This is a genomic window from Microbacterium sp. NPDC056044, assembly GCF_042267145.1.
GTDB lineage: Bacteria > Actinomycetota > Actinomycetes > Actinomycetales > Microbacteriaceae > Microbacterium.
In genome coordinates this window covers 113,337-171,007 of the sequence record NZ_JBHJWZ010000006.1, presented here as the reverse complement: position 1 = coordinate 171,007, position 57,671 = coordinate 113,337, and the positions used below count along the sequence as shown (strand labels likewise).

The 57,671-nt window shown below is 71.4% G+C and carries 49 protein-coding genes (1 of these 49 only partly in view); 33 read left to right on the top strand and 16 right to left on the bottom strand.

Features of this window, described 5'->3' with window-relative positions; translation table 11 throughout:
* The first annotated feature begins 18 nt into the window (after positions 1–18).
* Both ACFC1I_RS17925 and ACFC1I_RS17920 read left to right on the top strand, forming a co-directional pair.
* Complete coding sequence (locus tag ACFC1I_RS17925) at positions 19–546, top strand: hypothetical protein (protein WP_376012499.1); 528 nt, start codon at positions 19–21, stop codon at positions 544–546.
* A 50-nt stretch (positions 547–596) separates the two neighbouring features.
* Positions 597–1,088, top strand: coding sequence for a SprT-like domain-containing protein (locus tag ACFC1I_RS17920; RefSeq protein WP_376012496.1), 492 nt, complete (start codon positions 597–599; stop codon positions 1,086–1,088).
* 6 nt (positions 1,089–1,094) lie between these two features.
* Here ACFC1I_RS17920 and ACFC1I_RS17915 read toward each other — a convergent pair whose 3' ends face one another.
* From ACFC1I_RS17915 to ACFC1I_RS17905, 3 genes are all read right to left on the bottom strand, one after another.
* The gene (locus tag ACFC1I_RS17915; RefSeq protein ID WP_376012493.1) at positions 1,095–1,736 is read right to left on the bottom strand and encodes a 2-phosphosulfolactate phosphatase; all 642 of its coding nucleotides are present in this window, start codon (positions 1,734–1,736) and stop codon (positions 1,095–1,097) included.
* Positions 1,737–1,873: 137 nt separating this feature from the next.
* On the bottom strand, positions 1,874–4,744 hold the full coding sequence (locus ACFC1I_RS17910; RefSeq protein ID WP_376012490.1) for a LamG-like jellyroll fold domain-containing protein: 2,871 nt from the start codon (positions 4,742–4,744) through the stop codon (positions 1,874–1,876).
* A gap of 50 nt (positions 4,745–4,794) precedes the next feature.
* Positions 4,795–6,354: a hypothetical protein gene (locus ACFC1I_RS17905; RefSeq protein WP_376012487.1), complete on the bottom strand. Its 1,560-nt coding sequence runs from the start codon at positions 6,352–6,354 to the stop codon at positions 4,795–4,797.
* Between the two features lie 214 nt (positions 6,355–6,568).
* Between ACFC1I_RS17905 and ACFC1I_RS17900 the strand changes: the two genes are divergently transcribed.
* Positions 6,569–7,102: a hypothetical protein gene (locus tag ACFC1I_RS17900; RefSeq protein ID WP_376012484.1), complete on the top strand. Its 534-nt coding sequence runs from the start codon at positions 6,569–6,571 to the stop codon at positions 7,100–7,102.
* Positions 7,103–7,142: 40 nt separating this feature from the next.
* On the opposite strand, the gene ACFC1I_RS17895 is transcribed toward ACFC1I_RS17900, so the two are convergent.
* On the bottom strand, positions 7,143–7,736 hold the full coding sequence (locus ACFC1I_RS17895) for an NADPH-dependent FMN reductase (protein WP_376012482.1): 594 nt from the start codon (positions 7,734–7,736) through the stop codon (positions 7,143–7,145).
* Positions 7,737–7,877: 141 nt separating this feature from the next.
* On the opposite strand from ACFC1I_RS17895, the gene ACFC1I_RS17890 reads away from it, so the two are divergent.
* The gene (locus tag ACFC1I_RS17890; RefSeq protein WP_376012479.1) at positions 7,878–9,620 is read left to right on the top strand and encodes a hypothetical protein; all 1,743 of its coding nucleotides are present in this window, start codon (positions 7,878–7,880) and stop codon (positions 9,618–9,620) included.
* Entirely contained in the window at positions 9,617–10,960 is a 1,344-nt protein-coding gene (locus ACFC1I_RS17885; RefSeq protein ID WP_376012476.1) for a hypothetical protein, read from the top strand. Before ACFC1I_RS17890 ends, ACFC1I_RS17885 begins: the two co-directional genes overlap by 4 nt.
* 119 nt (positions 10,961–11,079) lie before the next feature.
* On the opposite strand, the gene ACFC1I_RS17880 is transcribed toward ACFC1I_RS17885, so the two are convergent.
* Together ACFC1I_RS17880 and ACFC1I_RS17875 are read right to left on the bottom strand one after the other, a co-directional pair.
* Positions 11,080–12,462 (bottom strand): FtsX-like permease family protein, encoded by a 1,383-nt coding sequence (locus ACFC1I_RS17880; protein WP_376013102.1) that lies wholly within the window; start codon positions 12,460–12,462, stop codon positions 11,080–11,082.
* Between the two features lie 98 nt (positions 12,463–12,560).
* Positions 12,561–13,373: an ABC transporter ATP-binding protein gene (locus ACFC1I_RS17875; protein ID WP_376012473.1), complete on the bottom strand. Its 813-nt coding sequence runs from the start codon at positions 13,371–13,373 to the stop codon at positions 12,561–12,563.
* A 138-nt stretch (positions 13,374–13,511) separates the two neighbouring features.
* Here ACFC1I_RS17875 and ACFC1I_RS17870 point away from each other — a divergent pair, with 138 nt between their 5' ends.
* Positions 13,512–14,201 carry a hemerythrin domain-containing protein gene (locus ACFC1I_RS17870; protein WP_376012469.1) on the top strand — a complete coding sequence of 230 codons (690 nt, stop codon included), beginning with the start codon at positions 13,512–13,514 and terminating at the stop codon, positions 14,199–14,201.
* A 2-nt stretch (positions 14,202–14,203) separates the two neighbouring features.
* On the opposite strand, the gene ACFC1I_RS17865 is transcribed toward ACFC1I_RS17870, so the two are convergent.
* Both ACFC1I_RS17865 and ACFC1I_RS17860 read right to left on the bottom strand, forming a co-directional pair.
* Positions 14,204–14,842 carry a response regulator gene (locus tag ACFC1I_RS17865; RefSeq protein ID WP_376012466.1) on the bottom strand — a complete coding sequence of 213 codons (639 nt, stop codon included), beginning with the start codon at positions 14,840–14,842 and terminating at the stop codon, positions 14,204–14,206.
* 136 nt (positions 14,843–14,978) lie between these two features.
* On the bottom strand, positions 14,979–16,157 hold the full coding sequence (locus ACFC1I_RS17860) for a histidine kinase (RefSeq protein ID WP_376012463.1): 1,179 nt from the start codon (positions 16,155–16,157) through the stop codon (positions 14,979–14,981).
* Positions 16,158–16,468: 311 nt separating this feature from the next.
* On the opposite strand from ACFC1I_RS17860, the gene ACFC1I_RS17855 reads away from it, so the two are divergent.
* From ACFC1I_RS17855 to ACFC1I_RS17825, 7 genes are read left to right on the top strand one after another with little or no spacing between them, the layout of a single operon-like run.
* The gene (locus ACFC1I_RS17855; protein WP_376012460.1) at positions 16,469–17,317 is read left to right on the top strand and encodes a nitrilase-related carbon-nitrogen hydrolase; all 849 of its coding nucleotides are present in this window, start codon (positions 16,469–16,471) and stop codon (positions 17,315–17,317) included.
* Between the two features lie 11 nt (positions 17,318–17,328).
* Entirely contained in the window at positions 17,329–18,771 is a 1,443-nt protein-coding gene (gene hydA, locus ACFC1I_RS17850; protein WP_376012458.1) for a dihydropyrimidinase, read from the top strand.
* A gap of 10 nt (positions 18,772–18,781) precedes the next feature.
* Positions 18,782–19,801: a TIGR03842 family LLM class F420-dependent oxidoreductase gene (locus ACFC1I_RS17845; protein ID WP_376012455.1), complete on the top strand. Its 1,020-nt coding sequence runs from the start codon at positions 18,782–18,784 to the stop codon at positions 19,799–19,801.
* On the top strand, positions 19,798–20,733 hold the full coding sequence (locus ACFC1I_RS17840; protein ID WP_376012452.1) for an ABC transporter permease: 936 nt from the start codon (positions 19,798–19,800) through the stop codon (positions 20,731–20,733). The genes ACFC1I_RS17845 and ACFC1I_RS17840 overlap by 4 nt, the downstream gene beginning before the upstream one ends.
* Positions 20,726–21,550: an ABC transporter ATP-binding protein gene (locus ACFC1I_RS17835; RefSeq protein ID WP_376012449.1), complete on the top strand. Its 825-nt coding sequence runs from the start codon at positions 20,726–20,728 to the stop codon at positions 21,548–21,550. Before ACFC1I_RS17840 ends, ACFC1I_RS17835 begins: the two co-directional genes overlap by 8 nt.
* A complete protein-coding gene (locus tag ACFC1I_RS17830; RefSeq protein ID WP_376012446.1) occupies positions 21,547–22,314 on the top strand; it encodes an ABC transporter permease in 768 nt (255 codons plus the stop codon). The genes ACFC1I_RS17835 and ACFC1I_RS17830 overlap by 4 nt, the downstream gene beginning before the upstream one ends.
* A gap of 52 nt (positions 22,315–22,366) precedes the next feature.
* Complete coding sequence (locus ACFC1I_RS17825; RefSeq protein WP_376012443.1) at positions 22,367–23,506, top strand: ABC transporter substrate-binding protein; 1,140 nt, start codon at positions 22,367–22,369, stop codon at positions 23,504–23,506.
* Positions 23,507–23,531: 25 nt separating this feature from the next.
* Here ACFC1I_RS17825 and ACFC1I_RS17820 read toward each other — a convergent pair whose 3' ends face one another.
* Together ACFC1I_RS17820 and ACFC1I_RS17815 are read right to left on the bottom strand one after the other, a co-directional pair.
* Positions 23,532–24,188, bottom strand: a complete 657-nt coding sequence (locus ACFC1I_RS17820; protein WP_376012441.1) for a response regulator — start codon at positions 24,186–24,188, stop codon at positions 23,532–23,534.
* A complete protein-coding gene (locus tag ACFC1I_RS17815; RefSeq protein WP_376012438.1) occupies positions 24,185–25,372 on the bottom strand; it encodes a sensor histidine kinase in 1,188 nt (395 codons plus the stop codon). The genes ACFC1I_RS17820 and ACFC1I_RS17815 overlap by 4 nt, the downstream gene beginning before the upstream one ends.
* A 178-nt stretch (positions 25,373–25,550) precedes the next feature.
* Between ACFC1I_RS17815 and ACFC1I_RS17810 the strand changes: the two genes are divergently transcribed.
* The 3 genes from ACFC1I_RS17810 to ACFC1I_RS17800 all read left to right on the top strand — a co-directional run bounded on the left by ACFC1I_RS17810 (position 25,551) and on the right by ACFC1I_RS17800 (position 29,296).
* The gene (locus ACFC1I_RS17810; RefSeq protein WP_376012435.1) at positions 25,551–26,291 is read left to right on the top strand and encodes a hypothetical protein; all 741 of its coding nucleotides are present in this window, start codon (positions 25,551–25,553) and stop codon (positions 26,289–26,291) included.
* Between the two features lie 125 nt (positions 26,292–26,416).
* Positions 26,417–27,733 (top strand): aspartate aminotransferase family protein, encoded by a 1,317-nt coding sequence (locus ACFC1I_RS17805; RefSeq protein WP_376012432.1) that lies wholly within the window; start codon positions 26,417–26,419, stop codon positions 27,731–27,733.
* Between the two features lie 45 nt (positions 27,734–27,778).
* Positions 27,779–29,296 (top strand): CoA-acylating methylmalonate-semialdehyde dehydrogenase, encoded by a 1,518-nt coding sequence (locus ACFC1I_RS17800; protein ID WP_376012429.1) that lies wholly within the window; start codon positions 27,779–27,781, stop codon positions 29,294–29,296.
* 442 nt (positions 29,297–29,738) lie between these two features.
* Here the strand turns inward: ACFC1I_RS17800 and ACFC1I_RS17795 are convergent, their stop codons facing one another.
* Complete coding sequence (locus ACFC1I_RS17795) at positions 29,739–30,695, bottom strand: diacylglycerol/lipid kinase family protein (RefSeq protein WP_376012426.1); 957 nt, start codon at positions 30,693–30,695, stop codon at positions 29,739–29,741.
* A gap of 85 nt (positions 30,696–30,780) precedes the next feature.
* A complete protein-coding gene (locus ACFC1I_RS17790; protein WP_376013099.1) occupies positions 30,781–31,227 on the bottom strand; it encodes an Lrp/AsnC family transcriptional regulator in 447 nt (148 codons plus the stop codon).
* Between the two features lie 115 nt (positions 31,228–31,342).
* Here ACFC1I_RS17790 and ACFC1I_RS17785 point away from each other — a divergent pair, with 115 nt between their 5' ends.
* The 3 genes from ACFC1I_RS17785 to ACFC1I_RS17775 all read left to right on the top strand — a co-directional run bounded on the left by ACFC1I_RS17785 (position 31,343) and on the right by ACFC1I_RS17775 (position 34,739).
* A complete protein-coding gene (locus ACFC1I_RS17785) occupies positions 31,343–32,776 on the top strand; it encodes a DUF6421 family protein (RefSeq protein ID WP_376012423.1) in 1,434 nt (477 codons plus the stop codon).
* A gap of 111 nt (positions 32,777–32,887) precedes the next feature.
* Entirely contained in the window at positions 32,888–33,610 is a 723-nt protein-coding gene (locus ACFC1I_RS17780; protein ID WP_376012420.1) for an SDR family NAD(P)-dependent oxidoreductase, read from the top strand.
* A gap of 58 nt (positions 33,611–33,668) precedes the next feature.
* Complete coding sequence (locus tag ACFC1I_RS17775) at positions 33,669–34,739, top strand: threonine aldolase family protein (RefSeq protein WP_376012417.1); 1,071 nt, start codon at positions 33,669–33,671, stop codon at positions 34,737–34,739.
* 133 nt (positions 34,740–34,872) lie between these two features.
* Here the strand turns inward: ACFC1I_RS17775 and ACFC1I_RS17770 are convergent, their stop codons facing one another.
* From ACFC1I_RS17770 to ACFC1I_RS17760, 3 genes are all read right to left on the bottom strand, one after another.
* Positions 34,873–36,576 (bottom strand): DivIVA domain-containing protein, encoded by a 1,704-nt coding sequence (locus ACFC1I_RS17770; protein WP_376012414.1) that lies wholly within the window; start codon positions 36,574–36,576, stop codon positions 34,873–34,875.
* A gap of 210 nt (positions 36,577–36,786) precedes the next feature.
* Complete coding sequence (locus tag ACFC1I_RS17765; RefSeq protein ID WP_376012411.1) at positions 36,787–38,700, bottom strand: M3 family metallopeptidase; 1,914 nt, start codon at positions 38,698–38,700, stop codon at positions 36,787–36,789.
* A 64-nt stretch (positions 38,701–38,764) separates the two neighbouring features.
* Entirely contained in the window at positions 38,765–39,352 is a 588-nt protein-coding gene (locus tag ACFC1I_RS17760) for an NUDIX hydrolase family protein (protein WP_310288214.1), read from the bottom strand.
* A gap of 89 nt (positions 39,353–39,441) precedes the next feature.
* Here ACFC1I_RS17760 and ACFC1I_RS17755 point away from each other — a divergent pair, with 89 nt between their 5' ends.
* The 13 genes from ACFC1I_RS17755 to ACFC1I_RS17695 all read left to right on the top strand — a co-directional run bounded on the left by ACFC1I_RS17755 (position 39,442) and on the right by ACFC1I_RS17695 (position 55,350).
* Positions 39,442–40,113: an alpha/beta hydrolase gene (locus ACFC1I_RS17755; RefSeq protein WP_376012408.1), complete on the top strand. Its 672-nt coding sequence runs from the start codon at positions 39,442–39,444 to the stop codon at positions 40,111–40,113.
* A gap of 246 nt (positions 40,114–40,359) precedes the next feature.
* A complete protein-coding gene (locus tag ACFC1I_RS17750; protein ID WP_376012405.1) occupies positions 40,360–42,045 on the top strand; it encodes an ABC-F family ATP-binding cassette domain-containing protein in 1,686 nt (561 codons plus the stop codon).
* Positions 42,046–42,163: 118 nt separating this feature from the next.
* Entirely contained in the window at positions 42,164–42,346 is a 183-nt protein-coding gene (locus tag ACFC1I_RS17745) for a PspC domain-containing protein (protein WP_376012402.1), read from the top strand.
* Between the two features lie 39 nt (positions 42,347–42,385).
* Positions 42,386–42,568: a PspC domain-containing protein gene (locus ACFC1I_RS17740; RefSeq protein WP_376012400.1), complete on the top strand. Its 183-nt coding sequence runs from the start codon at positions 42,386–42,388 to the stop codon at positions 42,566–42,568.
* Between the two features lie 51 nt (positions 42,569–42,619).
* Positions 42,620–47,425, top strand: coding sequence for a DNA glycosylase AlkZ-like family protein (locus ACFC1I_RS17735; RefSeq protein ID WP_376012397.1), 4,806 nt, complete (start codon positions 42,620–42,622; stop codon positions 47,423–47,425).
* Positions 47,418–48,206 carry a DNA-formamidopyrimidine glycosylase family protein gene (locus tag ACFC1I_RS17730; protein ID WP_376012394.1) on the top strand — a complete coding sequence of 263 codons (789 nt, stop codon included), beginning with the start codon at positions 47,418–47,420 and terminating at the stop codon, positions 48,204–48,206. The genes ACFC1I_RS17735 and ACFC1I_RS17730 overlap by 8 nt, the downstream gene beginning before the upstream one ends.
* A 306-nt stretch (positions 48,207–48,512) precedes the next feature.
* A complete protein-coding gene (locus tag ACFC1I_RS17725; RefSeq protein WP_376013096.1) occupies positions 48,513–49,700 on the top strand; it encodes an ABC transporter ATP-binding protein in 1,188 nt (395 codons plus the stop codon).
* A gap of 130 nt (positions 49,701–49,830) precedes the next feature.
* A complete protein-coding gene (locus tag ACFC1I_RS17720) occupies positions 49,831–51,015 on the top strand; it encodes a spermidine/putrescine ABC transporter substrate-binding protein (RefSeq protein ID WP_376012391.1) in 1,185 nt (394 codons plus the stop codon).
* Positions 51,008–51,958, top strand: a complete 951-nt coding sequence (locus ACFC1I_RS17715; protein WP_376012389.1) for an ABC transporter permease — start codon at positions 51,008–51,010, stop codon at positions 51,956–51,958. Before ACFC1I_RS17720 ends, ACFC1I_RS17715 begins: the two co-directional genes overlap by 8 nt.
* Complete coding sequence (locus ACFC1I_RS17710; RefSeq protein ID WP_376012386.1) at positions 51,955–52,884, top strand: ABC transporter permease; 930 nt, start codon at positions 51,955–51,957, stop codon at positions 52,882–52,884. The genes ACFC1I_RS17715 and ACFC1I_RS17710 overlap by 4 nt, the downstream gene beginning before the upstream one ends.
* A gap of 28 nt (positions 52,885–52,912) precedes the next feature.
* Positions 52,913–53,470, top strand: coding sequence for a cysteine hydrolase family protein (locus ACFC1I_RS17705; RefSeq protein WP_376012383.1), 558 nt, complete (start codon positions 52,913–52,915; stop codon positions 53,468–53,470).
* A gap of 111 nt (positions 53,471–53,581) precedes the next feature.
* The gene (locus ACFC1I_RS17700) at positions 53,582–55,012 is read left to right on the top strand and encodes an NAD(P)/FAD-dependent oxidoreductase (RefSeq protein WP_376012381.1); all 1,431 of its coding nucleotides are present in this window, start codon (positions 53,582–53,584) and stop codon (positions 55,010–55,012) included.
* Positions 55,009–55,350 carry a cupin domain-containing protein gene (locus ACFC1I_RS17695; protein WP_376012378.1) on the top strand — a complete coding sequence of 114 codons (342 nt, stop codon included), beginning with the start codon at positions 55,009–55,011 and terminating at the stop codon, positions 55,348–55,350. Before ACFC1I_RS17700 ends, ACFC1I_RS17695 begins: the two co-directional genes overlap by 4 nt.
* 9 nt (positions 55,351–55,359) lie before the next feature.
* Here the strand turns inward: ACFC1I_RS17695 and ACFC1I_RS17690 are convergent, their stop codons facing one another.
* Positions 55,360–56,943 (bottom strand): PucR family transcriptional regulator, encoded by a 1,584-nt coding sequence (locus ACFC1I_RS17690; protein ID WP_376012376.1) that lies wholly within the window; start codon positions 56,941–56,943, stop codon positions 55,360–55,362.
* Positions 56,944–57,109: 166 nt separating this feature from the next.
* Between ACFC1I_RS17690 and ACFC1I_RS17685 the strand changes: the two genes are divergently transcribed.
* Positions 57,110–57,671, top strand: the start of a protein-coding gene (locus ACFC1I_RS17685; protein ID WP_376012374.1) for a CoA-acylating methylmalonate-semialdehyde dehydrogenase. Its footprint extends 992 nt past the window's final position; 562 of the gene's 1,554 nt are visible here — the first part of the coding sequence; it begins with the start codon at positions 57,110–57,112; its stop codon lies off the right edge, out of view.

Sequence of the window (57,671 nt, the reverse complement as noted above, 5' to 3'; positions counted from 1 at the left end):
CGGCGGAGGGAGTCAGACGTGAGCTACATCAGCGGGTACGACCCCGACACTCTTCGCGAGAAGGTGAACGCGAGTCAGTGCAGGGAGCGGCTCGAAGAGATCGGCGATCAGCGGAGCCTTCCCGCGCTCCTCGAACGCGTGTGGCTGCTCAAGGTGCTGGACCGCGCCGACGAGGCCCTCGTCATCTCGGAGCAATCGGTGCGCGTCGCGCGCATGGCCGGCACCCGCAAGGACCTGTTGCGGGCCCGCATCCTGCACGCCACCGTGCTGCAGGCGCGCGGCGCGTACGGCGCCGCCGAGCAGGAGCTCACGACGTGCGCCGAAGAGGCCGACGGGCAGGGCTGGGCCGGCATCGGCGCGTTCGCCTACCAGCACCGCGGCAAGGTCAACTACGACGCCGGCGACTTCGAGGCCGCCCGCAAGGACTTCAAGCGCGCACTTTTCCTGCGTCAGGAATCCGGGGCCACCGAGGGGCAGCTCGAGTCCACCCTCCTCGCCATCGACGCCGCCGACCGGCGCCGGGCCGCAGCATCCGTCGCCAGCTGAGGTGAGCGCCGAAAGCCGGAGTGTCGGAGATACGTTCTAGTCTCGCGCACATGTCGGAACTGCATCGCGTGCGGCATTGGGCCGAGGCCCTCATCGCGCACCACCTCGACGACTCGTGGAGCTTCGCGTTCGACAACGCGAAGCGCCGGGCCGGCCTGTGCGACTACACGCACAAGCGCATCAGCGTCTCGCGCTACCTCGCCGCGCGGTACGACGACGACACGAACCATCAGACGCTGCTGCACGAGGTCGCGCACGCACTGGCAGGGCCGCGCGCCGGCCACGGGCCGCGGTGGAAGGCCGTCGCGAGCGAACTCGGCTATGTCGGCGGCACCACGCACAGCGGCGAGACGGCGACCGAGCTCGCGCCCTGGATCGGCGTCTGCCCCGCCGGCCACGTCGCCTACCGCCACCGCAAGGCGACCCGGCCGACGTCGTGCGCGAAGTGCGCCCGGTTCTTCGACGAGCGCTTCCTGTTCACCTGGACGCGTCGCGAGATCACCCGCGCGACCCGCCTCGCCGCCATGACGCCGCGCGACTGACCCGCGTCAGTACGCGACGAACGCCCCGTCACGCAGGATCGGGACGACGGATGCCGCGTCCACCACGGACGCGTTCAGCACCTCGTCGCGGGCGTCCCGGTCGAGAAGCTCCTGCCCCGAGCCGCCGGCCGTGAGCAGGTGGCGCACGGCGCCGCGCAGTCCGCGGAACACCTCGCATGCCGAGGCCGCCTCGGGTGAGGTGTGGTCGACGCCGAGGTCGCCGAGGGCGTCGACGATCGCGCCGGCGCCGAGCTGGTCCTCGACGGCGAACCGCAGTGGCGCGCCGGCTTCGCGCCCGGCGAGCTCGCCCGCCGCGATCACGGCGATGCTGGTGCGCGCACCCCGCGCGTGTTGGAGGTCGAGCACGACCCGCGCGACGGCCGCCGCGTTGCGGAGGCATCCGAGCAGCACCACGGCGCCGGACGCGCCCGCCGCCTGGGCCACCGCGGCGCCGTTGATCGACGCCGCGTGCGCCTCCGCGTCGAGCGCCACCGCCTCGCCCCGCGCGACGGCATCCGTCACCGTCGTGGAGAACCGGAGCACGTCGACCACCACGACCACGTCGGCGGGCGCGAGGCGCCCGAGCCCCTCGGTCCCCCAGTCGTGACGGACCTGGTAGCGGCGCTGGTCGAACGGGCTCTCGGGCATCCGTCCAGCGTAGGCCGCAGCATCCGTCCTCCGCGCCCGACGCAGCCCCACCCCCGATGCCACGACCCGCCCGCGCAGACGCGGGAAGGGCCGGGCGGAACCTCCGTCCGCCCGGCCCGTGAACCGTCCCGCGATCGTCAGCCGACGCGGCGGCGACGCACGGCGAACACGCCGAGCACGACGGCGGCGGCCGCCGCCAGCGCGAGCACGACGAGAACCGTGGTGGTGATGCCGGTCACCGCGAGCTCGCTCGCCGACGGGCTGCCCGCCACCTCACCCGCGGCATCGCCCGAGCCGGAGCCCGACCCCGATCCAGGGCCCGAGTCCGACCCCGGGTCCGACCCCGACCCCGACCCCGCATCCGGCCCGCCGGAGCCGGCGCCCGGGTCGACGAACACGGTGTTCCAGCCGATCATCTCGCCCTCGGCGGTGTACGCCGCGACGCGGTGCACGCCCGGTGCGAGTGTCACCGGCGTCGTGAGGCTGATCGCTCCGTCGGCCACGGTGCCCGCGCCGAGCGCCGTCGGGCTCGAGAACGCGAAGGCGCTGATCTCGGTGCCGTCGTACTCCTCGGGCAGTTCGATCGTGATCGTGTCACCGGGCGCGAACGTCTCGGGCGTGATCGTGATGCGCCCCTGGAGGTCGGGCATCGTCTCGGGGTCGGCCGGCGCCCAGCCGGCGTCCTCGGCGATCACGACGACCGCCTCGTACGGCGTGCCGTCGCGCGAGCCCATCGACTGCACGAACGACAGCGGGTGGGAGCCCGACCCCGCGATGGCGTCGTCGAGCGCGACCGCCCAGCGGCCGTCCGCGCCGACCTCGGCCGTGCCGCGCATCGCGCCCGCGACCTCGACGCGCACCGAGGCGCCCGGGTGCCCGGTGCCCTCGAACGCGGCGATCTCGGCGTCGGCGGGCTGCACCTGGCTGAGGTCGGTGCCGAGCGCGAACGCGCCGCCGTCACCGTCGATGTCCACGCGGTTGTAGAGGAACTCGCCGGTGTCGAGCGCGCGCTCGACGATGCGGGTCTCGCCGACGCAGCCGTGCCAGCCGTGGTCGGGCTCGGTGTACCAGGTCGAGGTGCCGATCATCCACGGCATGTAGTCCTCGGCGATCATGCCGCCGACGCCCGAGGCGTTGCGCAGCACGGGCACGCCGTCGACGTACATGATGACGGTGCGCTTGGCCGGGTCGTTGACGATGGCGACGTGGTGCCACGCGCCGGGCATGATCTCGCCCGACCACAGCGTGTACGAGTTCGCCGTCGCGGTGTCGGCCGCCGAGAACTGGTACTCGCGCAGGTTCGAGATGCCGAGCCACGAGGCGCCGGCACCGGGGTCGGACGAGTCGCGGATGCCCGCCCATTCGCGCGCGCCGCCGCGCGTGATCGCCGAGCTCCAGCGGTTGTCGGTCTCGGTCCATTCCGGATCGAGCTGCAGGAACGTCTCGAGCGTGTAGCCCTGGTCGGCGTCGAGGTCGGCGAAGGTCGCCGGTGCGCCGTACTCGGTCGTCAGGTACGACAGGCGGTCGGGGCCGCCATCGGGGTCGCGGTAGACGTTCGAGAAGCAGGCGGCGCCGAGGTCGGCCGAGTAGAACGCGGAGTTCTCGTGGGTGACGGTGAGGTCGTCGAGCTCTTCCGGCGCGTCGGTCTCGTCGATCGGGTTGCGGAACATCGGGCTCTCGCCGGCGACGTCGGGGACGACGGTGTTCTCGTCGACCGCACCCGCCGCGACGTCGCCGAAGCGCCAGTGCGCGACGGTGCCGTCGGCCGTCAGATAGTCCTGCGCGTTGCCGGGGGCGTGCAGCGCCGCGCCCGCATCGTCGCCGTCCCAGTCCTTCGACACGATCTGCTTCGCGCGCTCCGACAGGTCGATGCCGTTCTCGTCGGCGGGGTCGACCGTCCACCCGAAGCGGGCGCCGAAGTCGAGCGGCAGGCTGAACGACTGCCAGGTGCCGTCGAGCACCGGCCGGTCGGACGAGGTCAGCGACTCCAGGTGCTTCACCGCGACCCATGGCGAGACGGTCTCGACGTCGATGGCGTTGTTCGACAGGTCGAACTCGAACAGCGACATGATGCCGTTGCCGCCGTCCGCGGCCATCTGGTAGTCGGTCAGCACCTGGTGCACCGGGTTGCCGGCGTCGTTCAGGCGCGTCTGCGAGGTGGCGCCGTGGAAGTGGCCGTTGAGCGTCAGGATGATCTGGTCGTTGCGGCGGATCAGCTTCTCCCAGAGCTCCTCGCCCCACCCCCAGCTCGCGGGCGACACCTGGTCCTCGGCGATGTTGATGATCGCGTGCGACGACAGGATCACCGGCACACCCGGGTGCGCGTCGAGGATGCCCTGCGCCCACGTGAACGTGTCGTCCGACGCGTTCCACGCCAGCGCCAGCGACATCCAGGTGTGCCCCTCGGCCTCGAACAGGTACGCGCTCGACAGGCCGTCCTGGAACGTGCCGATGAGCGCCGGACCGGCCTGCGCGGCGAGGTTCGCCGCGCCGAAGCGGGCCAGGTAGTTGCCGGAGCTCGCCACCGACGAGCGCGCGCCGGAGTTCTTCACATCGTGGTTGCCTGGCACGACCGAGTACGGCATGCCGCCGTCGGTGAGGATGCGCATCGCCTTCGCGGCGGCATCCCATTCACCGCCGACCCACTCCTGGTCGACGACGTCGCCGACGTGCACGGTGAAGGGCATGTCGAGCTCGTCCTGGTGCTCGACGATCCACTGCGCCTGCACCTCGAAGGGGTTGGTGCCGTAGCTCGGCACGAACTGCGAGGCGCTGTAGCGCGAATAGAACTGGGTGTCGGGCAGCACCGGCAGCACGAAGCTCGACCGGTCGCCTGCGGGCGTCTCGGCCGCGACGGCCACACTCGTGGCGGACGAAGGGATGCTGCCGGCCGGCGCCTGCGGAGCGGCGAACGCCGCGGCACCCGTCGTGATGATCAGGCCCGCCGCGACGGCGAGCGACGCGGTGGCGAGCACGCCGCGGGCGCGGCGCGGTGCGGGGGAATGCATCGGGGTTCCTTGCGAAAGGGTGTCGGGGAAGGTGGAGTCGGCGCGCATCGTCAGCTCGCCGGCACGGCGCCGGGTCCGTAGACTTCGACCTCGGACAGCGACATCCAGGTGTCGGCGGACTTGTGGGCGATGACGACGCGCACACCGGTGCTGAGCACAGTGCTGCTGTCGACGACGAGGCTGAGATCGGGCGACGCGTTCGCCGCGGGCCACGTCGTTCCGGCGGCCGGAAGGTCGCGCCAGCCGCCGGTGAGCGTGCGGTACTGCACCGTCACCGAGCCGATGTTCTTCGTGCCGCCGATGTCGTACACGGCGGCGCCCGTGATCTGGCGCGGCGCGTCGAAGTAGAACGACACGGTGTTCGGGTTGACGCGGTTCGCCGCGCCGCCGCTGCGCCAGTCGGCGAAGCCGGGGGCGGTGCGCACCCCGTCGGTGAGGGCGAAGCCGGTGTCGTCCTTGTGCGTGAAGGTGTAGTGCACGCCCGGCTCGCGGAGGACGTTGACCTCTGCCACGGCGACGACGGTCACGACGAGCTGCGCGGCGAAGCCGGTCGCCTGCGTCGCGGGCACGGTGAACGTTCCCTCCGCCGCCATCGACGCGTCGCTCACTGCCGACCAGTCCCACGTGACGGGGGCGGTGACGGTCACGTCCGAGCCCGAGACGGTGCGCTCGACCTTGCTCGGGGCGAGCATGCGCAGCTGCGCCACGGTCATGCCGACGTGCGCCGAGACCGGCACGTCGCGGGCTGCGCCGAGAGACCCGACGAGGTACTCCGCGACGACCGGCACGGCCTCGCCGAAGTAGCCGGTCGCGGTGCCGGTGACGCGCACGGTGCCTTCGGACCGCCAGGCGCCCGCACCCGGGTCGGTCCAGGCGATCGGCGTGAGTGCGTGGCTCAGCCCCCAGCTGTACGAGGCGTCGAGCGACGACGGCAGGGCCGGCGCGACGCCGCGGTCGGTGCGGCCGGTGACCGGCGCGACCGTCGCGTCGAGCGAGCGCAGGTACCACTTCTGCACGGTGGCGCTGCCCGCGTCGTAGGTCTGGATCTCTGCACCGTCAGCCGTGGCCCAGTTGTACATGTCGAGCGCCGCCGTGGCTCCGCTCGTGTAGGCGCGCACGTTGTGCAGGTACACCGCCCCGCCGCCCGCGTCGACCGCGCGCCACTGGGCCCCGGGGTCTGCGGCGGCCTCGGCGACCGTCAGGTCGGAGATCTCCAGGTAGCGCGCGAACGCGTCGTCGTTCGCCTTGCGCGCGAGCACCTCGCCGTCGGCGTTCGCGAAGACGTAGGTGTTCGCGGCACCGGTCACGGGGTACGCGAGCACTGCCTGCGCGCGCAGGGACGCAGCATCCGTCGCCTTCGAGAAGATCGCGGCAGCGGCGGGCCAGGGCGCGTCGGAGGGGCCGGTCGACTGGGCGTCGTCGGCGCCGATCTCGAGCACCTTGCCGGCGGCGTGCACGTTCTCGACGAGATACGGCACCGGCTCGCCGAGCGTCGCGGTCGCTTCGGCGGGGGCCGATGCGACCGACGGCGCGGCGAGCGCCAAGGTGAGGGCGACGGCGCCGCCGATCGCGGAGAGATGCCGGAGTGTCCGGCGAGTGTGGGGACTCATTCCCGGGGTCCTTTCGCGGCCGCGCTCGGGGAGGCGCAGGCCACGGGCGAAGGTATCGACCGGTTGTCCGGTTGCGGGGAGCAGTCGGTGAACGTTCGCCGACGCCGAAGTGAATGTCGAGCATCGCTCGGTTTTGTGATACGCCTGCTTCCAGAACTCGCGCCGCGCGCACAAGCCCAAGCCCGGCCGCAGCGCGAGTGCGACACTGGACCGCATGCGGATCCTGCTGAAGTTCGTGATCGACTGCGACGCCGACGCCGCATGGCGCGCGGTGCACTCGCCGAGGGCCGTGGCCGAGCTCTACGGCCCGCTGCTCGACCTCGCCCCGCTCGTGCCGAGCGGGCTGCCCACGGCATGGACCCCCGGCGACGACGTGCCGGTGCAGCTGTCGGCGCTCGGCGCGGTGCCGATGGGGCGCCAGCTCATCCACGTCAGCGAACGCGCGATCGAAGAGCCCGGCGGCCGTGTCCGGATCTTCCGCGACAGCGGCATCCCGCTCACCGGCCCGCTCGCGAGCCTCGACGTGTGGGACCACCAGATGGCGGTCTCCCCCGCGCCGGGTCAGCCCGGCAAGACGCTGTGGCGCGACCGCCTCGTGATCGGCGGCCCGACCGCGCCGCTTCTCTGGCCGGTGCTGTGGGGGATGTGGCAGTGGCGCGCCGCGCGCGTCCGCGCCCTCGCCCCGACCTGGGCGCACGACCCCGAACCGGTCGCCGCCGACCCCGTCGACGCCGATCCGGCGAAGTAGAGGGATGGTGGATGCTGCGGGCCGCAGCATCCACCATCAATCAGTCCTGCGGGATCACCGTCAGCACGCGCGCCGTGTACTCGCAGAACTTGCGCATGAAGGTGCGGAGGAACTCCTCGACTTCGGGAACCGTCACACGACCGTCCTCCTCGATGAGGCCGGGCGTGATCTGGATGTAGGCCTCGGGCGAGGTCATCTGCCGCGCGTTGAGGTAGCTCAGCGTGCTGCGCAGGGTCTGCTGCCCGACGGCGGTGCCGATCTTGCCGGGTGAGCCGCCGATGACGCCGGTGGGCTTGTCCTCCCAGGCGTTGTCGCCGTACGGCCGGCTGCCCCAGTCGATCGCGTTCTTGAGCGGCCCGGGGATCGACCGGTTGTACTCGGGGGTGACGAACAGCACGGCGTCGGCCGACTCGACCGCCGCCTTGAAATCGATCGCGACCTGCGGATAGTCCCCGTCGAGATCGCGGTTGTACAGCGGGAGGTCGGCGTAGCGGATCTCGAAGAACTCCAGCTCCGTGGGGGCCAGGCGCTCGAGAGCGTCGGCGAGCCGCCGGTTGACGGATTCGCGCGAGAGGCTGCCGACGATCACGCCGACGCGGTAGGGCGGTTCGTGCTCAACGATCTCGATCTGCATGGGGCCCAGCCTGCCCGGGGTCCGCGGCGCGCGACACCCCCTTGCGCACACGCCACCGGGGTATCAGGCCCGCGCAGCCGACCCTCTTCCAGAGCGGGGGAAGACGGCGCATTGTGGGAGCCGGAGACCTGGGGGGGTGACATGGCGAACGGTGTCGAGTTCGCGGAACCGGCCGACGAACCGCGCACGCACGTCACGCTGAGGCTCATCGCGCAGGACCCGTCGGTGAGCGGCGACGACGACCGGATCCTCACCGCCCACGTGAAGGTGCCGTGGTCGCGCATGGAGGACGGACCCCGCGGATCGCGGTTGCACGTGGTCGACTACGACACCGCGACCGGCCGGTACGTCAAGCACGAGCCGTTGGGCAAGGACGACCTGTTCGCGGACGCCGACGATCACCTCCTGCGCACCGACTGGGCCTTCCACGCGCAGCACGTGTACGCCACCGCGGCCCGCACGCTCGCGACGTTCGAGACGGCGCTGGGCCGGCGGCTGCCATGGGGATTCCGCAGCCACCAGCTGTTCCTCGTGCCGCACGCCTTCGCCGAGGCCAACGCCTACTACTCGTTCGAGGACCGCGCCCTGCTGTTCGGCTACGTGCCGCCGCCCGATCCGACCGGCGAGGCGATCTACACATGCCTCAGCCACGACGTGGTCGTGCACGAGACGACGCACGCGGTGCTCGACGGGTTGCGGGGCCGGTTCCTCGAGCCGAGCCTGCCCGACCAGGCCGCGTTCCACGAGGGCTTCGCCGACATCGTCGCACTGCTGTCGGTGTTCTCGATGCGCCCCGTCATCGAGCAGGCGCTCGGAAAGCCCGACAAGAGCGGGCGCATCCCCCGCAGCCACGTGGAGCCCGAGGCGCTGCGCAGGAACATGCTCGCTCGCGTCGCCGAGCAGATCGGCAGCGTGCTGACGCAGGGCCGAGGCGCGCTGCGGGAGTCGGCGCTGAGACCGCCGCCCGCCGACTGGGCGAAGCGCACCGATTTCCTCGAGCCGCATCGCCGCGGCGAGGTACTGGTGGCGATCGCCTTCGATCTGCTCATCGACATCTGGGACATGCGGCTTCAGGCCCTGTTCTCGCGGCCGAACGGCGAGGCGGCGAGCGGCAAGGGGGTCACGGTCGACCGCGCGCGGGCCGCCGAGGAGGGCGCCAAGGCGGCCTTCCAGCTCCTCACGATGCTGATCCGCGGCCTCGACTACCTCCCGCCCGTCGAGTTCGACTTCGGCGACCTGCTCAACGCGGTGCTGCTGTCCGACAACGAGGTCGTGCCCGACGACGACCTCGGCTATCGCAAGCTCCTGGTCGACGGGTTCGCGAAGGCCGGCATCACGCTGCCGTCGGGCCGGGTGACCGATGTGCTCGAATCCGAACTGCCGCCGCGCTACCTGGGGATCAACTTCGCGGGCCTGCGCAGCGACCGCGACGAGGTGTCGCGCTTCCTCTGGCAGAACGCCCGCCGCCTCGACGTGTCGACCGACTACTACACCGTGATCGAGTCGGTGCTGCCGACGCAGCGGATCGGTCCCGACGGGCTCATCGTGCCGGAGTCGGTCGCCACCTACGTGCAGATGGCCGACATGACCGCCCGTGAGTTCACCGACGAGTCGGGCCTCCAGCTCTCCCCCGCGATCGATCCGCAGACGCCGGTGCAGCTGTTCGGCGGCGGAACGCTGATCTTCGACCAGTTCGGCCGACTGAAGCTCCACATCCACAAGCGGCTCGACGACTGGCGGCGCCAGCAGCTGCGGCTCGACCATCTCGCACGCACCGGCCGCATGGACGCGCAGCGTCGGCTCGGCTTCTCGGACGGCGCGGCCCGTGGGCAGACGTTCGCCGAGCTGCACCGCACCGAGCAGAGCTCCGGGGAGGCATGGTGAGCACCCCGATCCGCGTCCGCGTGCGCATGTACCAGGTCGGCTTCGGCGACTGCTTCCTCGTGTCGGTCGAGTACGACGCACCACTCGCCGACGGCCGCGCCGAGCGGCACCTCCTCATCGACTACGGCACGAGCCGCTCGCCCCGTGAGGGCATGGCCCGAGGTCGCATGGGCGACGTCGCCGCGATGATCGAGAAGCACACCGGCGGTGAGCTCGACGTGCTCGTGGTGACCCATCGGCACCGCGACCACCTGCGCGGGTTCGAGGTCGATGCCGGCGCGGCGATCATGAGGAAGCTCGCGCCGAAGCTCGTGCTGCGATCGTGGACCGAGGATCCCCGGCTGTCGGCGACGGCGACCGGCCCGGGCGGTGCAGAACCGGCTGACGCGGGATCGGATGCTGCGGACCCGCCGAACGGTCTCAGCAGAGCGTCCGTGCGATACGCCGCGATGCTGGCGCAGGCGCAGGAGCACGTCGCCAAGCTGACGCAGCTCGTCGGCCTCGACGACGACGTCAAGGCCGCCGCAGAGGACCAGCTCAAGAACGCCGAAGCGGTGGCGCTGCTGGACGAGCTCTCGCTCGGCGACCGCGGCCGCTACCTGCACGCCGGAGTGGCCTCCGGCATCGACGACATGGTCCCCGGGATGCGCGCGACCGTTCTCGGTCCGCCGACCGTCGACCAGGACCCGCGCGTCGCGAGGCAGCGCGACGACGACCCGGAGTACTGGCTCCGCGCACTCGGGGCCTCGCTGCGGGTCGTCGGCTCGGGCGCCGACGCGGGTGCCGGCGCCGTCGCGCCGATCGCGCACGGCCCCGGACCGGTGCGGTGGCTCATCGACCGCCTCGCGAACCAGCGCTCGCTGTCGGCCGCGCGCCTGGTGCGCGACCTCGACGACGCCCTCAACAACACCAGCATCATCCTGCTGCTCGAGATCGAGGGCCTCTCGATGCTGTTCCCGGGCGACGCGCAGATCGAGAACTGGCGTCTCACGCTGGAGCGGCTTCCCGGCGAGCCCGCGCTGCGCGACCGCCTGGCCCGCATCGACCTGTACAAGGTCGGCCATCACGGCAGCCGCAACGCCACGCCCCGCTCGCTGCACGCGCTGTGGAAGGACCGCAAGGCCGACGAGCCCCGTCTCGCGGCCGTCATGTCGACCCGCCAGGACGTCCACGGCGAGGGCGACGGCTCCGTGCCGCAGCCGCAGCTCGTCACCGCCCTGCGCGAAGTCTCCGACCTCTACTCGACCGACGACCTCACGGGCGGCGAGGAGTGGATCGAGCTCGAGGCCGACGCGAAGCGCGGGCCCTTCCGCCAGGTCCCGTTCGTCAAAGACGGATGAGGATGCTGCGGCGCGAAGCCCTGCGCCGCAGCATCCATCCGTCCCGCCGAGCGTTTCCCTGCTCACCTGTCACGAAGCGCCGGCCCCGGCGGCACTTCGTGACAGGTGAACAGACCGGTTCAGTCGGCGAGGGCCTCGACCGGCGCGACGCGCGTCGCAAGCCGCGTGGGCACCACCGCCGCGACCAGCGTCAGCACCGCCGTCGCGACCACGATGATCGCGACCGGGAGCCACGGCACGGCCGGCGCGACGAAGGTCGGCGCCGAGAACGACGGCGGCACCGCGACGGCGCCGAGGAGCGACTGCGCTCCGGCCCAGCCGTACGCGACGCCGAGCACGAGCCCCGTCACGGTCGCGGTGATCGTGATGTGCGCGGCCTCGAGCAGCACCATGCGGCGCACCTGTCCGGTCGAGACGCCGAGCGCGCGCAGCAGCCCGAGCTCGCGGCGGCGCTGAACGACGCCGATCGTGAGGAGGTTCACGAGCCCGACCGCGGCGATGACGGCCGACACCGCGACGAGGCCCATCATGATCCCGGCGAACGTGTCGAGCAGCGTCGTCATCTCCTGCGGGGCCTCGCCGCCGGCGGACGCCGTCAGCACCGCCTTCACCGTCTCGAGCGCGACCGCGAACATCGTCACCAGCGTCACGCCCATCACGACGCCGATCGCCATGCGGCTCGAGCGCTCCGGGTAGCGCAGCGCGTTCTCGGACGCGAGCCGCGCCGTCGCCGACGACCCGAACAGCCGGCCGACGAGCCGCAGCACCGGCGGCATGACGAGCGTCGCGCCCAGCGCGAGGCCGGTGAACGAGAAGATCCCGCCGAAGAACGCGACGACCACCCCAAGCGGCGTCACGAGCCCGAGCACGATGCCGCCCGCGAGCAGCGCGCCGCCGATCGCGAACAGCGCGATCGCCGCGCCGTTGCGCGCACCCTTGCGAGCGAACGCGTCGTGGGATGCCTCGACCGACCCGCCGAGCGCCTGCAGCGGCGTCACCGTCAGCACACGTCGCGAGCCCGCCCATGCCGCGGCCCACGTCGTGAGCGCGACGATGACCGCCGGGATCACGAGCACCGGCTGCACGACCGCGTACTCGACGCCGTCGATGCCGAGCAGTGCCGAGGCGAGCACGACGCCCGCCCACGAGACGAGCGTGCCGCCGACGAGCCCGAGCACGGCGCCGATGACCCCGACGACGAGCCCCTGGCGCGCGACCTCGGCCCGCTGCGAGCGCGCCGACGCACCGATCAGCCGCAGCAGCGCGATGCGGCGGGTGCGGCCGGCGATCACGGTCGCGAAGGTGTTCGCGGTGACGATCGCCGCGACGTACACGGCGACGCCGATCAGCAGGAAGCTCATGATCCCGAGCACGATCGCGAGCGTGCCGCTGTCGCCGATGTAGGGGTCCGCCTTGAGCACGGCGGCGATGAACCCGGTCGCACTCAGCAGGATCGCGCCGAACGCGCTCGAGATCGCCGCGACCAGGACGCTCGCCCCCATGCCCCGCTCACGCAGCCACGCGAGCGGCGGGGCGGCCTTTCGGGAGATGGATGCTGCGCCCCCAGGCATCCGCCCGGTCCGCGCTTCAGCGATCGCGGTCACGACGCCACCGCCGCGGCACTCGCGGGGGCTGCCGCGCCGGCGGGTGCGGCCGCACCGAGTTCGGACGCGAGCATGTACGCCGAGATCTCTTCCGCGCTCTGGCGCGGCTTGTCGGCGACGATGCGGCCGTCGCCGAGGAACAGCACGCGGTCGGCATGGGACGCGGCGACCGGGTCGTGCGTCACCATGGCGATCGACTGGCCGTGCTCCCGCGTGGCCGCGGCGAGGAGCGCCAGCACCTCGCGACCCGACCGCGAGTCGAGGTTGCCCGTGGGCTCGTCGGCGAAGACGAGGTCGGGGGCGGTCGCGAGGGCCCGGGCGATCGCGACGCGCTGCTGCTGGCCGCCCGACAGCTGGTGCGGCCGGTGGTTCAGGCGCGACGTGAGCCCGAGCCGGTCGACGAGCCCGTCGATGCGCGCGCGCTCGAGGGCGGTGGGACGGCGGCCGTCGAGGTCGAACGGCAGCAGGATGTTGCCGAGCGCGTCGAGGGTGGGCACGAGGTTGAAGGCCTGGAACACGAACCCGACGCGGCGGCGCCGCAGGATCGTGAGCTCGAGGTCCGAAAGCCCGGTGATGTCGGTGTCGCCGATCCAGGCGCGCCCCGACGACGGCGCGTCGAGGCCCGCCATGATGTGCATGATCGTCGACTTGCCCGAGCCCGACGGCCCCATGATCGCGGTGAACTCGCCGCGGCGGATGCCGACGCTCACGCCGTCGAGCGCGTGCACCGCGCTCTCGCCGGCGCCGTAGGTCTTGGTGAGCTGCTGCACCCGGGCGGCGAGCCCCAGGTCGGTCGATGAGAGTTCCATGCCTCCGACGGTACGAACGCCCTCGTGTCGCTCGCGTCGCCCGCAAGAGGCATCCGACTACATCTCGAGGATGACCTTCCGCCCGCCGTGGCTCAGGACTAGCCTCGCGTCGAGCCCGAACCGAAGCGAGGAGCAACGATGCCCGCCACGCCCCTGCCGCCGAGCGGCGACCTCCCCCGCGGACCGAAGACGTGCGACGCGAGCGGCATGGCCGAGATCCACCGCATGTTCAAGCGCGGGTTCGGCGAGGGGACCGGCCTCGTGCGGGCGGTGCGCGAGGGCGACACCGCGCACGCCGAGGTCGTCGCGACGCAGCTCCACACGCTGTCGCTCGGCCTGCACGCCCACCACGAGGGCGAGGACGAACGGCTCTGGCCCGCGCTCGACGAGCGGGCTCCCTCGTGCGCCGCGCACGTCGAGCGCATGAAGGCGCAGCACGCCGAACTGCTCGTGCACCTGACGGCACTCGATCGCGCGCTGCCCGCGTGGCGCACGTCGGCGTCAGCGACGGATGCCGAGCCCGTGGTCGCCGCGCTCGCCGGCGTGAACGCGGCCATGGCCGTGCACCTCCCCGACGAGGAGACCAACATCGTGCCGGTGATGGAGTACACGATCACCGAGGCCGAGGTCGAGTGGTTCGCCGAGCACGGGCGCAGCGCGATCCCGAAGGGTCAGACCTGGCAGCAGCTCGGCGAGATCCTCGCGTCGCAGCCCGACGGCGGCGACGAATGGCTGCACAAGCACATGCCCGCGCCCGGCCGCCTCGCCTGGCGCCTCATCGGGCGCCGCGCCTACGCGAAGCACCGCGCCGCACTCGAGGGCCGCTGACCTCAGACCAGGCCGTGCTCGAACGCGAAGACCACGAGCTGCACGCGGTCGCGCAGGCCCAGCTTCGTGAGGATGCGGCTGATGTGCGTCTTCACCGTGGCCTCCGAGAGGTACTCCCGCGCGGCGATCTCGGCGTTCGACAGCCCGCGCGCGGCAAGCGCGAAGATCTCACGCTCACGCTCGGTGAGCTCGGCATAGGCGGGCGGGATCGCTCGGGGCGCAGCATCCGTGAATCTCTCGAACAGCTCTCGAGTGGCGGATGCTGCGATCACGGCCGACCCCGCATGCACGGTGCGGATCGCCGCGAGGAGGAACTCGGGGTCGGCGTCCTTGAGGAGGAACCCGCTCGCCCCCTGGCGGATCGCACGGGCCGCCGCCTCGTCGAGGTCGAACGTCGTGAGCATCACGATGCGCGGCGGATCGGGGTCGGTGAGCAGCTCGGCGGTGGCGGCGAGGCCGTCCATGACCGGCATGCGGATGTCCATGAGCACGACGTCCGGCCGCGATCCGCGCACGGCGCCGAGCGCCTCGCGCCCGTCGGACGCCTCGGCCACGACCTCGAGGTCGGGCTGCGAGTCCACGAGCATGCGGATGCCGGCGCGGAACAGCGACTGGTCGTCGACCAAAGCCACCCTGATCATCGTTGGTCCTCCCGACCACAGAATCGGATCCGCACCTGCGGACGGCGGCCACGACACGCCGGAGAGTGGATGCCGCGACCCGGCGTGTCGCCGGACCGCTCCGCACCTGCGGATCCGAGGTTGTGTACGAGCGGGCTCAACCGGCCCCTCCGATCGGGATGACGGCGCGCACGATGAACGCGCCGCCTTCGTCGGCCGCATCGAGCCGGCCGCCGGCGAGCTGCGCGCGCTCGCGCATTCCGATGATGCCGTGGCCCGACCGTCCGGGCTGCGCGCCCGGCACGACGGGGTTGCGCACGTCGAGCTCGACGCGGTCGGGGAGCCACGACAGCCGCACGTCGACCGAGCCCTCGGGAGCGCCGTGCCGGAGCGCGTTGGTGAGCGCCTCCTGCAGGATGCGGTACACCGCGAGCTGCACGGCCGCGGGCGGTTCGCCTGGCGGCGCGGGGTCGACGTCGACGCGCAGCTGCACCCCGGCGGTCCGCACCTGCGCGTACAGCTCCTCGAGGTCGGCGATCGTGGGCTGCGGCCCGTCGCCCTGGCGGTGTCGCAGCTGCCCGAGCAGCAGCCGCACGTCGGCGAGGGCCGAGCGGGCGGTGGTCGAGATCGTCGCGAGGGCGTCGGTCGCGACGGCCGGGTCGGCGGCCGCCGCATACCGTGCGCCGTCGGCCTGGGCGATCACGACCGCGAGCGAATGGGCGACGACGTCGTGCATGTCGCGCGCGATGCGCACCCGCTCCTGCTCGGCGACCGTCTCGGCCTCGGCGCGCTGCTGCGCCTCGCGGTTCTCGCGCGCCCGCACGGCGGTGCGCACGAGGGCGCCGATGGTCCACGACAGGAGCAGCGCGAAGACAGCCGCGACGAGTACGGCCAGCGCGATGGGAATCGTGCTCCACGTCACACCGGCGGAACCGAAATACGGACCGATCACGAGGTAGATCGTGATCACGAGAGCGCCGACGAACGACGACGCGAACCCGAGCCAGAACACCAGCTGCGTTCCGTAGGCGGCGGTCGCGTACAGAACCGCGAAGATCGCGATGTCGGCGAGACCGGGCGGGCGGCCCCAACCCATCTGCAGCACGGCTCCCGCCCACGCGATACCGAGGCTCAGGCCGGGCGAGAGCCGCCGGACCGCCAGTGCGCCGGCGAAGATCAGCACATTGACCAGGCTGGCGAGAGACGGCGGCGGCGCGAACGACCCCTGCAGGCCACCCGTCACCGCCAGGGTCTCGATCGGCCACGTCACGAGGAAGAACACCACGGCGAGAGAGACGTCGACGACGATCTGATAGCGCTTCAGGCTGCGGAACACCCGTTTCACGGTACGGGAGCGCCGGCACCGCGGCATCCGTCCCGCGCTGTATCCGCCGTGGGCGAGGTCAGCCGAGCGATGTAGACGGACACGGATGCTGCAGCATCCCGTTCCCTCGATCCATAAGGTCTGCCCAGCCGACCATTGCGCCGCACCGGGCAAGGCTTTACTGTCGCGTCACAGGCCGAAACCGACGGGAAACGTCGGATCGCCAGGATCGGGAAGCGGGGCTGCTCCATCGATCGGACCCCGCCCGACCCGCCCGAGGGACGGACGAACACGGCGCCAGCCGGTTCACGAACGGAGAGACGATGACGACGGTACGCGCGGCGATTTCGCAGACCACCTGGACGGGCGACAAGGAGTCGATGCTCGACAAGCACGAGGGGTTCGCGCGCGACGCCGCGTCCCAGGGTGCGCAGGTGGTGTGCTTCCAGGAGCTGTTCTACGGGCCCTACTTCGGGATCACGCAGGACAAGAAGTACTACCGCTTCGCGGAGCCTGCGGACGGGCCGATCGTGCAGCGCTTCGCCGCGATCGCGAAGGAGCTCGGGACGGTGATGGTGCTGCCGATCTACGAGGAGGCCGAGACCGGGGTGTACTACAACACCGCCGTGCTCGTGGATGCCGACGGCACGATCCTCGGCAAGTACCGCAAGCACCACCTCCCGCATCTCGACCGGTTCTGGGAGAAGTTCTACTTCCGGCCGGGCAACATGGGCTACCCCGTCTTCGACACCGCCGTCGGCCGGATCGGCATGTACATCTGCTACGACCGCCACTTCCCCGAGGGCTGGCGCGAGCTGGGCCTGAACGACGCGCACATCGTCTTCAACCCGAACGCCACCAAGCCCGGCCTGTCGAACCGGCTGTGGGAGGTCGAGGGTCCGGCCGCGGCCGTGGCGAACGGGTACTTCGTGCTGCAGCCCAACCGCGTCGGCCGCGAGGACAACGAGTACGGCGACCTCGCCGTCGACTTCTACGGCACCAGCCAGGTCATCGACCCGCGGGGTGACTTCGTCGGCGAGCGCGGCTCAGGCACGCACGAGGAGCTGCTGGTGCGCGACCTCGATCTCGACATGGTGCGCGAGATGCGCGACGACTGGCAGTTCTACCGCGATCGCCGGCCCGACTCCTACACGAAGATCGCGAAGCCGTAAGGGGACGGGACATGGCGACCACACTCATCAAGGGCGGCACCGTCGTCTCGGCGACCGGCCGGGGCGAAGCGGACGTGCTCATCGACGGCGAGACCATCGCGGCCGTGCTCGCGCCCGGCTCGCAGCTTCTCGGGACGGATGTCGCGGCATCCGTCGACACCGTCATCGACGCGTCCGGCAAGTACGTGATCCCTGGCGGCATCGACGCGCACACCCACATGGAGCTGCCCTTCGGCGGCACCAATGCGTCCGACACGTTCGAGACCGGCACGCGGGCGGCCGCGTGGGGCGGCACGACGTCGATCATCGACTTCGCCGTGCAGCGCTACGGCGAGCGCGTGCAGGACGGCCTCGCTGCCTGGCACGAGAAGGCCGCGGGCAACTGCGCGATCGACTACGGCTTCCACCAGATCGTCGGCGGCGTCGACGACGACTCGCTCGCCGCGATGCGCGGTCTCGTCGACGAGGGGGTGTCGAGCTTCAAGCTCTTCATGGCCTACCCCGGCGTCTTCTACTCCGACGACGCCCAGGTGCTGAAGGCGATGCAGGTCTCGCAGGAGACCGGACTCCTCACGATGATGCACGCCGAGAACGGGCCGGCGATCGACGTGCTGGCGGCGCAGCTCGCCGAGGCGGGCAAGAAGGCGCCGTACTACCACGGCATCGCCCGCGCCTGGCAGATGGAGGAGGAGGCCACGCACCGCGCGATCATGCTCGCGAACCTCACCGGCGCCCCGCTGTATGTCGTCCACGTGTCGGCGAAGCAGGCCGTGGACCAGCTCGCCTGGGCGCGCGACCAGGGCTGGAACGTGTTCGGCGAGACGTGCCCGCAGTACCTGTACCTCTCGCTCGAGGAGCAACTGGGCGCGTTCAGCGAGGAGTGGGGGCAGTTCGAGGGCGCCAAGTGGGTGTGCTCGACGCCGCTGCGCTCGCGGCAGGAGGGCCACCAGCACCACATGTGGCAGGCGCTGCGCACCAACGACATCCAGATGGTGTCGACCGACCACTGCCCGTTCTGCATGAAGGGCCAGAAGGAGCTCGGCCTCGACGACTTCCGCGCGATCCCGAACGGCATCGGCTCGGTCGAGCACCGCATGGACCTCATGTACCAGGGCGTCGTGAGCGGCAAGATCACGCTGGAGCGCTGGGTCGAGCTGACGTCGACCACCCCGGCGCGCATGTTCGGCCTGTACGGACGCAAGGGCGTGATCCAGCCCGGCGCCGACGGCGACGTCGTGGTGTACGACCCGAACGGCCACACCTCCATCGGGTACGGGGAAGGCAAGACCCACCACATGAACATGGACCACTCCGCGTGGGAGGGCTACGAGATCGACGGGCACGTCGACACCGTCATCTCGCGCGGCAAGGTCGTGGTCGACGGCGGCCAGTACCTCGGCGCCAAGGGCGACGGCCGGTTCCTCAAGCGCGGCCTGTCGCAGTACCTGATCTGAGGAGCAGCCCATGGACTTCGGTGTCGTCCTCCAGACCAATCCGCCCGCCGCACGCACGGTCCAGCTCGCGAAGCTCGCCGAGGCGCACGGCTTCAGCCACGTGTGGACGTTCGACTCGCACCTGCTGTGGCAGGAGCCCTACGTCATCCACTCCGCGATCCTCGCCGAGACCAAGCGCGTCACCGTGGGGCCGTTCGTGACGAACCCCGCGACCCGCGATTGGACGGTCACGGCATCCGTCTTCGCCACGCTCAACGAGATGTACGGCAACCGCACGATCTGCGGCATCGGCCGCGGCGACTCGGCGGTGCGTGTCACGAACGGCAGGCCCACGACGATGGCCGAGCTGCGCGAGTCGATCCACGTGATCCGCGAGCTCGCCAACTCGAGGCCGGTCGAATACAAGGGCGCGACGCTGCAGTTCCCGTGGAGTCGGGGATCCGAGCTGGACGTGTGGGTCGCCGCGTACGGGCCGATGGCGCTGAAGCTCACCGGTGAGGTCGGCGACGGATTCATCCTCCAGCTCGCGGACGTCGACATCGCCGCGTGGATGATCAAGACGGTGAAGGATGCTGCGGCCGCCGCCGGCCGCGACCCCGAGTCGCTGTCGTTCTGCGTGGCGGCGCCGATGTACATCGGCGACGACCGGGAGCACATGCGCGAGCAGTGCCGCTGGTTCGGCGGCATGGTCGGCAACCACGTCGCCGACATCGTGGCGAAGTACGGCCACCACGGCGAAGGCGTGCCCGAGGCGCTCACCGACTACATCGAGCGCCGGCAGGGCTACGACTACAACACGCACGGCAAGGCCGACAACGACCACGTCGACTTCGTGCCCGACGACATCGTCGACCGGTTCTGCATCCTCGGCACGGCCGACGAGCACATCGCGAAGCTCGAGCAGCTGCGCGCACTCGGTGTGACCCAGTTCGCCGGGTACCTGCAGCACGACAACAAGGAGGAGACCCTCCGCGTCTACGGCGAGACCGTCATCCCGGCGCTCTCGGCCCACGTGACGGCGAAGACGTGACAGCGCGCTCGAGCCCGAAGCCCCGGCGTCGTGCCGGCGTCGCGAGCGCCGTCGTATACGGCATGCTCGGCGTCGCCGTGCTGATCCTGCTGTGGGAGCTGTACCGCGCGTTCGGGCCGCCTCAGGGTCTCGTGGTCGGCGCGGTCGAGGGCCAGACCGGCAGCGGTATCCGCCTCCTCCCTCGTGCCGACGAGCGCACGATGCCGCATGTCTGGGACATGATCGGCCGCGCGATCCAGCCCGTCACGCGCGCCCCGGGCGCGCTCCCCCTGGGCGCGGTCGTACTCATCGCAGCGCTGAACAGCCTGCTGCTGTCGACGCTCGGACTCGCCCTCGGATTCGTCGTCGGGATGCTGTTGGCTCTGGTCATGCTCCGCATCCGGCTGGCGGAGTGGGCGGTGCTGCCGTTCGTGATCCTCAGTCAGACCGTGCCGCTCATCGCCCTCGCCCCGCTGATCCGCAACTGGGGGTCGCGCCTGGAGTTCGGCTCGTTCTCGTGGGAGAGCTGGATGTCGGTCGTCGTGATCGCCTCCTACCTGGCGTTCTTCCCCATCGCCATCGGGGCGCTGCGCGGCCTGAAGTCGCCCGACACGATCCACGAGGAGCTGTTCCAGACGTACGCCGTCGGCTGGTGGGCGACCCTCGTGCGGCTGCGGCTGCCGGCATCCGTGCCGTTCCTGCTCCCCGCACTGCGCCTCGGAGCGGCCGGCGCCGTCGTCGGCACCGTCGTCGCCGAGATCTCGGTCGGCTACAACGACGGCATCGGCCGGCTGATCCTCGAGACCTCGGCGGCGGCATCCACCGATCCCGCACGGCCCTGGTCGCCGGTCTTCGGCGCGATCCTGCTCGGACTGCTCGCGGCGGGACTGATCGCCCTCATCTCACTCGCGCTCACGCGCTTCCGCCGGACGGAGAGCCTCGCCGATGCCTGATACCGCCACCGCCATCGCCGCTGTCCGTGTGACCGGGGTCGACCGCGTCTTCCCTGTGAAGGGCGGCACGCCGGTGACAGCCCTCACCGGGGTCGATCTGACCGTCGCCCCCGGCGAGTTCGTGTCGCTCATCGGTCCCTCCGGGTGCGGAAAGTCGACGCTGCTGCGGCTGATCGCCGACCTCGACGAGCCCACGAGCGGCTCCGTCGAGGTCTTCGGCACGCCGGCGCGCACGGCGCGAGCGCGCCGCGCGTACGGCATCGCGTTTCAGCAGGCGGCGCTCCTGCCCTGGCGTACGGTCAGTGCCAACATCGAGCTGCCGCTGCAGCTGCACGGGATCGACCGCCGCGCGCGGGCGGACCGCGTCGCCGAACTCCTCGACCTCATCGGACTCAGCGAGTTCGGAGGGCACTTCCCCGACCAGCTCTCCGGCGGGATGCAGCAGCGCGTCGCGATCGCGCGCTCGCTCGCCGAAGAACCGGGGCTCCTGCTGATGGACGAGCCCTTCGGCGCGCTCGACGAGATGACCCGGGAACGCATGCAGACGGAGCTTCTGCGCATCCGCGCCCGCACGGGCGCCGCGGTGGTCTTCGTCACCCACTCGATTCCCGAGGCCGTCTACCTCTCCGACCGCGTGGTGGTGATGTCGCCACGACCGGGCCGCATCACTGCGCAGCTCGAGGTGCGCCTGGGCGGGAGCGCGGAGCGGAGCGAGGATCTGCGCGAGGATCCGTCGTTCTTCGCCGATGTCACCGCCGTGCGGGAAGCCTTGCACGGGCCGGACTCCGGCCCCGGCCGGGGGTTCGACGTCCGATGAACCCTGCGGTCGAGACGGTGCTCAAGCGGGTGCTTCCGCCGCTCGCGCTGCTGGTGTTCGGCATCGCGCTGGTGCAGGTGCTGGTGACCGCGCTGGACATCCCGCCGTTCGTGCTCGCGAGTCCGGCGGCGATCTGGGACGAGATCGTCGCGTACCTCCCCGCCATCGCGTCCGCGACGCTCGTGACCGGACTGAACGCATTGTGGGGGCTGCTGCTCGGCAGCGTCATCGGCATCGCGCTGGCGGTGCTCGCCTCGCGCACGAGGGTGATCGACGGGATGCTCGCGCCGATCGTCGCCGCGATCGCCGTGGTGCCGATCGTCGCGCTCGCCCCGGTGCTGTACACGATGTTCGGCAGCACGTCCGAGACCGCGCGCGTGCTCATCGCGGCCGTCGCCGCGTTCGTGCCGATCTTCCTCAACACCCTGCGGGGCCTGCGGCAGGTGCGACCCGTGCAGCGCGACCTGCTGCGGGCGCTGGCCGCCACCCCGGCGCAGGTGATCCGCACCCTCACGATCCCGGCCGCGCTCCCCCACTTCTTCACCGGACTCCGCGTGGCGTCTTCGCTCGCCGTGATCTCGGCGCTGGTCGCCGAGTACTTCGGCGGCCCGCGCCAGGGCCTGGGCGCCGCGATCACCACCGCCGCGGCGAACTCCGCCTATGCGCGGGCATGGGCCTTCGTGCTCGGGGCGATCGTCCTCGGGCTCGCGTTCTTCCTCATCACGAGTCTCATCGAGCGCGCGTTCACACGCTTCGCCCGGTAGCCCGACGGGCCACTATCCCGCACTACCCGCACCACCACAGAGAGGGAATCACATGAGAAGCACACCTCGCCTCCTCGCCGGCGTCGCCGGCGCCGCGGCCGCCGCACTCCTGCTCGCCGGATGCTCGGGCGGCAGCACGCCCGACTCGGGTGACGCGACCAGCGACGAACTGACCCCCGTCACCCTGCAGCTCCAGTGGCTGACGCAGGCGCAGTTCGGCGGCTACTACCTCGCCGCCGCGAACGGGTACTGGGAGGACCTCGGCCTCGACGTCGAGATCATCCCCGGCGCCGTCGACATCGTCCCGCAGGACGTGCTCGCCGCCGGCGACGTCGACTTCGCGATCGCGTGGGTTCCCAAGGCCCTCGCCTCAATCGAAGCGGGCGCCGGGATCACCAACATCGCGCAGATCTTCGAGCGCTCCGGCACGCTCCAGGTCTCGTGGGCCGACAGCGGTCTCGAGACGCCCGCCGACCTGTCCGGCAAGACGATCGGCTCGTGGGGCTACGGCAACGAATGGGAGCTCTTCGCGGGCCTCACCGAGGCCGACGCGACGGATTACACCATCGTGCAGCAGAACTTCGACATGAACGCGCTGCTCAGCAGCGAGATCGACGCCGCCCAGGCGATGACCTACAACGAGTACGCCCAGCTGCTCGAAGCGACCGATCCCGAGACCGGGGAGCTCTACCAGCCCGAGGACTTCACCGTCATCGACTGGAACAAGGTCGGCACCGCGATGCTGCAGGACGCGATCTGGGCCAACGCCGAGCGCCTCGAGAGCGACCCCGAATACCAGGACACGGCCGTCAAGCTCATCCAGGGGGCGATCCTCGGCTGGATCGACCAGCGCGATGACCCGCAGGCCGCCGCAGACGAGGTGACCGCCGCCGGCTCCACGCTCGGCACGAGCCACCAGCTGTGGATGGCGAACGAGATCAACAAGCTCATCTGGCCCTCCACGAGCGGGATCGGACACATCAACGAGGACCAGTGGGATGCCACGGTCTCGATGGCTCTCGAGACCAAGAACCAGGACGGCGCCCAGGTCATCACCACCGACCCGCCGGCCTCCGCGTACACCAACGAGTACGTCGACAAGGCTCTCGAAGCGCTGCGCGCCGACGGCGTCGATGTGGAAGGCGCGGACTTCACGGCCGTCGAGGTCGAGCTCAAGCCCGGCGGCGAGTGAGTCCCGGCCCCGGGCGGCCGAGCGATCAGCCGCCCGGGGTGAGCAGTCCGCTCTCGTAGGCGAAGGCGACAGCCTGCACGCGGTCGCGCAGGCCGAGCTTCAGCAGCATCCGGCTCACGTGCGTCTTCACGGTCGCCTCTCCGAGGAACAGGATCGACGCGATCTCGGCGTTGCTGCGCCCGGCGGCGACGAGCCGCAGCACGTCGACCTCGCGCGGGCTGAGCTCCGCGAGCGTCGCCGCTGCGTCGGCGTCCACGCGCGGCGCCGTGGCGAACCGGTCGATCACGTGCCGGGTGATCGCGGGGTCGAGCACGCCCGAGCCCGCGGCCACCGCGCGCACCGCGTCCACCAGCTGCTCGGGAGACGACGCCTTCAGCAGGAACCCGGCGACCCCGGTCGCGAGCGCCTCATCGACGATCTCGTGCTCGTCGAACGTCGTGAGCATGAGGATGCCGGGGGCCGCAGCATCCGTCCCCATCCGACGCGCCGCCTCGAGGCCGTCCATTCCCGGCATGCGCACGTCGAGCAGCACGACGTCCGGAGCATGGCGTGCCACGAGCCGGAGGGCCTCGGCCCCGTCGGATGCCTCGCCCACGACCTCGACGTCGGTCTCGGCGCTGAGCACCATGCGCAGCCCCGCCCGCACCATCGCCTGATCGTCGACAAGCAGCACCCGGATCACGGCGCGACCGCGCTCTCGGGCAGTGTCGAACCCTCTCGCACCGGCACCTCGGCGACGACGCGCCAGCCCCCGCCCAGCGGACCGGCGGTGAGCGAGCCGCCGGCCACCGTCATGCGCTCCCGCATGATGCGGACGCCGTGGCCGCTCGCGGCAGCGGCGGCGTCCGTCGACCGGAAGACACCGTCGTCGGTCACGGTCACCCGCACCCGGCCGTCGACGTACGCGACCTCGATCGCAGTCGCGGCGGCACCGGCGTGACGCACGACGTTCGAGAGGGATTCCTGGATCACCCGCACCAGCGCCGTGTCCTGCAGGGGCGGGAGCGCCACCGGGTCGCCCACGACGTCGAGGGCGATCGGCATGCCGGACTCCCGCAGCGGCGCCAGCACCTTCTCGAGCCTGCTGAGCGACGGGTGCTCGTCGGGAGCGGGTTCGCGCATCAGGCCGACCACCCGGCGCATCTCGTCGACGGCCTCGCGGCCGACGCCTTCGAGGCCGCGCAGCACCTCCTGCGCGTCGGGGCGCTCGGGCAGGAGCCGGCGCAGGCCGCCGATCTGCAGCACCATCACGCTGACCTGGTGAGCCACCGAGTCGTGCACGTCGCGCGCGATGCGCGCGCGCTCGGCCATCACCGCCGCGGCCGCCGCTGCCTCGCGCTGCTCGGCGAGCTCGATCGCGAGCTCGCGCAGGCGCTGCGCCTGGCTCCGCTCGCGTCGCACGAGCAGGCCGACGCCGAAACCGGCCACGTACACCGACACCGTGAAGAGGCCCTCCCAGAGGGCCGCGGAACCGAGCACGCCCGCGGCGAGCGCGGCCACCACCCCGACCCCGAGCGCCCAGATCGCGCGGCGGGTGGGCAGGACGGCTGCGGCGCGGCCGATGAGCAGGATGATCGCGAGCAGCTGCACGCCACCCGGACCGGGCGCGCCCAGCAGGAGGTTGAACGGCGGCGACACCGCCGCGACGATCGCCGCGGTGAGGGGCAGCTTCGGCGCCAGCATGACGACGACGCCGACCGCGATCGGCGGGATCAGCGCCTGCGGCGGCACGATGACCCGGGTGTCGAGGAGGAACTCCATCACCGAGAGTGCGATCACGAGGGCGCCGCCGGCGACGAAGAGCAGGGCGGAACCGTAGCGCGACAGCCACGTGGCGGAGGGCGGAGCGGGATCGCGCGGCGTCATGCCCGACACGCTAGTGCCCGCGCGGCGGCGCCCGCGTCCTTCGTACGACGGAATGACGGCCGGCGGTGTTCCGCCGTGCGGCGCGACGGATCGATACGGGCGGGCGATCCGCCGCAGCATCCGTCGCCCATAGCTTCGGTGACGGCTCGCAGCGAGCCCCCGAACCGGAAGGACCGACATGACCACCCACGACACCCCGCCCGCCGCCACCGCACCGGTGCCGGCAGCGCGCGTCTCGCAGCATGCTGTGCCGATCGCGACAGCGGCCTCGGTGCCCGGACGCCGGCTCGCCGCGCTCGGCGGACTCGCCCTCCTCGCCGGTGCCGCCCTGTACACGGCGGGCATCGCGACGTCGCCGCCGCAAGCCTCGGAGGCGACCGCCGACTACATCGCGTCGCTCGCGGCCGACCCCGTCCTTACGCAGCTGTCGGCGACTCTGCTGCACTTCGGCAACCTGTTCCTCGCCCTGGGGTTCCTCGCGGTTCCCGGACTTGTCCGCGGCGCACGCGGCGGGTGGCTGGCACTCATCGGTGCGCTGCTCGCCACGCTCAGCCACGCCCTCGTCTCGGGCTGGGTGCTGTTCGACTTCTGGACGATGACGATCGGCCTCCAGCTCGACCCGGCGACCGCGGTCGCCGTGTCGGAGGGCGTCCAGGGCGGTGCCGTGTTCGGCATCCTGTCGATGCTGCCGATGCTCAACCTCATCGCGACCCCGCTCGCCACGGCCGGGCTCGCCCGCGCCGGCGTCGTGCCGTGGTGGCTGCTCGCGTTCGCGATCGTGCCGACGGTCGTCATGTTCGTCGTGCCGTTCACGCCCGTGCTGTTCGCCGCCCTCACCGCCGTCGGCTTCGTGCCGGCCGTGTGGTTCGGCGTCGCGATCCTCCGCCGGGTCCGCGCGGAGCGCTCGATCACCGCGTGACCGCCGTGCCGCCGGAAAGGACGGATCGTCCTTTTCGGCGGCACGACGAGCACGTCCGTCGGTTGACCGGAGGGGCGGGAGCGACGAACGTAGCCTCAGGAACCGACGATCCCCGGAGGCCGCACATGACCGAAGACCTCGACGCCCTCGCGAAAGAGCTCGACCGCGCGCACGTGTTCCACTCCTGGTCCGCGCAGGCGGGGCTGGACCTCCCCGTGATCGCCGGGGGCAAGGGCTCGGTCGTGTGGGACCACGCCGGCAATCGCCTCCTCGACTTCTCCAGCCAGATGGTGAACGTCAACATCGGGCATCAGCATCCATCCGTCGTCGCCGCCATCCGAGCGCAGGCCGACGAGCTGGCCACGATCGGCCCCGCCACGGCGCACCTGCGCCGCGGGCAGGCCGCGCAGCGGATCCTCGGCAAGGCGCCGGACGGCTTCACCAAGGTGTTCTTCACCAACGGCGGCGCCGACGCGATCGAGAACGCCATCCGCATGGCGCGCCTGCACACCGGCCGCGACACGGTGCTGTCGACGTACCGCTCGTACCACGGCAACACCGGCGCGGCGATCGTCGCGACGGGCGACTGGCGACGGATGCCGAACCAGTACGCCCGCGGACACGCGCACTTCTTCGGACCCTTCCTCTACCGCACCGAGTTCTGGGCGACGACCCGCGAGGAGGAGTCCGAGCGGGCGCTGCACCACCTCGAGCGCGTCATCCAGTCCGAGGGACCGTCGACGATCGCGGCACTGCTGCTCGAGTCGGTCCCCGGCACCGCGGGCATCATGCTGCCTCCGCCCGGCTACCTCGCCGGCGTGCGGGCGCTCGCCGACAAGTACGGGATCGTGCTGATCCTCGACGAGGTCATGGCCGGGTTCGGCCGCACCGGTCGCTGGTTCGCGTTCCAGGGCTACGACGTCGTGCCCGACCTCATCACCTTCGCGAAGGGCGTGAACTCCGGCTACGTCCCGGTGGGCGGCGTCATCATCTCCGACAAGATCGCGGCGACGTTCGACGACCGCGTCTTCCCCGGCGGGCTCACGTATTCCGGTCACCCTCTGGCGGCAGCATCCATCATCGCCGCCATCGATGCGATGGAGTCGGAGGGCATCGTCGAGAACGCCCGCCGCGTGGGCGAGGAGGCGATCGGCCCCGGCCTCGCGGAGCTGGCCGAGAAGCACCCGCTCATCGGCGAGGTGCGGGGCGAGGGCGTCTTCTGGGCGCTCGACCTCGTCACCGACCGCGAGACCCGGGAGCCGGTCGGCGCCGACGTGATCGGGCGCCTCAAGAAGGAGCTCACGTCGCGCGGGCTCCTGCCCTTCACCGCCGAGAACCGCCTCCACGTCGTGCCGCCCTGCGTGGTCACCGACGGGGAGGTGCACGAGGCGATGGCGATCTACGATGAAGCCCTGACGAGCGTCGAAGGCGACCTCGCGTGACACGTGCACGCCCTCTCACGAGGAGGGTTCCGAAGGAGGAACACGATGACTGACACCATGCCGCGCACCGAGACGGCGGTTCTCGACCACTGGATCAACGGCGCACCCTGGGCCGGGGCGTCCGAGCGCACCGGCCAGGTGTTCAACCCCGCGCTGGGGACGGTCCAGAAGGAGGTGCGGTTCGCGTCCCGCGAAGACGTCTCGGAGGCGGTGGATGCTGCGTCCGCGGCGTGGCTGCAATGGCGCGACGCCTCGATCGCCAAGCGCCAGGGCGTGCTCTTCGCCTTCCGCGAGCTGCTCAACGCGCGCAAGGAGGAGCTCGCCGAGATCCTCACCGCCGAGCACGGCAAGGTGCTCTCGGACGCGCGCGGCGAGATCGCCCGCGGCATGGAGGTCGTCGAGTTCGCCTGCGGGCTCGGACACCTGACCAAGGGCGCGTACTCCGAGAACGTGTCGACCGGCATCGACGTGTACACGCTGCGCCAGCCGCTGGGCGTCGTGGGCATCATCAGCCCGTTCAACTTCCCGGCCATGGTGCCGCTGTGGTTCTTCTCGATCGCGCTCGCCGCCGGAAACGCCGTGGTGCTGAAGCCGTCGGAGAAGGACCCGACCGCCGCGAACTGGCTCGCGGGCCTTCTCACCGAGGCGGGCCTGCCCGACGGCGTCTTCAACGTCGTGCACGGCGACAAGGAGGCGGTGGACGCGCTCCTCGAGCACCCCGACGTGCGGGCGATCTCGTTCGTCGGCTCGACGCCGATCGCGAAGTACGTCTACGAGACCGCGACCTCGCACGGCAAGCGCGTGCAGGCGCTCGGCGGCGCGAAGAACCACATGCTGGTGCTGCCGGACGCCGACCTCGACCTCGCCGCCGACGCCGCCGTGAACGCGGGCTTCGGCTCGGCTGGCGAGCGCTGCATGGCGATCTCGGTCGTGCTCGCGGTCGACTCGGTGGCCGACGCGTTCGTCGCGAAGGTGGCCGAGCGCATGGCGGGGCTCAAGGTGGGCGACGGCACGCGCGGCTGCGACATGGGACCGCTCATCACCGGACAGCACCGCGACAAGGTGACGTCGTACCTCGACGTCGCCGACGCCGACGGCGCCTCGGTCGTGGTCGACGGACGCGACGTCGAGATCGACGGCGAGCCCGGCGGGTTCTGGCTCGGACCGACCCTCATCGACAACGTGCCGACGTCGTCGACCGTGTACACCGACGAGATCTTCGGCCCGGTGCTCTCGGTCGTGCGCGTCGAGGGCTACGAGGAGGGCCTCGGCATCATCAATTCCAGCCGCTACGGCAACGGCACCGCGATCTTCACGAACGACGGCGGCGCCGCCCGGCGCTTCCAGCGCGAGGCGACAGTGGGCATGATCGGCATCAATGTGCCGATCCCGGTGCCGGTGGCGTACCACTCGTTCGGCGGCTGGAAGGCCTCGCTCTTCGGCGACGCCAAGGCCTACGGCCCCCACGGCTTCGAGTTCTTCACCGCCGAGAAGGCGATCACCTCGCGCTGGCTCGACCCGTCGCACGGCGGCATCAACCTGGGCTTCCCCCAGCACGACTGACGTGTCTTGCGCTCCCGCTCAGCGACCGACGCCTGGTCGCTGAGCGGGACTGCGCGCGCTGCGCGGCCCGCCGCCCGCCGCGCAGCGGCGCGTGTCGCGATACGCCCGGCACGAAGGCTTCTGTCGCGGGTGAGTCACTCTCTGAAAACTCGATTGAACTTCCGGTTCACACAGCCCTCCTGAGCGCCGGTCCCCCCTGCACGCGTGTGAACTGGAGGTTGTGATGTCCCGAGACATCACAGGCAGGCGAGCACCTGTGTGAACCGGAAGTTCAACGCGCAAGCGAGCACCTGTGTGAACCGGAGGTTCAACGGGCAAGCGAGCACCTGGGTGAACCGGAAGTTCAACGCGCAAACGAGCCCCTGTGTGAACCGGAAGTTCAACGCGCAAATGGGAACAACCGTGCGCCCGACGCGGAGGTCGCGGCGGCGAGGGCCACGCTTCAGCGTGCGCCGAGGGGTGCGTACACCGTCAACGCGCGCGGCACCGCCACGCAGCGCAGCGTGAAGCCGCCGGCATCCCGCTGCTCGAGCTCCCCATCGTGGACGAAGACGGACGGATGCCCCGGCTCGGGGCGCACCCGCAATTCCAGCTCCGGCACCACGAGCCGCTCGATGTCGGCATCGCGAGGGAACAGCCCGACCGCCCGCAGCACGGCCGCGGACCGCTTCCCGAACGCGAGCGACGCGAAGGCGCGGACCTTGGATCCGCGCGCGTGGTGGATGCGCACGTCCAGCACCGCAGTATCCGTCTCCTGCCGCTGCATCGTCGCGACCTGGTCCGGGTCGTTGCGGCCGACGCTTACGAAGACCGACCAGACCCGGGCCCGCCGGCCGTCGCGGACGATCGTCAGCGGCTCGGCGTGCCGCAGCGCGACCGCCGTGGCCACGGCACCGCCGAGCCACTTGCCCAGGCTGCTACGGCGCTCGCGCTCCTCGATGAGCTCCGGGTACGCGCCCACCGACACCACATTGAGCACCGTCACCGGGTCATCGCCGTCGGCCGTGGCCTCGGCGACGCCCACCTCGACGGTCGAACTCGCCTCATACGCGTCGATCGCCCCGTCCACGGTGTCGACGCCGAGCGCACGCACGAAGTGGTTGAACGTCCCGCCCGGCATCGCGAGCAGCGGACGATCGTGCTCGCGCGCGAGGTGCGCCATGCGCGACACCGAGCCGTCGCCGCCGTAGATCCCGAGCACGTGGGGCGCAGCATCCATCTCCATCGCTTCCGCGACGACACCGGCGACGTCTTCGCCATCCGCGAGTTCGAGCACGACGGCCTTGGGAAGCCGTTCGGCGAAGGTGTCGGCGGGATCGGCCCGCACGACGGCGGTGCCGGAAGCCGCGTTCCGCACGATGAGCAGACCACGGCCGTCGGATCGTGTCTCGGCGTCCATGCCGCGAGGGTATCGACGCGCGATGGGCCGGACGGGGGGCTTGCGCCGACGCCCGTGATCTGCCCGATGCCCCCGGCGACGCGCGTCAGGCGGGGAGGATCGGGCGGTTCTCGTAGAAGGTCTGCAGCACGACGGTCGTGCGGGTGTTGACCGAGGCGGCGGCGCGGATGTCGCGGATCAGCGACTCGAGATGCCGCGGCGACGCGACCCGCACGAGCAGGATGTAGCTCGCGTCGCCCGCGATCGAGTGGCAGGCCTCGATCTCGGTCAGGTGCTCGAGCAGCTCGGGCGCGGTGTCGGGCTGCGCGGGGTCGAGCGGCGTGATCTCGACGAACGCCGCGAGCGGCTTGCCGACCGCCTCCGCATCGACGAGGGCGCGGTAACCAGTGATGACGCCGCGCGACTCGAGGCGCCGCACGCGCGCCTGCACCGCAGACACCGACAGCCCGACGGCCGCCGACAGGTCGGCGAGGGTCGCGCGGGCGTCCTGCGACACCTCGCGCACGATGGCGGCATCGATCGCGTCGTCCAAGCCAGGCATGGCTCGACTCTAGTCGTGAACCGGAAATTTTCCTGCCCAACCGCATACACAAGGGAACTTCTCTAGAATCGACAGCGAAACCGCACTCGAAGATCGGAGGTTCACCATGTCCAGCAGCATCCTTCACACGTCGAAGGCCATCGTCGGCGAACCCGAGGTCGTCGAGGACGCCCGCGTCGCCGAGACGAGCGACGCCTGGCTGCGCCTCAAGGCGGCCGCGACCGCGATCCAGGCCCTGCAGCTCCAGGACGGATCGATTCCGGATGCCGCGTCCCACGCCGAAGCCCGCGCCATGGTCGCCGAGATCACGGCCGGCATCCGCGCGCTCGCGCCCGCGTTCCCGCACGACGCCGCGTACCTCTCCGCCTCGGTGCGCGACTTCGAGCGCTGGACGGACACCGGGTTCGGCGTCCCGGATTTCCTCGAGTCGCTGCAAGCCTTCCAGCCGCAGCAGCATCGGGCTGACGGCATCCGTCATCTCGTGGTCTTCCCGATGTACACGCAGAACGGGTCGCGCGACCGGCACGTCGAGGCCGTGCTCGTCGAGGTGATCTGGCCCGAGTTCATCGCGCAGCTCGAGGCCGGCGACTACGGCAACAAGCTGTTCGTGTCGCTGCGGTTCGTCGACTTCACGCCCGGGTACGACACCAACAGCGCCGTGCTGTTCCCCGAGACGGTCGCGATGCGCGAGATCCCGACGTTCACGTGGGGCGCGATCTTCCAGGACCGCGAGGCCGCGCGCTACCGCCGCGTCGTGCGTGCCGCCGCCGGGATCACGAAGCTCGACCTCCCCGCCGACGCCGCGCGCATGCTCGACGACCAGGCGCTCACCGAGAAGACGTTCGTGATGTGGGACATCATCCACGACCGCACCCACATGCGCGGCGACCTGCCGTTCGACCCGTTCATGATCAAGCAGCGCATGCCGTACTTCCTGTACTCGCTCGAAGAGCTGCGATGCGACCTCACCGCGTTCCGCGAGTGCGTCGCGATCGAGAAGCGGCTCGCGGCGCGCGTCGAGGCGGGCGAGACGCTCGACGCGGCCGAGGCCGAGATGCTCGAGCACGCGAAGCTCGTGCAGTACGCCGTGATCTTCGACCGCATCTTCCGGTTCTCGATCACCGGCACGCGCGTGCGCAACTACGACGGGCTCGGCGGCCAGCTGCTGTTCGCGTGGCTGCACCAGCGCGACGTGCTGCACTGGACCGACACCGCGCTCGCCTTCGACTGGGACGACGTGCCCGCCGCAGTCATCGCACTGGGCGAGGCGATCGACGAGCTCTACTGGCGCTCGATCGACCGCCCGAAGACCGCCCACTGGCTCGCAGCGTACGACCTCGTGCGCTCGACGCTGACCCCGAACCCCGCCTCGCTGTGGGCGCGCGGCCTTCCCGACGAGATCCTCGCGGGCGCCCCGAAGGGCTACACCGACGCGGTCCTGGACGACGAGTTCCCGCTGTCGATGTTCTTCGAGGCGCTCGACAAGAAGATGAAGCCCGTCATCGAGTCGACCGCCGGGATCACCGGGGCGGAGGCCTGACGCGCGTCTCGGCGAGATCGTATGATCTCGCCGAGACGACACGGTGTGCGCGCTCATCGCGTGTGCACGCGGCGAGAGCATGGTTCCTGAACGAGATGAAGAGGTGACCGGATGAGCGCGACAGGAGTTGCCGGACGCGCGGTTCTGATCGCGGGAGCGACGAGCGCATCCGGTCTCGCAGCGGCCCGGGTGCTGCGCGCCGCCGGCGCGCGGGTCATCGCGGTCGGGCGCGACGAAGCCAAGCTCGCGGAGCTGCGCGATGCACTCGGCACGGATGCCTCGTCCCTCGTCTCCGAGCCCGTCGGGGCCGTTCGCACGGAGGTGTGCGACCTCACCGACGAAGCCGCGGTCGCTTCTCTCGCGGAGCGCATCCACGCCACCGACGGGCCCATCGACGGCGTGCTGCACCTCGTCGGCGGTTGGCGCGGCGGAGGCGGGCTCGCCGGCCAGACCGACGCGGACTTCCGCTTCCTCGAGGGCTCGCTCACGGCGCTGCGCCACGTCAGCCGTGCGTTCGACGCAGACCTGCGGGCCTCCGAGGCGGGGCGTCTCGCGGTGGTGTCCTCGACAGCGGTGGCGCGTCCGCTCGCCGGCGGCGCGAACTACGCCGCAGTGAAGGCCGCGACCGAGGCGTGGGCGCGCGCCGTCGCGCAGGGCTTCGCGAAGAACGCCCGTGATGGCGGCGGGCCGGTGGCCGCAGCATCCGTCATCTTCCGCGTGAAGAGCCTCGACGGGCTCGAGGAGGCGCTCGCGCAGCGCTTCGCCGACCTCTGGCTGGCCGACGCCGCCGACATCAACGACACCATCGTCGAGCTCACCGACCCCTCGCTGTGACCCGGCTCGCGTCCGGCGCCGGCCCACGCCGGAGCCACCCGAACTAGATTGGACACCCGTGACCACGATCCACGACCCGAACCTGCGCGGCTTCGCCAGCGATAACTACTCCGGCATCCACCCCGAGGTGCTCGCGGCGATCGCCGCGGCCAACGACGGCCACCAGGTCGCCTACGGCGCCGACGTCTACACCGCGCGTCTGCAGGAGGTCATGGCCCGGCATTTCGGTGAGGGCGTCGAGGCGTACCCGGTGTTCAACGGCACCGGCGCGAACGTGGTCGGACTGCAGTCGATGCTCCCCCGCTGGGGCGCCGTGGTCTCGGCCGGCACCGCGCACATCAACGTCGACGAGGGCGGCGCGCCCGAGCGGGTGGCCGGTATCAAGCTGCTGACCGTGCCGACCGACGACGGCAAGCTCACGCCCGAGCTGATCGACCGTGAGGCGTGGGGCTGGGGCGACGAGCATCGCGCACAGCCGCTGGTCGTGTCGATCACGCAGTCGACCGAGCTCGGCACGCTGTACACGGTCGACGAGATCAGGGCGATCGCCGACCACGCCCACAGCCTCGGCATGCATCTGCACATGGACGGCTCGCGCATCTCGAACGCCGCGGCCTCCCTCGACGTGCCGTTCCGCGCCTTCACCCGCGACGCCGGGGTCGACGTGCTGAGCTTCGGCGGCACCAAGAACGGCGCGATGCTCGGCGAGGCCGTCGTGGTGCTGAATCCCGAGGCGTCCGAGGGCCTCACCTTCCTCCGCAAGCTCGACATGCAGCTCGCCTCGAAGATGCGCTTCGTGTCGGCGCAGCTGCTCGCGCTCCTCGAGGGCGACCTGTGGCACCGCAACGCCTCGCACTCCAACGCGATGGCGCAGCGCCTGCGCGCCGGCATCGAGGCGGGGCTCGCCGACGGCTCGATCTCGGGCATCGCGTTCACGCAGCCGACCCAGGCGAACGGCGTCTTCGCGACCCTGCCCGACGGTGTGGCAGATCGCCTCCGCTCCACCTTCACGTTCTACGACTGGGATGCTGCGAAGAACGAGGTCCGCTGGATGTGCAGCTTCGACACCTCCGAGAACGACATCGACGCCTTCCTGGCCGCGATCGCCCGGGAGACCTCGGCCTCCTGAGCCCGCACGCCGTCCCCCGCTCGTTGAGCGAGCGAGGCACGAGCAGGACGAAACGCCCCGGACTTCACGCAAAGTCCGGGGCGTTTCGTCGTCGCGCGCCCAAGCGCGCTCCGCTCAGCGAGCGGGAGAAGGCTCAGCCTTCGTGGTGCTGTTCGCGCTCCTGGTCGCCGTCGTGGTCATCGGTTCCGGGATCCTCGGCCTCTGACGACTCGTCCGCGACCTCGGCTTCGCCGGCCTCGGCGTCCGCAACCTCGACTTCGCCGGCCTCAGCGTCAGCCTCCGCAACCTCGACTTCGGTGACTTCGGCCTCCGCAACCTCGGGTTCGTCGTCGACGGCGGCCGCAGCATCCGTCCGCTCCGCGTCAGCGTCGTCCGCCACGGAGGCCTGCGCCGCCGGCTCCGCACCGTCGGCCGCATCCTCGGCCGACGCCAGCGGACCCTCGGGGCGGATGAGCTCCTTGACCTCGGCCATGAAGCTCATCAGCTGGTGCTGCTGCCAGCGCAGCTGGCGCGTGCGGTCCTCGGCATCGCGGAGCACCGACTGGGAGTGCGTCGTCACCAGGTCGATGATGCGCTCAGCCTTCACATGGGCGCGGTCGAGGTGCTCGCGGGCGCGCAGCTGCGCGTCGGCCTCGATCTGCTGAGACTGAGCGCGCATGAGCCGCTCGAAGTCCTCGGCCTTCACCGACACGCGCTGCGCGTGCTCGAGCGACGCAGAGACCTGCTCGTTGGCGTCCTGCGTGATGCGCTCCGCGTGCGCGACCGCCTGGTTGTGCAGCACCAGGAACTCCTGGTGCGCGTCATCCTGGCGACGGGTGAGGGATGCCTCGAACTCGAGGGCGCGCAGGCGCAGCTCGCGCACCGTCTCCTCGGCCTCGGAGCGGTCGCGCGCGGTCTCGCGGGCGACGGTCGAGCGCAGCACCGCCGCGCCCTTCTCGGCCTCGGACCGGATCGCGGCGGCCTCGCGCTCGGCCTGCGACACCTTCTCGGCCGCGAAAGCCGTCTCGCGCTCGAGGCGCGCCTCGTGGGCGGTCAGCTCGGTGTCGATCTTGAGCTTGATCTGCTGGGCGTCGTGCTGGGCCTGCGAGACGATGCCGTCGGCCTCGGCCTGCGCCGACGCGCGGCGGTTCGCGATCTCCTCGCGGGCGGCCTCGAGCAGCCGGTCGCCCTGGGTCGTGGCGTTGCGGATGAGCAGGCTCGCCTGGTCTTCGGCGACCCGCAGCACCTCCTCGAACTGCTGGCGGTTGGGCGACTCGGTGGTCGCGCCGACGAGCTCGTCGCTGAGGGCCTGCACGCGCTGCTCGGCGTCGGCGACCTTCGCGTTGGCGAGCTCGAGCTCGCCCTCGAGCCGCTTGACCGCGTCTCCCTCTTCTTCGCGGGCGGCGGATGCCTCGGCCGCGACGCGCTCGAGTTCCGCCTGTCGCGTCTGCTCGGCCTCGGCGAGGGCCGCCTCGAGCCGGTCGATCTCGTCCTGTCGGGCGGCGAGCGTGGCGTCGATCTCCGCCTGACGCGCGGCGATCGCGTCGTCGATCTCTGCCTGCCGCGCCTCTGCCGCGGCCTGAAGCTCGGCTTCGAGCCGGTCAGCCTTGGCGCGGCTCTGTGCGACGGCGGCGCCGGCGCGGCGCTGGTGTTGCTTGAGCTGCGCCGCTTCGTCCTTGGCCGCCCTGGCCATGGTGTCGAGTCGCGCGATGGCGGCGTCGACCTCGTCTCGGTCGTACCCCCGGAAAGATGTCGTGAACCCGGCGACCACCGTCGGCGACGATGATGCGCCAAGAAGGCTTTCGAAGGAGGACTCCTCGCCGCCGTTGACAGCGGGAACGGGCTGGTGGTCGGACATCGAGACTCCGGTTCAAGATTTCGCGGTGTCGGCGGGCAGGGCGCGGCTTCAGCGCTCGCCCTGCGTCGCGGCCCCAGACCGACGGCGTTCAGCGAGCGCGCACCCTGATCGAGACGACACCCGGGGGGGGGTTGTGTCGCACCAAATCTGCAGATCGGGTAGCAGAACCTTACCGCCCCCGGTTATGTCTGCGAAACGCGGTGCCGAACGTCATTCGCCCGCGAGCCAGTCGCGGTACGCGTCGAACGACGACGGGCGTCCGAGGAAGGCCTCGACGAGGTCCCTGGCGTCGCGGGATCCGCCCCGTTCCAGCACCTCGGTGCGGTAGCGCCGAGCAGCCTCGGGGTCCATCAGGCCGGCGTCGAATCCGCTCAGCAGATCGCGCGCGATCACGAGGCTCCACTGGTACGTGTAGTAGCAGGCGCCGTAGCCGGTGAGGTGCCCGAATCCGGCATAGGAGTGGAGTCCTCCCAGCGGCTGGACGGGACTGGATGCCGCGTACAGGCGTTCCGTCTCGGACTGCAGGTCGGCGGGCCGGTCGACGTGGAGGTGGTACGACACGTTCGCGTGTCCCAGCTGGCGGCGCACCTCGAGCGCGCGGCCGAACGCGTCGGCGGTGCGCATGCGCGCGACGAGGTCGGCCGGGATGGGCTCGCCGTCGGCGTTCGCGCTGAAGGAGGCCAGCACGTCGGCGTCCCACGCCCACTCCTCGAGGAGCTGGCTCGGCGCCTCGACGAAGTCCCACTCGGTCGCGACCCCGCTGAAGCGGGCGAAGCGCTGCCGTCCCCCGAGGATGTCGTGCACCAAGTGCCCGAACTCGTGGAAGAAGGTCACGACTTCGTCGTGTTCGAGCAGGCCGCGCGAGAAGTTGCAGAGCAGCGCCGCCTCGGGGAGCACGCGCCCCGAGACGCCCGGCGCCAACGGGAAGCAGGCCGCGTGGTTGAACTTGCCCTCGCGGCGGTGCAGGTCGAGGTGGATGCGACCGAGGCGATCAGCACCCCGCACCACGTCGAACGACTGCACGTCGCCGTGCCACGCGGGCACGTCCACAGGCACGTACTCGACGTCGAGCAGGCGTCCCGTGACGTCCACCACGCCCGCGACGACGCGCTCGAACGGGAAGTACGACCGCACGAGCTGCGCGTCGACGTCGTACTGCTCCCGCTTGATCGTCCCGAGCAGGTACCAGAAGTCGGCGACCGAGACGACGTCGGCATCGGGCACGTCGCGGCGCAGGCGCTCGAGGAGGATCGGGTACTCGGCATCCGTCGCCGCCTGCGAAGCGTCGTCGAGCCGCGACAGGAAGGCCGGGATCTCGGCGCCCGCGCCGATCATGCGGGTCTCGGTCTCGTAATCGGCCCAGTCGGGGTAGCCGAGCAGGCGGGCCCGCTCGGCGCGCACCTCGAGCAGCTCCGTCAGGATCGCGTCGTTCTCGGGCCACGCGAGGTCGTTGTACGCGCTCACGAGCGCGACGCGCGTGGCGCGGTCGTGCGCGTAGTCGCGGATGGGCATGAGGTCGGGGTAGTCGGTCGACAGCACGACCCGCCCGTCGGCGTCTGCGGGGTGCGCGTCGAGGAAGTCCTGCGGCATGCCCGCCAGTCCTTCGACCGGAACGGTGATCTCGCGGCGCCCGTCGCGGATGTTGCGCGAGAACGCCAGCGAGAGCTCGGTGTCACGGTCGGCGAGCTCCCTGGCCCGCTCGCGGTCGGCCTCGTCGAGCTCGACACCGCCGCGGCGGAAGTCGCGCAGCAGGTGCGCGAGCAGACGCCCCTGATCTTCGTCGAGACCCTCGGCCGAGGCATCCGCGAAGGAGTTCCAGAGGTCGCGGTTCAGCAGCCGCGCCGCCGACAGCGACTCGACCGCCTGCACCTGCGATTCGGCGGCCTCGCGCACCTCGGCGTCGGGGTGCGCCTCGCTCACGACGTAGGCCTCGCTGAGGGCCTCGGCGAGCGCGATGTCGGCGTCGTTCCAGAGCTCGAGGCGCTCGGCGGTGCGGAGCGCGGGCTCGGAGGTCAGGCGCGCGTCGATCTCGTGCACGCGAGCGATCCGTTCGGCGGGGCGCTCGCTCACGAAGACCGCCCAGCCGGCGGCGTCGGATGGGAAGGGCAGGGGCGCGAGAGTCACCCTGCGAGCCTATGCGCGGGCGGCGACACCGCGCGAGGGCGGGATCCCCACGGGCTCGCCGAGATCAGCGCAGGGCGCCGACGCTCGCGAGCGCCATGCGCACGAGGGTGCCGCGTCCGCCTTCCATCTCGGCGGAGAGGGCGTCGGATGCTGCCTCCTCCGGTGTCAGCCACGTCACTTCGAGCGCGTCCTGACGCGGCTCGCACGTGCCGGTGACGGGGACGACGAACGCGAGCGACACGGCGTGCTGGCGGTCGTCGTGATAGGCGCTGACGCCCGGGAGGGGGAAGTACTCGGCGACGGTGAAGGGCGTCGGCTGCGGAGGCAGCAGGGGGAAGGCCATCGGCCCGAGGTCGTTCTCGAGGTGGCGGAACAGCGCGTCGCGGACGGTCTCGCCGTACCGCACGCGGCCCGACACGATGGTCCGCGAGATCTCGCCGATGGGGGTCGCCCGCAGCAGGATGCCGACCTGTGTCACCTGCCCCATGCCGTCGGTGCGCACCGGAACGCCCTCGACGTAGAGCATGGGCAGCCGGCGACGGGCCTCCTCGAGCTCGATGTCGCTCAGCCACGCGGGGTTCGAGACGTTGCCGGCCGGCGGGCCGAACGGCTCGTCGCCCGCAGGTTCGGGGTCGGGAGTGCGCACGGACATGCCTCTTGTATACCCCGCGCGACCCGCCCGCGACGAGGCCGGGCTGCGCGCAGCCCGGCCGTGTCGGCGGCGCATGTCAGGATGAGGGCATGCCGGAAGCGCTCGTCCTCGATGCCGATGCCGTGCTGTGGTCGACCGATCGGTCGGCGCTCGCGGGGCGCCACCTCCTCCTGCTGCTCCACGGCTACGGCGCCGACGAGCACGACCTGTATCCCCTCCGCGGCTACCTTCCCGAGGCCCTCGCCGTGGCGAGCCTGGCCGCTCCCCTCGTTCCGCCGTGGCCGGCGCCGGGCCGGTCCTGGTACCCGATCGACGGCCTGGACGGCCGCGACCCCTCGCACGTGAACCGCGCGGCCGAGGCGGTGATCACGTGGGTCGACGCGCACGCCGGGGGCGTAGCATCCGTCGGCCTTCTCGGCTTCTCGCAAGGCGCCGCCGTCTCTCTGCAGGCGATGCGGCTGGCACCCGAGCGCTTCGCGTACGCGGTGAACCTGTCGGGCTACGTCACGCCGGGCGAGCTTCCGCACGACGCCGAACTCGCCGAGCGCCGCCCGCCGGTGTTCTGGGGGCGCGGCACGAACGACGACGTCATCCCGGGGTTCCTCGTCGTGCACACCACGCAGTGGCTGCCCGAACGCGTCGACCTCAGCGGCCGCGTGTACCAGGGCCTCACGCACAGCGTCTCGGAGCAGGAGCTCGACGACGTGCGGATCTTCCTCGACAAGCGCCTCGAAGACCTGACGGCAACCCCCGGGTCCTGACCCACCCTGGCCCTGTCCAGGGATGTCGGCTATGGTGGCTGACGGCCTTGTCCCCTCCGTGAGGAACTCCCTTGAAGCTGATCGACGCGACCGCGCTGTAATCGCGCTGCTCCGTCGACTCTCGACGCGCCAGCGCTTGAACAACTTCGCGCTGCCGTCGATCCGCCGCTTCTGACTCCGCTCCGGCATGCCCGGGCGACGCTGCGCGGCCATCGGTGTCAGCGCACGTCTGACACAGGAGGCCTCATGCCCGCACACACCCTCACCCCTGCCATCGTCCTCGACCGGGTCTCGTTCACCTGGCCCGACGGATCCGCCGCCCTCGCGGACGTCTCCGGCTCGTTCGGCACCGGCCGCACCGGCCTCGTCGGCCGCAACGGCTCCGGCAAGTCCACGCTCCTTCGCCTCATCGCAGGCGAGCTCGCGCCATCGGGCGGTCACATCGCCGGGGCGACGGATGCTGCGTACCTACCGCAGCGCCTGACGCTCGACGTCGACCGGCCCGTCGCCGACCTGCTCGGCGTGGGCGACACGCTCCGGGCGCTGCGCGCCATCGAGTCCGGCGACGCCGACCCCCGTCACTTCGACGCGGTCGGCACCGACTGGGACATCGAAGCGCGGGCGCACGCGGCGCTGGCCGACGCCGGACTCGCCCCCGACATGCTCGACCGCAGCGTCGGACAGCTGTCGGGCGGCGAGGCCGTGCTCACGGCGATCGCCGGCATCCGCCTGCGCGGTGCACCCATCGCGCTGCTCGACGAACCCACCAACAACCTCGACCGCGAAGCGCGGGCGCGCCTGTACGACATGGTGCGCGCGTGGCGCGGGACGCTCGTCGTGGTCAGCCACGACACGTCGCTGCTCGAGCTGATGGACGACACTGCCGAGCTCTACGCGAACGAGCTGTCGGTGTTCGGCGGCCCCTACTCCGAGTGGCGGGCGTGGCTGGATGCCGAACAGGGCGCCGCGCGCGACGCCGAACGCGCTGCTCGGCAGGCCGTCAAGCGCGAGAAGCGCCAGCGCATCGAGGCCGAGACGACCCTCTCGCGCCGCGCCGAGATGGGGCAGAAGGCGTTCGACGAGAAGCGCGTGCCGAAGATCATCGCGAACGGGCGGCGCATGGCCGCCCAGGTGTCGGCGGGCAAGCTGCGTGGCGAGAAGGCCGACCGCGAGGCATCCGCTCGCGAAGCGCTCGACCTCGCCGAACGCCGCGTGCGCGACGACGACATCGTGAAGATCGACCTGCCCGACCCCGGGGTTCCGGCCGGGCGCCGCATCGCCACCCTCGGCGACGGCGAGCGCTCATGGATCATCCAGGGCCCCGAGCGCGTCGCGCTGATCGGCCCCAACGGCGCCGGCAAGACGACGCTGCTGGAGAAGCTGGTCGCTCCCGTGGTCGGCTTCGAACCGTTTGCAGGATCCGATCCGGATGCGGCCGGCCAGAACCCCGAGTATCCGGGAGTCGCCGCCGACCGCGCGCCATCGGTCCTGCAAACGGCACACGCGGAGCTGCACACCGACCGGGTCGGCTACCTGCCTCAGCGCGTGGACGGACTCGACGACGCGGCATCCGTGCTCGACAACGTCGCGCCGTCAGCACCGAACGTCACGATCGTCGAGCTGCGCAACCGGCTCGCGAGGTTCCTCATCCGAGGGGCCGCGGTCGAGCGCCCGGTCGGGACGCTGTCGGGCGGCGAGCGGTTCCGGGTCGCGCTCGCGCGGCTCATGCTCGCCGATCCGCCGCCGCAGCTGCTCGTGTTCGACGAGCCGACGAACAACCTCGACCTCGACACGGTCGACCAGCTCGTCGATGCGATCGCGGCGTACCGCGGCGCGGTGCTCGTCGTCAGCCACGACGACGCGTTCCTGGAGCGCATCGGCGTGAGCCTCGTGCTCGAGCTCGACCGCGACGGCACGCTCACCGAGCGCTGAAGCCCGGGCCGCGGCATCTGTCATCTCCGGAACGGGAGACGGATGCCGCGGCCTGCCCCGGCGCGAGTCGGGGGCCTGCACCCGTGCGGGCACCCACCGACACGACCAGGATGGAACCATGAACGCACTCGTGAGACCTCAGCAGGGCCGATGGGTCGCCGGCGTCTGCGCCGCCGTCGCCAACCGCTTCGGGTGGAACGTCACCCTCGTGCGCATCCTCACCCTGATCGCGATGGTCTTCTTCGGCCTGTCGCTGTGGATCTACATCCTGCTGTGGATCCTGGTGCCCTCCGAGCGCTGACCCCTGGTGCGCGCCGGTGCGCCAGGCCATGATGAACGCATGCATCGCCTGGTCCGCCCCGTAAAAGGACGCATGATCGCCGGAGTCTGCCAAGGCATCGCCGATCGCTTCGGCTGCAGCGTGGTGCCGGTGCGCGTGCTCACGGTCGCCGCGACCGTCTTCTTCGGCATCTCGATCCCGATGTACCTGGTGCTCTGGATCCTGATGCCCGACGAGCGCTGAGTCAGCCGGTAACCCTGCCCCGATGTCGGTGATCCCGACCAAGATGGAGTGATGGGCGACGTCCTCGAGCGGTTCGGTCCTGCCACGCAGGACTGGTTCCGCGGCGCCTTCCATGCCCCGACCGACGCGCAGAAGGGCGCGTGGGAGGCGATCTCCGCCGGCAAGCATGCGCTCGTCGTCGCACCGACGGGCTCGGGCAAGACGCTGTCGGCGTTCCTGTGGGCGATCGACCGCGTCTTCCACGACAAGGCCCCGGCGTCGCCGGCTCCCGAGGGCAAGAAGAAGCGACGGGATGCCGCGGCCCCCGCCACCCGCATCCTCTACATCTCCCCTCTCAAGGCGCTCGGCGTCGACGTCGAGCGCAACCTCCGGTCGCCGCTCGTCGGGATCGGGCAGTCCGCGCGGCGCCTCGGGCTGAGCGTGCCCGATGTCACCGTGGGCGTGCGGTCGGGTGACACCCCCGCGGGTGACCGGCGCAAGCTGGTGCAGACCCCGCCCGACATCCTCATCACCACGCCCGAGTCGCTGTACCTCATGCTCACGAGCCGCGCGGGCGAGACGCTGCGCGACGTGCACACCGTGATCGTCGACGAGGTGCACGCGGTCGCGGCGACGAAGCGCGGCGCCCACCTGGCCGTGAGCATGGAGCGACTCGACGCGCTGCGACGCTCGTTCGCACCCGATGCTCCGCCTGCGCAGCGCATCGGCCTGTCGGCGACCGTGCGTCCGATCGACGAGGTCGCGCGCTTCCTCGGCGGTGCGGAGCCCGTCGAGATCGTGGCGCCCAAGGCCTCGAAGGCGTTCGACATGAAGGTCGTCGTGCCGATCGGCGACATGCTGAACCCGCCTCCGCCGCCGAGCCCGTTCGGCTCCGACGGCGACGGCGCGTGGGAAGAGCCGGGCGCGGCGGCGGACGACCCGATCGACGAGGACTGGTTCGCCGACGGCCAGTCGGGCGCGCGGCCACGGGCCTCCGGTGCGGACGAGACCGAGATGACCGGATCGGTGTGGCCGCACGTCGAAGAGGCGATCGTCGACCGGATCCTGCTGCAGCGCTCGACGATCGTCTTCTGCAACTCGCGACGTCTCGCCGAGCGGCTCACCGGCCGGCTGAACGAGATCTACTCGGAGCGCCTCGGCCTCGACCTGCCCGAGCAGACGGTGCCCGCCGCGATGATGGCGCAGGCCGGCGCGACAGCGGGCGCCGACCCGGTGCTCGCGAAGGCGCACCACGGCTCGGTGTCGAAAGAGCAGCGGGCGCAGGTCGAGGAAGAGCTGAAGTCCGGCGTCCTGCGCTGCGTCGTCGCGACGTCGAGCCTCGAGCTCGGCATCGACATGGGCGCGGTCGACCTGGTGATCCAGGTCGAGGCGCCGCCGAGCGCGGCGTCGGGACTCCAGCGCATCGGCCGCGCGGGCCACCAGGTCGGCGAGGTGAGCCGCGCCGCCTTGTTCCCGAAGCACCGCGGCGACGTTCTCCACACCGCGATCGTCACCGAACGCATGCTCGCGGGCCAGATCGAGGCGATCGCGATCCCCCAGAACCCGCTCGACATCCTCGCCCAGCAGACGGTGGCCGCCGCCGCCATCGGCCCCGTCGACGTCGAGGGCTGGTACGACACGCTCAAGCGCAGCGCGCCGTTCCGCTCGCTCCCCCGCTCCGCCTATGAGGCGACGCTCGACCTGATCGCCGGCCGGTTCCCGTCCGACGAGTTCGCCGAACTCCGTCCCCGCGTCATCTGGGATCGCGACCTCGGCGTGCTCACCGGCCGCCCGGGTGCCCAGCACATCGCGGTGACGAGCGGCGGCACGATCCCCGACCGCGGCCTGTTCGGCGTCTTCATCGCCGGCGAATCGCAGAACGCGCGCGTCGGCGAGCTCGACGAGGAGATGGTCTACGAGTCGCGGGTCAACGACGTCTTCACGCTCGGCACCACGAGCTGGCGCATCGTCGAGATCACCCACGACCGCGTCAACGTCGTGCCGGCGTTCGGGCAGCCGGGCAAGGTGCCGTTCTGGCACGGCGACGGCATCGGACGCCCCGCCGAGCTCGGCGAAGCGCTCGGCAAGTTCTCCCGCGAGGTGTCGGCGGCGAAGCCCGACAAGGCCGAGTCGCGACTGCGCGAGGCGGGCCTCGACGAGTACGCCCAAGACAATCTGCTCGCATACCTCGCCGAGCAGCGCGAGGCGACCGGCACCCTGCCGACCGACCGCCAGCTCACGGTGGAGCGCGGACGCGACGAGGTCGGCGACTGGCGCGTGATCCTGCACTCGCCGTACGGCATGCAGGTGCACGCGCCGTGGGCGCTCGCGGTCAACGCGCGCATCCGCGAGCGGCTCGGCGTGGACGGATCGGCGGTCGCGAGCGACGACGGCATCATCGCGAGGATTCCGGATGCTACGGCCGAGCCTCCGGGCGCGGACCTCTTCGTGTTCGATCCCGACGAGCTGGACCAGATCGTCACCGAAGAGGTGGGCGGCTCGGCGCTGTTCGCCTCACGGTTCCGCGAGTGCGCCGCCCGCGCGCTGCTGATGCCGCGCCGCAACCCCGGCAAGCGCACGCCGCTGTGGCAGCAGCGCCAGCGCTCGGCCCAGCTGCTCGAGGTCGCGCGCCGCTACCCGACGTTCCCGATCATCCTCGAGACCCTCCGCGAGGTCCTGCAGGACGTCTACGACGTCCCCTCGCTGCTGCGCCTCATGCGCGGGATCGGCGAGCGCAAGATCCGGCTCATCGAGACCGAGCCCGCGCAGCCCTCGCCGTTCGCCCGGGATCTCCTCTTCGGCTACGTCGGCGCGTTCATGTACGAGGGCGACTCGCCGCTCGCCGAGCGCCGCGCCGCCGCGCTCTCGGTCGACCCCGCGCTGCTGTCGGAGCTGCTCGGCAAGGTCGAGATGCGCGAGCTCCTCGACCCCGACGTCATCGCCCAGTTCGAGCGCGAGGCCCAGCGCCTCGACCCCGAGCGCCGCGCGCGAGGGCTCGAGGGCGTCGCCGACCTGCTGCGCCTGCTCGGTCCGCTCGACGCGGCCGAGGCCGCCGCCCGTCTCGAGTCCGGCCCCGCCCCGGACGGGGCCGAAACAGGACACGCGACCGAGGCCGAGGCATCCGCTCTCCTCGATGCGCTCGTCACCGCCCGCCGCGCCATCCCCGTCACCATCGCGGGGATCACGCGCGTCGCGGCGATCGAAGATGCCGGGCGGCTGCGCGATGCGCTCGGCGCGGCGCTGCCCGTGGGCATCCCGACGGCGTTCCTCGAGCCGGTGGCCGACCCGCTCGGCGATCTCGTCGCGCGGTACGCGCGCACGCACGGGCCTTTCACGGCGGATGCGCTGGCCGACCGCCTCGGCGTCGGGGTCGCCGTCGCGCGACTCACCCTGCAGCGGCTCGAGTCGCAGGGACGCGTCACGAGCGGCTTCTTCCTCCCCGAGTCGTCGACCACCGCACGCGCCGACGAGGCGGAGTGGTGCGACACCGAGGTGCTGCGCCGGCTGCGCATGCGCTCACTCGCCGCGATCCGGGGCAGCGTCGAGCCCGTCCCGCAGCACGCCTACGCGCGGTTCCTGCCCGTGTGGCAGCACGTGACCCGTCCGCTCGAGGGCATCGACGGAGTCGCCGCCGTGGTGGAGCAGCTGGCCGGGGTGCCGATCCCCGCGAGCGCGTGGGAGTCGCTGGTGCTCCCGGCACGCGTCGCCGACTACACCCCCGGCATGCTCGACGAGCTCACCGCCACCGGCGAGGTGGTGTGGTCGGGGCATGGCAGCCTGCCCGGCCGCGACGGCTGGATCGCGCTGCACCCCGCCGATGCGGTGCCGCTCACGCTGGCCCTCCCCGACGAGGCCGAAACGGTCGCTGCGGGATCGCTCGACGCACAGGTGCTATCGGCCCTGGCGGGCGGCGGGGCGTACTTCGCCGCGCAGCTGCGCCAGGCGACGGGCGCCGAGAACGAGCAGTCCGTGGTGGACGCGCTGTGGCGCCTGACGTGGGCGGGCCTCGTGACGAACGACACGTTCGCTCCCGTCCGGGCGCTGGTCTCCGGCGGATCGCAGGCCCATCGCGTGAGCCGCCGCACGCCACGGGCCCGGCTCTACCGGGGCGCGGCGGTGAGGGCGGTGGCAGCATCCGTTCCCGCTCGTCCGCCCGCGATCGGCGGACGATGGTCACTGCTGCCCGAGGCCGAGCCCGACGCCGCGCTGCGGGCGACCGCCACGGCGAGCCTGCTCCTCGACCGCTACGGCGTCGTCACGCGCGGTGCGGTGCAGTCCGAGGGTGTGCCCGGCGGGTTCGCCCAGACGTACCGGGTGCTGGCCGGATTCGAAGAGGCGGGCCACTGCCGGCGCGGCTATGTCATCGAGAAGCTCGGCGCGGCGCAGTTCGCCGCATCGGCGACCGTCGACCGGCTGCGCGAGTTCGCGGGGCTCGCCGACCCGCCGCCGCTGATGGCGGTCACGATGGCGGCGACCGACCCCGCCAATCCGTATGGCGCGGCGCTCGCGTGGCCGGCGCTCGAGGGCGTCTCGCACCGCCCGGGGCGCAAGGCCGGCGCCCTCGTCGTGCTCGTCGACGGCGCGCTCGCGCTCTACCTCGAACGGGGCGGCAAGTCCGCGCTCGCCTTCACCGGTGACGAGGCGGCGCTGGCGGCCGCCACCCGCGACCTCGCGGCGACCGCGCGGGCGCGACGCCTCGACACCCTCACGATCGAGCAGGTGAACGGCGCGTTCGTGTACGGCACCTCCGTCGGCCGGGCCCTCCGGGAGGCGGGCTTCGTGGAGTCCCCCCGCGGGCTCACGCTGCGCCGGCTCACGGCGGGCGACGCGCTGCGAGAGGCGCAGGGACCGGACGGCAGGGCGAGCGCCCGTGCCTGAGGGCGACACCGTGTATCGAACCGCCCGGCGGCTGAACACCGCCCTCGCCGGCGCGACCGTCACCCGGTTCGAGCTGCGCGTACCCCAGGCGGCGACGGTCGACCTCACCGGCGACGTCGTGCACGACGTCGTCGCGCGCGGCAAGCACCTGCTGCATCGCATCGGCCCGTGGACGCTCCACACCCACCTCAAGATGGAGGGCGAGTGGCACGTGTACCGGCGCGGCGAGCGCTGGCGAGCGCCCGGCTTCCGGGCCCGCGCCGTCATCGGCGCGCGGGCCGCCGACGGCACCGAGTGGGAGACGGTCGGCTTCGACCTCGCCGACATCAAGGTCGTGCCCACGACGGCCGAGGACGAACTCGTCGGCCACCTCGGCCCCGATCCGCTCTCCGCGACCTGGGACCCCGCGACGGCCGCGCAGAACCTCGCGGCCGATCCGCGCGCCGTGCATGTCGCCCTGCAAGACCAACGCAACGTCGCCGGCTTCGGCAACGAGTACGTCAACGAGATCCTCTTCGTGCGCGGCGTCCTGCCGACGACGCCCGCGAACGAGACGGATGCTGCGGCCATGATCGATCTCGGATCACGCATGATCCGCGCCAACCGCGACCGCGCCGACCGCACGTTCACCGGCGACACCCGGCCCGGGCGCACCGACTGGGTGTACCGCCGCGAAGGCCGCGCGTGCCGCCGCTGCGGCACCCTCATCCGCGGTGGGAGCCTGGGCGCCGATCCGACGCGCGAGCGCATCGTGTTCTGGTGCCCGAGCTGCCAGCGCTGAGCCTCGGTGCCGGGCCCGCTGAACCTGGGTTCCGCACGGTTTGATCACGATGCGCGGCGGACGAACTGTCGCGCGGGGGCGAGGCATCCGCCCCTCCACGTGGTGCCGACGCCGAAACGCCGCGGTTTCCTGACCGTCACACAAGCCCGGACGATCTGTCCCACCGAGCACGGCCGACGGCCCGGATCGTCCGGTTCGGCCGCGCGTGCGTTGCGGGTGACCACAGCGCCATATTGAATACCTCCACACCCGACGGCCGTGCAGCGTTGCGCGGCCCGCGACCAGAAGGACCCTCACGAGGTGACGATGTCCACAGGCACGGCGACCGCAGCGCAGGCTTCGGCGGAGCAGGTTCCCCCCGACGGCGACGGCGCACGCGGGGCCGTCACACTGTCGGGCATCACCAAGTACTACGGCGAGCAGGTCGCCGTCGACGACCTCTCGCTCGAGATCCAGCCCGGCGAGTTCCTCTCCCTGCTCGGGCCCTCGGGCTGCGGCAAGACGACCACGCTGCGGATGATCGCGGGGTTCGAGCACCCCGATGCCGGCGACATCCGCATCTCGGGACGATCGGTGCTCGCCGCGCCGCCGTACAAGCGCGATGTCAACACGGTCTTCCAGGCCTACGCGCTGTTCCCGCACCTGTCGGTGGCCGAGAACGTGGCCTACGGGCTGCAGCAGCGGCGCACCCCCAAGGCCGAAGTGCGCGAGCGCGTCACGCAGGCGCTCGACATGGTGCAGATGCGCCGCTTCGGCGACCGCAAGCCCACCCAGCTATCGGGCGGGCAGCAGCAGCGCATCGCGCTGGCTCGCGCCCTCGTGAACCGGCCCGCGGTGCTTCTGCTCGACGAGCCGCTCGGGGCCCTCGACCGCCAGCTGCGCGAGGAGATGCAGCTCGAGCTCAAGCTGCTGCAGTCGCGCCTGGGCATCACGTTCGTCTTCGTGACACACGACCAGGGCGAGGCGCTGTCGATGAGCGACCGCATCGCGATCATGCGCGCCGGCCGCATCGAGCAGCTCGCCGACGCCGACACGGTGTACGCCCGGCCGGCGTCGGCGTACGTCGCCGCGTTCGTGGGGCAGCAGAACTTCTTCCGCGGACCGGCCGCCGAGGCGGGCGCGGCGATCACCTCGACGCACGCGCTGGTCAGGGCGGCGTCGCCCGTGCTCACGAGCACGAACCTCGGCGAGGCCGCGGTGCGGCCCGAGTTCATCCGCATCGAGAAGGACACGACGGCCGAGACCCGATCCGACGCCAACACCGCGAGGGGCGAACTGATCGGAGTCTCCCACCTCGGCGACACGATGCAGTACCTGGTGCGGCTCGGCGGCGATCAGAGCCTCATCGTGCGGCGACCGACGCCCGACGCCCCGGCGCTCGCGATCGGCGACCCCGTCGTGTGCACGTGGGCGGCGCACCACGTGCTGCTCTTCCCCGCCGCCGACGACGATGCCGCCGAGCAGGGCGGCTACATCTCCCCGCCGACCGCCTGACCCGACCGACGCACCACCCGACCCGACGCACCAGCCGAACCCGACGCATCACCGCACGACCCGCACGACCGTCGCACCCCGCAGCCGCAGCATCCGCTCTCCCGGCTCCCGACCGAATCCGGAGTACCCGATGACCCAGCCCCGTACGCCGCTCCGCATCCTCGCCCCCGAGAACGCGGCGCCGTTGATCGCACGCGAGCTGTCGCGCCGGCGCTTCCTGAGTCTCGCCGCGCTCGCGGGCGGCGTCACCGTGCTGGCGGCGTGCACCCCGGGCGGCAGCGGGGCACCCGCCCCGCAGGCGACCGGCGGCGCACTCGAGGACAGCCTGTCGGTGTACACGTGGGCCGAGTACGACGCCCCCGAGGTCGTCGAGGCGTTCAGCGCCGAGCTCGGCCCCAAGGTCACGCTCGACTCGTACGGCTCGAACGAGGAGCTCATCGCCAAGCTCGTCGCCGCGAAGGGCACGTCGGGCTACGACATCGTCGTGCCCACGGGCGTCTTCATCCCGCAGATGATCGAGCAGGGGCTGCTGCAGAAGCTCAACAAGGACCTGCTCCCGAACCTCGCGAACATGGACCCGGCCTTCCTCGGCCGCGCGTGGGACCCGGGCAACGACTACTCGATCTGCAAGGCCTGGGGCACGACGGGCTACGTCTACGACAAGAACGTGATCACCCGCGAGCTGACCACGTGGGCCGACTTCTTCGACGCCGCGCAGAACGAGGCGAGCGGGAAGACCGCGATGTCGGACGACCCCGCGGGCGTCGTCGGGTCGTACTTCTGGGCCAACGACATGGACTGGAACACCGACGACCCCGACGAGCTCGAGGCGGCCCGCGCCTTCCTCGTCGAGAAGGTTGCGCCCCACGTCGCCGCGTTCGACTCCGCGGCCGGCGCCAACACGATTCCGCAGGGCACGCACGCCCTGCTCATGGCGTGGAACGGCGACGCGCGCCTCGGCATGCAGGAGTCGTCGGACCCCGACCGCTGGCAGTGGGTGCTGCCCGGCCCGCAGACGGAGCTCTGGATGGACAACTGGGCGATCGCGACCGGGGCTGCCCACCCCGAGGCGGCGCACGCCTTCATCGACTTCGCGATGGCGCCCGAGAACCAGATGCTGAACCTCGAGTGGGTCGGCTACAACGTCGGCGGCAAGGACATGCAGGGGGCGGCCGAGGAAGCCGAGGTCGAGCGTCTCGACATGATCTTCTTCACGCCGGAGCAGCTCGAGAGCATGCACGAGCAGGTGCTCAACGACTCGCTGAGCACCCGCGTCGAGATCTACAACGAGGTGAAGGCTGCCGCCGGTGCGTAGTCGCACCACCCGCGCGGTGGGGCCCGCGCTGGCGGTCCCCGCCTGGGCGTGGCTGCTCGTCTTCTTCGTCGCGCCGGTCGCCATGGTCGTGTGGTTCAGCTTCGGCTACAAGCCCGGCGTGTTCGGCACCCACGCGAACGACGTCCTCTCGTTCGACCGCTACGTCGAAGCCATCTCGCCCACGTTCCTCGCGACCTTCCAGAACACCCTGTGGGTGGGGATCATCGGCACAGTCCTCTGCTTCGTGATCGGGGCCCCGGTCGCGTACTGGATGGCCTTCAAGGTGAAGCCGCAGCGCCGCGGCATCCTCATCGCCCTGGTGCTCGTGCCGTTCTGGACCAACTTCCTGGTCCGGACGATCGGCTGGCAGGTGATCCTCGCCCCCGAAGGATGGCTGTCGACCTTGATGCAGGGCATCGGCGTGCTCGACGGCCCGCTCGAGGTGCTGTACACGCGCGCCGCCGTCATCATCGGCGTGGTCTACAACTACCTGCCGCTCATGATCCTGCCGCTGTTCGTCGCGTTCGACCGGGTCGGTCCGGCACTGCGTGAGGCATCGAAGGACCTCGGCGCCGGCAAGCTCACGACGTTCCTCCGCGTGACGCTGCCGCTGTCGCAGCCCGGCATCATCGCGGGCGTGCTGCTGGTGTTCATCCCCCTGATGGGCGACTACATCACCGCCACGGTGCTCGGCGGGGCGAAGGGCAACATGGTCGGCCAGCTCGTCGCGGGGCAGTTCCAGACCGCGCAGAACTGGGCACTCGGCTCCGCGATGGCGGTGCTGCTCATGCTGCTGATCCTGGTCACGATCGGCGTGTGCGCCGTGATCATCTGGCTCGTCGCGCTGCCGTTCCGCTCCCGCCACCGGCTGGTTCTGGGGCCGGCTCCCGAGCACGCGAGAACGGATGCTGCGCCCACCGCGATCCTGGAGGCCACGACGTGACCACGCAGACCGAGACCGAGACGATCCTGCAGGCGGAGGCCCGCGATCACGGCGTCGCCCGCCCGGGCGCGGCGCCGCGCCGGCGTCCGCGCCGGTCGTGGTCGGACGCCGCCTTCGGCGTGTGGGGCCTTCTGGTCATGCTCTTCCTGTTCCTGCCGATCATCGTGATCGTCGTCCACTCCTTCAACACCGGGCGCCTGCTGGCCGTGTGGGATGGCTTCGGGTTCGACGCCTTCGCCTCGATCCTCGAGAAGCCGGCGATCCAGAACGCCGTGCGGGTATCGCTCCTCACGGCGCTGATCGCGGCGATCATCGCGACGGTGCTGGGCACCCTCGCCGGGATCGCGATGGCGCGGCACCCCGGCAAGTGGGTGTGGTGGTTCCTGGGGCTGCTGCTGCTCGTCTCGGTCACGCCGGAGATCGTCGACGCCGTCGCGCTGCTGCCGTTCATGGTGTTCCTCGGGCAAGACCTCGGGATGACGATGTTCAACGACGGCATCGTGCGTCTGTCGGTGGGCTCCTCTCTGTTCGCGACGGCCGTCGTGTCGTACATCGTGCGCGCCCGGCTGGTGGGTCAGGACGCGCAGCTGGAAGAGGCATCCGCCGATCTCTATGCCACGCCGTTCACCACGTTCCGCCGCGTCACGCTCGCACTCGCGATGCCGGCGGTGCTCGCCGGCTTCCTGCTCGCGTTCACGCTCAGCCTCGACAACACGATCGTGGCCGCGTTCGTCCAGGTGTCGGGCACGACGCCGTGGCCGGTGTACGTGCTGAGCGCGCTGCGCACGGGTCTTCGTCCCGAGATCGCCGCCGTGTCGACGATCATGCTGCTGCTGACGCTCGTCGCCCTCGCACTCGTCGCGCTCGTGCTGAAGCGCGCGGGCGACTCCGCGACGCAGATCGCCCGCACGATGACGGGCGGCTGATCCTGTTGCGCGACCCTATGCTGTTGCGGTGACCCGACTCCTGCTCCTCATCGACATCCAGCGCGACTACTTCCCGGGTGGGCGGCATCCGCTCGTCGACCCGGACGCCGCCGCCGATGCCGCCGCGCGACTGCTCGCCGGGTTCCGCACCTCGGGGGAGCGCGTCGTGCACGTGCAGCACGTGTGGGACGGCCCGGACGCGGCGTTCTTCGCCCCCGGCACGCCCGGCGTCGAGTTCGATCCGCGCGTCGCGCCCGACGGCGAGGAGCACGTCATCGTCAAGCACGAGCCGAACGCGTTCCTCGGCACGGGGCTCGAGTCGCTGCTGCGCGCCGCGGACGCCGACGAGATCGTCGTCGCCGGCATGATGTCGAGCATGTGCGTCGACGCGACCGTGCGTGCGGCGTCCGATCTCGGCTTCCGCGTCGCCGTCGCACAGGACGCATGCGCCGCCCCCGACCTCGCCTACGGCGGGCGCACCGTGCCCGGCGCGCAGGTGCACCTCGCGTTCATGGCGGCCCTCGACGGCACCTACGCCCGCGTCGCCGACGTCGACGCGCTGGTCGGCGAGCTCGTCGCCGGCTGACCCGCGACAACTTGTCCGGCCCGCCGGACAACTTCCGACAGGCAAGCCCTGCATCGACCCGGCCGACGGGTGAGGATGGGAGCACCACACACCGCATCGGAGTTGATACCCGTGGGCACGACCGTCTTCGAACGACAGCGGCCGACCGCATCCGTCGTCCAGCACTCCCTCGCCGACACGCAGCACGCGGTGTTCTGGCGCGACGACCTGCCCGAGAGCCTCCTGCCCGACCGGCCCGCGCTCGTCGGATCGCACCGCGCCGACCTGGTCGTCGTGGGCGGAGGCTACACCGGCCTGTGGACGGCGCTCCTCGCCACCGAACGCGACCCCGACGCGAAGGTCGTGGTCGTCGAGGCGCAGCGCGTCGGGTGGGCCGCGTCGGGTCGCAACGGCGGCTTCTGCGAGGCCAGCCTCACTCACGGCCACGAGAACGGCATGGCCCGCTGGCCGAAGGAGATGCCCACGCTCGACCGGCTCGGGCACGAGAACCTCGATGCGATCGAGGCCTCCGAGGCCCGCTTCGGCATGGATTTCCAGTTCGAGCGCACCGGGCAGCTCGCTCCGGCCATCGAACCGCACCAGGTCGAGTGGCTGAAGGAGTGGGCAGCCGAGGGCGATGAGGGCGTGGTCTATCTCGACCGCGCCGAGGCCCAGGCCTCGGTCCATTCCCCCACCTACCTCGCCGCGGTGTGGGAGAAGAACGCGTGCGGCATGGTCCACCCCGCTCGGATGGCCGCCGAGCTCGCCCGCGTCTGCGAGGAGCGCGGCGTCGTGATCTTCGAGCGCTCGCATGTCACCGGGCTCGACACGAGCGGACCGGGCGTGGTCGTCGTCACCGCCGACGGGCGGGTCGAGGCATCCCATGCCGCGCTCGGCACCAATGTGTTCCCGTCGCTCATCAAGCGCAACCGGCTCATGACGGTTCCGGTCTACGACTACGTGCTGATGACGGAGCCGCTGACCGACGCCCAGCTCACGTCGATCGGCTGGCAGGACCGCCAGGGCATCGGCGACATGGCCAACCAGTTCCACTACTACCGGATCACCCGGGACAACCGGATCCTGTTCGGCGGCTACGACGCGATCTACCGCTACGGCCGCAAGGTCGATCCCGCGTACGAGAATCGGCCCGAGACCTGGGCCAAGCTCGCGAGCCATTTCTTCACCACCTTTCCGCAGCTCGAAGGGCTGCGCTTCACCCACCAGTGGGCGGGCGCGATCGACACCTCGACCCAGTTCACGGCGTTCTTCGGCACCGCCCGCGACCGCCGCGTCGCCTACGCCGCCGGATTCACCGGGCTCGGCGTCGGGTCGACCCGCTTCGCCGGCGAGGTCATGCTCGACCTGCTCGACGGCGTCGAGAACGAACGCACCCAGCTCGAGATGGTGCGCAAGCGTCCGCTGCCGTTCCCGCCCGAGCCCGCCGCGTCGATGGGCATCAACGCGACCCGCTGGTCGCTCGACCGCGCCGACCACAACAAGGGCAGGCGCAACCTCCTGCTGAAGACGCTCGACGCGCTGGGCCTCGGGTTCGACTCGTGAACCCCGGACTCGTGACGGATGCCGCGTCCCTCGTGCTCGAGGTCGAGCCCGTTCCGGCAGAACAGGTGGTCGAGGGCTCACCCGCCACGGGGTTCGCCGACCTCGGCACGTTCGGCGGCGTCGAGCTCGGCGTGTGGGAGCACACGCCCGGCACGTCGACCGATGTCGAGACGGACGAGGTCTTCGTCGTGCTCTCGGGCTCGGCGACCGTGTCGTTCGACGACCCGGCGCTCGAGCCGATCGAGCTCCGACCGGGCTCTGTCACGCGCCTGACGGCGGGCATGCGCACGGTGTGGACGGTCCGCGAAACCCTCCGCAAGGTCTACATCGCGAGCTGACGCCCCGCGTCAGCGTCCTGCCGACCGCCGCACCAGCAGCGCCAGGTGCAGTGCGGTCTGGGTCTCGCCGTCGTCGAGATCGGAGCCCAGCAGCTCCTCGATGAGCGCGATGCGCTGATAGAAGACCGATCGGGACAGATGGGATGCCCCGGCCGCCGCCGTGCGATTGCCCGGGTGAGCGAGCATGGCCTCGAGAACGTCCAGCAGATCGCCCGAGCGAGACAGGTCGTAGGAGATCAGCGGTGCCAGCATCCGCTCGCCGTGCTCGAGCACGCGGTGGTCGTCCCGCAGCGCGGTGACCAGCTGCACGAGCGGCCGGTTCTCGGCGCGCCGCAGGTGCGGACCGCGGCCGGAACGCCGCCGTCGGCCGCCCGCGAGATCGACCGCCTCGTGCACCGACGCGAGCGCGGCGTCGATGCCGTCGGCGCCGCGGCCGACCGACACCGTGACGCGCTCCACGTCGGCGGCGTCGACGAGCGCGCGCACGAACGCGACCACCGCGGCGTCGTCGAACACGGCGTCGGGCGGAAGCGACACCAGCATCGTGGTCGCCGGCGCCACGACGCCCGCCGGCGCCGAGCCCGCCAGCGCGCGCCCGCGCAGGCGGCGGGCCGCAGCATCCGCTCTCTCCACCGCGACGGGCGCACCCGACACGACAAGTCCGTACAGCTTCGCGCCGCGCAGCGGCAGGCCCGCGGCTTCAAGTCGGGCAGCCGCGCCACCGACACCGGCGAAGCGCCCGGCGAGCAGCCCGTCGACGAGGCGACGCCGGCCGATGCGCGCCCACTCGTCGGCGTCGCCGTCGGCGAGGCGCCCCACCGCGAGGGCGATCGCGCCCTGCTCGAGCACCGCGGTGCGGCCGGCGGCGTGCTCGGGACCGGGGAGGGCGATGAGATTCCCCCAACGGATGCCTCGTGCCTCGACCGGAACGATCAGCCAGTCCTCCGCGCCCGCCGGGACCCCGCGCTCGCGACGCTGCTCGGATCGCCGGTGCGCAGAGCGTGAGCGCAGCTCCCACTCGGTGAAGAGCTCCTCCTCCATCGCGAGCGGCACCTCTGCGGCCACGACCTCGTAGCCCAGGTTCTCGAGCACGATAGGCGCGCCGAGCGTCTGCGCGAGCTGGTGGACGATGAAGTCCGCGGGCGATCCGCGCAGCACCAGGGCCGTGAAGCGCTCACGCACTTCGTCCCGGGCGCGCAGCGCGTCGGTCTGGCCCGTGATGATGCGGCTGTGCACGGCCTCGGTGACCGTGACGAACTTGAGCTCGCGGTGGAGCACGATGAGGGCGAGGCCGCGTTCGCGGGCGGCCTCGACGACGACTGCCGGGACATAGCGATAGTGCGTACCCAGCTCGAGCACGAGGCCGGAGAGGCCGGCGTCGGCGAGCTCGTCGATGAACCGGCTCAGGTCGCCCGGCTCGACGGGCCACGACGAGCCGGTCGACAGCAGCAGCTCGCCGCCGTTCAGCAGTCGCGCGACTCCCGCGCTGTCGGAGACGTGCAGCCAGCGCACGCGCGCATCGAGCGCATCGTCGCCGACGAGCACTTCGGGAACGCCCTGCGCGACCGCTTCGAGCGCGATCACTTCGCGCACGGTCGGGAGGATCTCATCTGCGGATCGATCTGCCGGACGATCCGTGTGAATCGTCCGATCTTCGCGACGGTCGGGCACCGTGGCCGCCTCTTCTTCTCTGACAGGCTGGGACCCGCCCAGCCTACGGGATCGCCACACGATCTGTCCGACGCCGAGAAGGAACCCCATGAGCATTGCCGAGAGCGCCGCCGCCACCGCACCCACGGACGCCGACGTCCGGGTCATCTCGCATTGGATCGATGGCGCGGAGCGTGCCTCGACGTCCGGCCGCACCGCGCCGGTGTTCAACCCTGCGACCGGTGCTGTGTCGGCGCGGGTCGCGTTGGCCGATCAGGCCGAGATCGACGCGGCGATCGGCTCGGCGAAGGCCGGGTACCGGGTGTGGAAGGGGTTCTCGATCGCGAAGCGGCAGACGGTGCTGTTCGCGTTCCGGGAGCTGCTGAACGCCCGCAAGCGCGAGCTGGCGGAGATCATCACGGCCGAGCACGGCAAGGTGCTCTCCGACGCGATGGGTGAGATCCTCCGCGGCCAGGAGGTCGTGGAGCTCGCGACCGGGTTCCCGCACCTGATCAAGGGCGCGTTCAGTGAGAACGCGTCGACCGGCGTGGACGTGTACTCGCTGAAGCAGCCCCTCGGTGTGGTCGGCATCATCTCGCCGTTCAACTTCCCCGCGATGGTGCCGATGTGGTTCTTCCCGATCGCGATCGCCGCCGGCAACGCCGTCATCC

Bases quoted from the DNA above. Each gene is read 5' to 3' on its own strand.
- ACFC1I_RS17810 (WP_376012435.1), top strand. From the start codon at position 25,551: ATGACCACCCACGACACCCCGCCCGCCGCCACCGCACCGGTGCCGGCA.
- ACFC1I_RS17805 (WP_376012432.1), top strand. From the start codon at position 26,417: ATGACCGAAGACCTCGACGCCCTCGCGAAAGAGCTCGACCGCGCGCAC.
- ACFC1I_RS17890 (WP_376012479.1), top strand. From the start codon at position 7,878: ATGGCGAACGGTGTCGAGTTCGCGGAACCGGCCGACGAACCGCGCACG.
- ACFC1I_RS17880 (WP_376013102.1), bottom strand. From the start codon at position 12,462: ATGGGGGCGAGCGTCCTGGTCGCGGCGATCTCGAGCGCGTTCGGCGCG.
- ACFC1I_RS17900 (WP_376012484.1), top strand. From the start codon at position 6,569: ATGCGGATCCTGCTGAAGTTCGTGATCGACTGCGACGCCGACGCCGCA.
- ACFC1I_RS17870 (WP_376012469.1), top strand. From the start codon at position 13,512: ATGCCCGCCACGCCCCTGCCGCCGAGCGGCGACCTCCCCCGCGGACCG.
- ACFC1I_RS17745 (WP_376012402.1), top strand. From the start codon at position 42,164: ATGAACGCACTCGTGAGACCTCAGCAGGGCCGATGGGTCGCCGGCGTC.
- ACFC1I_RS17755 (WP_376012408.1), top strand. From the start codon at position 39,442: ATGCCGGAAGCGCTCGTCCTCGATGCCGATGCCGTGCTGTGGTCGACC.
- ACFC1I_RS17920 (WP_376012496.1), top strand. From the start codon at position 597: ATGTCGGAACTGCATCGCGTGCGGCATTGGGCCGAGGCCCTCATCGCG.
- ACFC1I_RS17815 (WP_376012438.1), bottom strand. From the start codon at position 25,372: ATGACGCCGCGCGATCCCGCTCCGCCCTCCGCCACGTGGCTGTCGCGC.
- ACFC1I_RS17855 (WP_376012460.1), top strand. From the start codon at position 16,469: ATGACGACGGTACGCGCGGCGATTTCGCAGACCACCTGGACGGGCGAC.
- ACFC1I_RS17795 (WP_376012426.1), bottom strand. From the start codon at position 30,695: ATGGACGCCGAGACACGATCCGACGGCCGTGGTCTGCTCATCGTGCGG.
- hydA (WP_376012458.1), top strand. From the start codon at position 17,329: ATGGCGACCACACTCATCAAGGGCGGCACCGTCGTCTCGGCGACCGGC.
- ACFC1I_RS17845 (WP_376012455.1), top strand. From the start codon at position 18,782: ATGGACTTCGGTGTCGTCCTCCAGACCAATCCGCCCGCCGCACGCACG.
- ACFC1I_RS17770 (WP_376012414.1), bottom strand. From the start codon at position 36,576: ATGTCCGACCACCAGCCCGTTCCCGCTGTCAACGGCGGCGAGGAGTCC.
- ACFC1I_RS17915 (WP_376012493.1), bottom strand. From the start codon at position 1,736: ATGCCCGAGAGCCCGTTCGACCAGCGCCGCTACCAGGTCCGTCACGAC.
- ACFC1I_RS17905 (WP_376012487.1), bottom strand. From the start codon at position 6,354: ATGAGTCCCCACACTCGCCGGACACTCCGGCATCTCTCCGCGATCGGC.
- ACFC1I_RS17800 (WP_376012429.1), top strand. From the start codon at position 27,779: ATGACTGACACCATGCCGCGCACCGAGACGGCGGTTCTCGACCACTGG.
- ACFC1I_RS17875 (WP_376012473.1), bottom strand. From the start codon at position 13,373: ATGGAACTCTCATCGACCGACCTGGGGCTCGCCGCCCGGGTGCAGCAG.
- ACFC1I_RS17895 (WP_376012482.1), bottom strand. From the start codon at position 7,736: ATGCAGATCGAGATCGTTGAGCACGAACCGCCCTACCGCGTCGGCGTG.
- ACFC1I_RS17785 (WP_376012423.1), top strand. From the start codon at position 31,343: ATGTCCAGCAGCATCCTTCACACGTCGAAGGCCATCGTCGGCGAACCC.
- ACFC1I_RS17825 (WP_376012443.1), top strand. From the start codon at position 22,367: ATGAGAAGCACACCTCGCCTCCTCGCCGGCGTCGCCGGCGCCGCGGCC.
- ACFC1I_RS17735 (WP_376012397.1), top strand. From the start codon at position 42,620: ATGGGCGACGTCCTCGAGCGGTTCGGTCCTGCCACGCAGGACTGGTTC.
- ACFC1I_RS17865 (WP_376012466.1), bottom strand. From the start codon at position 14,842: ATGATCAGGGTGGCTTTGGTCGACGACCAGTCGCTGTTCCGCGCCGGC.
- ACFC1I_RS17835 (WP_376012449.1), top strand. From the start codon at position 20,726: ATGCCTGATACCGCCACCGCCATCGCCGCTGTCCGTGTGACCGGGGTC.
- ACFC1I_RS17760 (WP_310288214.1), bottom strand. From the start codon at position 39,352: ATGTCCGTGCGCACTCCCGACCCCGAACCTGCGGGCGACGAGCCGTTC.
- ACFC1I_RS17910 (WP_376012490.1), bottom strand. From the start codon at position 4,744: ATGCATTCCCCCGCACCGCGCCGCGCCCGCGGCGTGCTCGCCACCGCG.
- ACFC1I_RS17750 (WP_376012405.1), top strand. From the start codon at position 40,360: ATGCCCGCACACACCCTCACCCCTGCCATCGTCCTCGACCGGGTCTCG.
- ACFC1I_RS17725 (WP_376013096.1), top strand. From the start codon at position 48,513: ATGTCCACAGGCACGGCGACCGCAGCGCAGGCTTCGGCGGAGCAGGTT.
- ACFC1I_RS17830 (WP_376012446.1), top strand. From the start codon at position 21,547: ATGAACCCTGCGGTCGAGACGGTGCTCAAGCGGGTGCTTCCGCCGCTC.
- ACFC1I_RS17720 (WP_376012391.1), top strand. From the start codon at position 49,831: ATGACCCAGCCCCGTACGCCGCTCCGCATCCTCGCCCCCGAGAACGCG.
- ACFC1I_RS17740 (WP_376012400.1), top strand. From the start codon at position 42,386: ATGCATCGCCTGGTCCGCCCCGTAAAAGGACGCATGATCGCCGGAGTC.
- ACFC1I_RS17780 (WP_376012420.1), top strand. From the start codon at position 32,888: ATGAGCGCGACAGGAGTTGCCGGACGCGCGGTTCTGATCGCGGGAGCG.